General features: G+C 54.6%; 52 protein-coding genes and 2 tRNA genes (2 of these 54 running past the window's edge). 24 read left to right on the top strand and 30 right to left on the bottom strand.

Annotated elements, in window-relative coordinates; genetic code table 11:
* Positions 1 to 177 carry part of the coding region annotated (locus tag ACT3T7_RS12635; RefSeq protein ID WP_444631210.1) for an ESPR-type extended signal peptide-containing protein on the bottom strand (this coding region is incomplete at its 3' end). Its footprint begins 3921 nt before the window's first position, so 177 of the 4098 annotated nt are shown.
* Between the two features lie 420 nt (positions 178 to 597).
* On the opposite strand from ACT3T7_RS12635, the gene ACT3T7_RS12630 reads away from it, so the two are divergent.
* Entirely contained in the window at positions 598 to 1344 is a 747-nt protein-coding gene (locus tag ACT3T7_RS12630) for a response regulator transcription factor (RefSeq protein WP_444631209.1), read from the top strand.
* A gap of 136 nt (positions 1345 to 1480) precedes the next feature.
* Here the strand turns inward: ACT3T7_RS12630 and purC are convergent, their stop codons facing one another.
* From purC to dapA, 3 genes are all read right to left on the bottom strand, one after another.
* Complete coding sequence (gene purC / locus ACT3T7_RS12625; protein WP_172117407.1) at positions 1481 to 2197, bottom strand: phosphoribosylaminoimidazolesuccinocarboxamide synthase; 717 nt, start codon at positions 2195 to 2197, stop codon at positions 1481 to 1483.
* Between the two features lie 30 nt (positions 2198 to 2227).
* Entirely contained in the window at positions 2228 to 3211 is a 984-nt protein-coding gene (gene bamC, locus ACT3T7_RS12620; protein ID WP_193056862.1) for an outer membrane protein assembly factor BamC, read from the bottom strand.
* Between the two features lie 95 nt (positions 3212 to 3306).
* Positions 3307 to 4191, bottom strand: coding sequence for a 4-hydroxy-tetrahydrodipicolinate synthase (gene dapA / locus ACT3T7_RS12615; protein ID WP_172117405.1), 885 nt, complete (start codon positions 4189 to 4191; stop codon positions 3307 to 3309).
* A gap of 251 nt (positions 4192 to 4442) precedes the next feature.
* Between dapA and ACT3T7_RS12610 the strand changes: the two genes are divergently transcribed.
* Positions 4443 to 4919 (top strand): peroxiredoxin, encoded by a 477-nt coding sequence (locus ACT3T7_RS12610; RefSeq protein WP_193053283.1) that lies wholly within the window; start codon positions 4443 to 4445, stop codon positions 4917 to 4919.
* A 106-nt stretch (positions 4920 to 5025) separates the two neighbouring features.
* Here the strand turns inward: ACT3T7_RS12610 and ACT3T7_RS12605 are convergent, their stop codons facing one another.
* Positions 5026 to 6123 (bottom strand): AI-2E family transporter, encoded by a 1098-nt coding sequence (locus tag ACT3T7_RS12605; protein ID WP_444631208.1) that lies wholly within the window; start codon positions 6121 to 6123, stop codon positions 5026 to 5028.
* Positions 6123 to 6383: a sulfurtransferase TusA family protein gene (locus tag ACT3T7_RS12600; RefSeq protein ID WP_193053285.1), complete on the bottom strand. Its 261-nt coding sequence runs from the start codon at positions 6381 to 6383 to the stop codon at positions 6123 to 6125. Before ACT3T7_RS12600 ends, ACT3T7_RS12605 begins: the two co-directional genes overlap by 1 nt.
* 155 nt (positions 6384 to 6538) lie before the next feature.
* Here ACT3T7_RS12600 and ACT3T7_RS12595 point away from each other — a divergent pair, with 155 nt between their 5' ends.
* The gene (locus ACT3T7_RS12595; RefSeq protein WP_444631207.1) at positions 6539 to 7999 is read left to right on the top strand and encodes a M48 family metalloprotease; all 1461 of its coding nucleotides are present in this window, start codon (positions 6539 to 6541) and stop codon (positions 7997 to 7999) included.
* 83 nt (positions 8000 to 8082) lie between these two features.
* Here ACT3T7_RS12595 and nadA read toward each other — a convergent pair whose 3' ends face one another.
* The 8 genes from nadA to purL form a co-directional block, all read right to left on the bottom strand.
* Positions 8083 to 9114 carry a quinolinate synthase NadA gene (gene nadA, locus ACT3T7_RS12590; RefSeq protein WP_444631206.1) on the bottom strand — a complete coding sequence of 344 codons (1032 nt, stop codon included), beginning with the start codon at positions 9112 to 9114 and terminating at the stop codon, positions 8083 to 8085.
* Between the two features lie 307 nt (positions 9115 to 9421).
* Positions 9422 to 9497: transfer RNA gene (locus ACT3T7_RS12585), tRNA-Lys, on the bottom strand.
* Between the two features lie 72 nt (positions 9498 to 9569).
* Positions 9570 to 9645: transfer RNA gene (locus tag ACT3T7_RS12580), tRNA-Lys, on the bottom strand.
* A 274-nt stretch (positions 9646 to 9919) separates the two neighbouring features.
* The gene (gene rluB, locus ACT3T7_RS12575) at positions 9920 to 10786 is read right to left on the bottom strand and encodes a 23S rRNA pseudouridine(2605) synthase RluB (RefSeq protein WP_172117399.1); all 867 of its coding nucleotides are present in this window, start codon (positions 10784 to 10786) and stop codon (positions 9920 to 9922) included.
* Positions 10773 to 11585, bottom strand: coding sequence for an SMC-Scp complex subunit ScpB (scpB, locus tag ACT3T7_RS12570; RefSeq protein WP_172117398.1), 813 nt, complete (start codon positions 11583 to 11585; stop codon positions 10773 to 10775). Before scpB ends, rluB begins: the two co-directional genes overlap by 14 nt.
* Positions 11582 to 12499 (bottom strand): segregation and condensation protein A, encoded by a 918-nt coding sequence (locus ACT3T7_RS12565; RefSeq protein ID WP_172117567.1) that lies wholly within the window; start codon positions 12497 to 12499, stop codon positions 11582 to 11584. The genes scpB and ACT3T7_RS12565 overlap by 4 nt, the downstream gene beginning before the upstream one ends.
* A gap of 122 nt (positions 12500 to 12621) precedes the next feature.
* Positions 12622 to 14382 (bottom strand): DEAD/DEAH box helicase, encoded by a 1761-nt coding sequence (locus ACT3T7_RS12560; protein ID WP_444631205.1) that lies wholly within the window; start codon positions 14380 to 14382, stop codon positions 12622 to 12624.
* Between the two features lie 128 nt (positions 14383 to 14510).
* Complete coding sequence (purL, locus tag ACT3T7_RS12555; protein WP_444631204.1) at positions 14511 to 18446, bottom strand: phosphoribosylformylglycinamidine synthase; 3936 nt, start codon at positions 18444 to 18446, stop codon at positions 14511 to 14513.
* A 182-nt stretch (positions 18447 to 18628) separates the two neighbouring features.
* Between purL and mltF the strand changes: the two genes are divergently transcribed.
* Positions 18629 to 20095, top strand: coding sequence for a membrane-bound lytic murein transglycosylase MltF (gene mltF / locus ACT3T7_RS12550; protein ID WP_172117395.1), 1467 nt, complete (start codon positions 18629 to 18631; stop codon positions 20093 to 20095).
* Positions 20096 to 20357: 262 nt separating this feature from the next.
* On the top strand, positions 20358 to 21503 hold the full coding sequence (gene fni, locus ACT3T7_RS12545; protein WP_444631203.1) for a type 2 isopentenyl-diphosphate Delta-isomerase: 1146 nt from the start codon (positions 20358 to 20360) through the stop codon (positions 21501 to 21503).
* 139 nt (positions 21504 to 21642) lie between these two features.
* On the opposite strand, the gene tadA is transcribed toward fni, so the two are convergent.
* The gene (tadA, locus tag ACT3T7_RS12540) at positions 21643 to 22095 is read right to left on the bottom strand and encodes a tRNA adenosine(34) deaminase TadA (RefSeq protein ID WP_217883834.1); all 453 of its coding nucleotides are present in this window, start codon (positions 22093 to 22095) and stop codon (positions 21643 to 21645) included.
* Between the two features lie 107 nt (positions 22096 to 22202).
* Between tadA and ACT3T7_RS12535 the strand changes: the two genes are divergently transcribed.
* A complete protein-coding gene (locus tag ACT3T7_RS12535) occupies positions 22203 to 23030 on the top strand; it encodes an acyl-CoA thioesterase (RefSeq protein WP_444631202.1) in 828 nt (275 codons plus the stop codon).
* Positions 23031 to 23136: 106 nt separating this feature from the next.
* Here the strand turns inward: ACT3T7_RS12535 and ACT3T7_RS12530 are convergent, their stop codons facing one another.
* Together ACT3T7_RS12530 and rpmE are read right to left on the bottom strand one after the other, a co-directional pair.
* A complete protein-coding gene (locus ACT3T7_RS12530) occupies positions 23137 to 24408 on the bottom strand; it encodes a malic enzyme-like NAD(P)-binding protein (RefSeq protein WP_444631201.1) in 1272 nt (423 codons plus the stop codon).
* 357 nt (positions 24409 to 24765) lie between these two features.
* Positions 24766 to 24981, bottom strand: a complete 216-nt coding sequence (gene rpmE / locus ACT3T7_RS12525; RefSeq protein WP_087105934.1) for a 50S ribosomal protein L31 — start codon at positions 24979 to 24981, stop codon at positions 24766 to 24768.
* Positions 24982 to 25129: 148 nt separating this feature from the next.
* Here rpmE and ACT3T7_RS12520 point away from each other — a divergent pair, with 148 nt between their 5' ends.
* The 13 genes from ACT3T7_RS12520 (at position 25130) to tatC (ending at position 37685) form a co-directional block, all read left to right on the top strand.
* Positions 25130 to 27349: a primosomal protein N' gene (locus ACT3T7_RS12520; protein WP_444631200.1), complete on the top strand. Its 2220-nt coding sequence runs from the start codon at positions 25130 to 25132 to the stop codon at positions 27347 to 27349.
* 168 nt (positions 27350 to 27517) lie between these two features.
* On the top strand, positions 27518 to 29203 hold the full coding sequence (argS, locus tag ACT3T7_RS12515; RefSeq protein ID WP_172117391.1) for an arginine--tRNA ligase: 1686 nt from the start codon (positions 27518 to 27520) through the stop codon (positions 29201 to 29203).
* A 3-nt stretch (positions 29204 to 29206) separates the two neighbouring features.
* Complete coding sequence (locus tag ACT3T7_RS12510; RefSeq protein ID WP_444631199.1) at positions 29207 to 29962, top strand: SPOR domain-containing protein; 756 nt, start codon at positions 29207 to 29209, stop codon at positions 29960 to 29962.
* A gap of 174 nt (positions 29963 to 30136) precedes the next feature.
* Positions 30137 to 30670: an ATP-dependent protease subunit HslV gene (gene hslV / locus ACT3T7_RS12505; RefSeq protein ID WP_172117389.1), complete on the top strand. Its 534-nt coding sequence runs from the start codon at positions 30137 to 30139 to the stop codon at positions 30668 to 30670.
* Positions 30671 to 30680: 10 nt separating this feature from the next.
* On the top strand, positions 30681 to 32003 hold the full coding sequence (gene hslU / locus ACT3T7_RS12500) for an ATP-dependent protease ATPase subunit HslU (RefSeq protein ID WP_444631198.1): 1323 nt from the start codon (positions 30681 to 30683) through the stop codon (positions 32001 to 32003).
* Positions 32004 to 32095: 92 nt separating this feature from the next.
* Positions 32096 to 32479 (top strand): gamma-butyrobetaine hydroxylase-like domain-containing protein, encoded by a 384-nt coding sequence (locus tag ACT3T7_RS12495; protein ID WP_193053294.1) that lies wholly within the window; start codon positions 32096 to 32098, stop codon positions 32477 to 32479.
* A 176-nt stretch (positions 32480 to 32655) separates the two neighbouring features.
* A complete protein-coding gene (gene ubiE / locus ACT3T7_RS12490; protein ID WP_444628670.1) occupies positions 32656 to 33411 on the top strand; it encodes a bifunctional demethylmenaquinone methyltransferase/2-methoxy-6-polyprenyl-1,4-benzoquinol methylase UbiE in 756 nt (251 codons plus the stop codon).
* A 40-nt stretch (positions 33412 to 33451) separates the two neighbouring features.
* Positions 33452 to 34111 carry a ubiquinone biosynthesis accessory factor UbiJ gene (locus tag ACT3T7_RS12485; RefSeq protein WP_087105919.1) on the top strand — a complete coding sequence of 220 codons (660 nt, stop codon included), beginning with the start codon at positions 33452 to 33454 and terminating at the stop codon, positions 34109 to 34111.
* Positions 34108 to 35730, top strand: coding sequence for a ubiquinone biosynthesis regulatory protein kinase UbiB (gene ubiB, locus ACT3T7_RS12480; RefSeq protein ID WP_444631197.1), 1623 nt, complete (start codon positions 34108 to 34110; stop codon positions 35728 to 35730). Before ACT3T7_RS12485 ends, ubiB begins: the two co-directional genes overlap by 4 nt.
* A gap of 84 nt (positions 35731 to 35814) precedes the next feature.
* Positions 35815 to 36174, top strand: coding sequence for a phosphoribosyl-ATP diphosphatase (locus ACT3T7_RS12475; RefSeq protein ID WP_441677263.1), 360 nt, complete (start codon positions 35815 to 35817; stop codon positions 36172 to 36174).
* A 36-nt stretch (positions 36175 to 36210) separates the two neighbouring features.
* Entirely contained in the window at positions 36211 to 36477 is a 267-nt protein-coding gene (tatA, locus tag ACT3T7_RS12470; RefSeq protein ID WP_172117383.1) for a Sec-independent protein translocase subunit TatA, read from the top strand.
* A gap of 3 nt (positions 36478 to 36480) precedes the next feature.
* Positions 36481 to 36912 carry a Sec-independent protein translocase protein TatB gene (gene tatB / locus ACT3T7_RS12465; RefSeq protein ID WP_444631196.1) on the top strand — a complete coding sequence of 144 codons (432 nt, stop codon included), beginning with the start codon at positions 36481 to 36483 and terminating at the stop codon, positions 36910 to 36912.
* Positions 36909 to 37685 (top strand): twin-arginine translocase subunit TatC, encoded by a 777-nt coding sequence (tatC, locus tag ACT3T7_RS12460; RefSeq protein ID WP_444631195.1) that lies wholly within the window; start codon positions 36909 to 36911, stop codon positions 37683 to 37685. The genes tatB and tatC overlap by 4 nt, the downstream gene beginning before the upstream one ends.
* Before the next feature lie 119 nt (positions 37686 to 37804).
* Here the strand turns inward: tatC and elbB are convergent, their stop codons facing one another.
* Positions 37805 to 38464, bottom strand: coding sequence for an isoprenoid biosynthesis glyoxalase ElbB (elbB, locus tag ACT3T7_RS12455; protein ID WP_441677269.1), 660 nt, complete (start codon positions 38462 to 38464; stop codon positions 37805 to 37807).
* 172 nt (positions 38465 to 38636) lie between these two features.
* Between elbB and hemB the strand changes: the two genes are divergently transcribed.
* From hemB to ACT3T7_RS12440, 3 genes are all read left to right on the top strand, one after another.
* Positions 38637 to 39650, top strand: coding sequence for a porphobilinogen synthase (gene hemB / locus ACT3T7_RS12450; protein WP_444631194.1), 1014 nt, complete (start codon positions 38637 to 38639; stop codon positions 39648 to 39650).
* 121 nt (positions 39651 to 39771) lie between these two features.
* On the top strand, positions 39772 to 41964 hold the full coding sequence (gene ppk1, locus ACT3T7_RS12445) for a polyphosphate kinase 1 (RefSeq protein ID WP_444621494.1): 2193 nt from the start codon (positions 39772 to 39774) through the stop codon (positions 41962 to 41964).
* A 175-nt stretch (positions 41965 to 42139) separates the two neighbouring features.
* On the top strand, positions 42140 to 43078 hold the full coding sequence (locus ACT3T7_RS12440) for a LysR family transcriptional regulator (protein WP_444631193.1): 939 nt from the start codon (positions 42140 to 42142) through the stop codon (positions 43076 to 43078).
* Here the strand turns inward: ACT3T7_RS12440 and ACT3T7_RS12435 are convergent.
* Both ACT3T7_RS12435 and ACT3T7_RS12430 read right to left on the bottom strand, forming a co-directional pair.
* On the bottom strand, positions 43041 to 44636 hold the full coding sequence (locus ACT3T7_RS12435) for an ATP-binding protein (RefSeq protein ID WP_444631192.1): 1596 nt from the start codon (positions 44634 to 44636) through the stop codon (positions 43041 to 43043). The genes ACT3T7_RS12440 and ACT3T7_RS12435 overlap by 38 nt on opposite strands.
* Positions 44637 to 44661: 25 nt before the next feature.
* Positions 44662 to 45420, bottom strand: coding sequence for a winged helix-turn-helix domain-containing protein (locus ACT3T7_RS12430; protein ID WP_319941254.1), 759 nt, complete (start codon positions 45418 to 45420; stop codon positions 44662 to 44664).
* A gap of 220 nt (positions 45421 to 45640) precedes the next feature.
* On the opposite strand from ACT3T7_RS12430, the gene ACT3T7_RS12425 reads away from it, so the two are divergent.
* Positions 45641 to 45775 carry a hypothetical protein gene (locus ACT3T7_RS12425; protein WP_254908543.1) on the top strand — a complete coding sequence of 45 codons (135 nt, stop codon included), beginning with the start codon at positions 45641 to 45643 and terminating at the stop codon, positions 45773 to 45775.
* A 102-nt stretch (positions 45776 to 45877) separates the two neighbouring features.
* On the opposite strand, the gene ACT3T7_RS12420 is transcribed toward ACT3T7_RS12425, so the two are convergent.
* The 6 genes from ACT3T7_RS12420 to ACT3T7_RS12395 all read right to left on the bottom strand — a co-directional run bounded on the left by ACT3T7_RS12420 (position 45878) and on the right by ACT3T7_RS12395 (position 51271).
* Positions 45878 to 46057, bottom strand: coding sequence for a PLDc N-terminal domain-containing protein (locus ACT3T7_RS12420; protein WP_172117375.1), 180 nt, complete (start codon positions 46055 to 46057; stop codon positions 45878 to 45880).
* A gap of 71 nt (positions 46058 to 46128) precedes the next feature.
* Positions 46129 to 46638 (bottom strand): retropepsin-like aspartic protease family protein, encoded by a 510-nt coding sequence (locus tag ACT3T7_RS12415; protein WP_172117374.1) that lies wholly within the window; start codon positions 46636 to 46638, stop codon positions 46129 to 46131.
* A 24-nt stretch (positions 46639 to 46662) separates the two neighbouring features.
* Complete coding sequence (locus tag ACT3T7_RS12410) at positions 46663 to 48006, bottom strand: MFS transporter (RefSeq protein ID WP_172117373.1); 1344 nt, start codon at positions 48004 to 48006, stop codon at positions 46663 to 46665.
* A 153-nt stretch (positions 48007 to 48159) separates the two neighbouring features.
* The gene (locus tag ACT3T7_RS12405; RefSeq protein WP_172117332.1) at positions 48160 to 48324 is read right to left on the bottom strand and encodes a hypothetical protein; all 165 of its coding nucleotides are present in this window, start codon (positions 48322 to 48324) and stop codon (positions 48160 to 48162) included.
* 43 nt (positions 48325 to 48367) lie between these two features.
* Complete coding sequence (locus tag ACT3T7_RS12400; RefSeq protein ID WP_172117372.1) at positions 48368 to 49993, bottom strand: BCCT family transporter; 1626 nt, start codon at positions 49991 to 49993, stop codon at positions 48368 to 48370.
* Between the two features lie 243 nt (positions 49994 to 50236).
* Entirely contained in the window at positions 50237 to 51271 is a 1035-nt protein-coding gene (locus tag ACT3T7_RS12395) for a methyl-accepting chemotaxis protein (RefSeq protein WP_172117371.1), read from the bottom strand.
* 132 nt (positions 51272 to 51403) lie between these two features.
* On the opposite strand from ACT3T7_RS12395, the gene ACT3T7_RS12390 reads away from it, so the two are divergent.
* Positions 51404 to 51775 carry a hypothetical protein gene (locus ACT3T7_RS12390; protein WP_172117370.1) on the top strand — a complete coding sequence of 124 codons (372 nt, stop codon included), beginning with the start codon at positions 51404 to 51406 and terminating at the stop codon, positions 51773 to 51775.
* 146 nt (positions 51776 to 51921) lie between these two features.
* Here ACT3T7_RS12390 and glnE read toward each other — a convergent pair whose 3' ends face one another.
* The 4 genes from glnE to trmB form a co-directional block, all read right to left on the bottom strand.
* The gene (glnE, locus tag ACT3T7_RS12385; RefSeq protein ID WP_172117369.1) at positions 51922 to 54876 is read right to left on the bottom strand and encodes a bifunctional [glutamate--ammonia ligase]-adenylyl-L-tyrosine phosphorylase/[glutamate--ammonia-ligase] adenylyltransferase; all 2955 of its coding nucleotides are present in this window, start codon (positions 54874 to 54876) and stop codon (positions 51922 to 51924) included.
* Between the two features lie 28 nt (positions 54877 to 54904).
* Positions 54905 to 55276 (bottom strand): diacylglycerol kinase, encoded by a 372-nt coding sequence (locus ACT3T7_RS12380; RefSeq protein ID WP_172117368.1) that lies wholly within the window; start codon positions 55274 to 55276, stop codon positions 54905 to 54907.
* 31 nt (positions 55277 to 55307) lie between these two features.
* Positions 55308 to 56735 carry a D-alanyl-D-alanine carboxypeptidase/D-alanyl-D-alanine endopeptidase gene (gene dacB, locus ACT3T7_RS12375; RefSeq protein WP_444631212.1) on the bottom strand — a complete coding sequence of 476 codons (1428 nt, stop codon included), beginning with the start codon at positions 56733 to 56735 and terminating at the stop codon, positions 55308 to 55310.
* A 162-nt stretch (positions 56736 to 56897) separates the two neighbouring features.
* Positions 56898 to 57511, bottom strand: the 3' portion of a protein-coding gene (gene trmB, locus ACT3T7_RS12370; protein WP_172117367.1) for a tRNA (guanine(46)-N(7))-methyltransferase TrmB. It continues 52 nt past the right edge of the window; 614 of the gene's 666 nt are visible here — the last part of the coding sequence; its start codon lies beyond the right edge, outside the window; the stop codon is at positions 56898 to 56900.

Genomic DNA, 57511 nt, shown 5'->3' with positions numbered 1-57511 from the left:
CACTAACGGCGAGAGGCGAAAAGCATTTCGGGCTATATGATAAGGAGTTGAGACCAGCACTGGACTACCTACGACACCAGAGGAACCGGCCGCTTTCTGGTTAGATTGAGCAATTTCTGATGCAACCACTAACCGTCCAAGGGATTGCTTCCAAATCAAGCGAAATACTCTATTCATTGTATGTCCTTGCAATTTTATTTAATCAGAATGCTTTACACATCAGTTACGCTTATATGCAGTTAAGTGTTAAATTTTGAAGCAGCGTAAGGATGAGTGAGGCAGTAAAAAAGCCACTACGGAAACAGTTAGATATACTGTTCGTATATGGCTCCAGCTTCCTCACAACAGGCGTGTTCAGCAGACAGACCGAGGTTTAATTATGTGGGCAGCATTCTCGTTCTTTTTTGCTACCCATATCAACAAGAAGAAACAATTGTTAACACTTTATTTTCAGGTTATGCACAGCGGTAAACGATTATTTAAAACCGCCATTTGAAAACTTTCCAACAAAGTTAAAAAAGCTCTAACCAGCAATGAGTGCGATATAAAACCACACCAAGTAAAGTAAAAAGAATTCAGGCCATATAAGGGAAGTCCATGCGAATTGCAGTAGTAGAGGATGATAAAATAATGCTTGAGCGCATGCGTAACACGCTCCATGACGGCTTCGCAAGCAGAGGAGTCCAATCAGACATATCGGTATTTGAGACCAGTACGGCATTTACCCACACCGCAAGCAGGGAGTCTTTCGATTTAGTGCTTCTTGATTGGCATTTACCTGATGGTAACGGTATCGCTTTACTTGATTGGATGGATAAGTATTTGAGTGTGTTACCAGCGGTCATGATTGTCACCCATCGTCAAGATGAGGCTGACACCATTCAAGCCTTGGATGCCGGTGCCGATGACTTTATCAGCAAACCTTTTAGGCCACGCGAATTAGCAGCGCGAGCGTATGCCGCGACGCGTCGCAAATCTTCATACATTTCCAGCCAAGACCCACTAAAACCGTTGAAACTTGGCCGTATAGAACTTAATACTCGCGATGAGACGGCTTTCATTAATGGCCAGCGTGTTACGCTCACACACCAAGAGTTTCGACTTGCCTATCTTCTTTTAAATCGCATTGACAGCCCTCTTTCACGTTCGTATTTATACCAATACGTATGGGGTCGCAACCATGGCCCCAATACTCGTACACTCGACGTTCACATCCATCGGATACGCAAAAAGCTAATGCTTACCGCAGAGTATGGCTGGAACCTAATATCAGTTTACGGGTACGGCTATCGACTGCAAAAAGCTAAAACAGAAAAAGAAATTGATGCGTCAGCAAGCGTTTAAATGTTAGCAGCGAAGAGAGTAGACACATAAACGGAATGTCTCCGCGCGGAGTAGATTTAATGTTAGTCTCCTATACAACGACAAAGCCACCACGTTAAACGTGATGGCTTTAAGGCCTTTGTCAGTAAAGTGCTACTTAAGCAGGAAAGGTGATTCCCAAGCGTCGGCCTACTTCTTCGTAGGCTTCGATCACGCCGCCCAGGCCTTGGCGGAAGCGGTCTTTATCCAGCTTCTCTCGGGTATTGGCATCCCATAGACGACAGCCGTCCGGTGAGAACTCATCGCCCAGCACCACTTCGCCCTTGAAAACGCCAAACTCAAGCTTGTAGTCCACCAGCAGCATATCGCCTTCGGCAAACAGTTGCTTTAACACGTGGTTAACCTTGAAGGTCAGCGTTTTCATTTTGGCCAGCTGCTCAGGCGTTGCCCAACCAAAGGTTTCTGCCAACGACTCGTTGATCATCGGGTCGCCTTTTTCGTCGTTCTTCAAGAACAGCTCAAAGGTAGGCGGCGTAAGTGCAACGCCTTCTTCAACGCCCAGGCGTTTTACAAGCCCACCCGCAGCGATGTTGCGTACCACGCACTCGACCGGAATCATCTGCATTTTTTTAACAAGACTCTCGGTATCGGAGAGTTGTTTTTCAAAATGCGTAGGGATACCGGCCTCTTGCAAACGCTCCATAATAAACGCGTTGAAGACGTTATTGACCATCCCTTTACGGGCCAGCGCTTCTTTCTTCTTACCATCAAAAGCGCTGGTGTCATCACGAAACTGCAGCACCAGCAGATCCGGATCATCGGTGTGATATACAGATTTTGCCTTACCGGCATAAAGTTCTTGGCGCTTTTCCATGACAGCTCCGAAAGGGATCAAATAAACAGATTAACGTAAATAGCCAGCAACACGTTCTAACAGCTCACGCTGGTCATCGGCATTAAACTCACGCTCACTGGCATTCACCGCGCGTAAAATGGTCTGATTGCCATCGGGCTGCAGCACAATACGTATTTCCTGGGGCATCTTGCGCACATCGGCACTAAATACAATTTGCAGCGGGTTGCGACCACGCTCAGTCTCGGTCATGTATTCCACCAGAAATTCATGACGCTCCGGGCTGGTAGCGAGCAGATTACGCTGACCTTGTAGGGTGAAATCCAACGCGAGATAGTGATTGAGTTCAGCCCAAACACGATCAATCGGCTGGGGAATGACAGCTTCCCACTCATCACCCTGCTGACGAAGCTGTAGCGTTTGCTGGGTATTCAAGCGCTGGGCATTCCAGGAGGAAGCCACGCTCTGTGACGCGCTACGCGCCCCCAGAAACTCTTCCAACGCGTCAAGGCAGCTCGTCATGGTCTGGCCACCACGTTCACAGCGCACTTCACTACTGCCAGAACGCATGGCACTTTGCAGACGTAAATCGGCCTGCGACGTTACGATAACGCCCTGCGACGCATCGCTTTGCTCCACACCTAGTTGACGGCTACGCGCAAAGGATTCCAACTGCGGCCAGACGGCGCCCGTATCGGCCGCCACCACTAGCCAGCTTTGGCTACCTGCTTCCCGGCGTTCCACGTATTCAGGCTCTAGACCACTGCCAATCGATAGCGACTGAGGAGCGCGTATTTCCGCAGCTTCTTCGATGCGGGCACCCTGCATGGCTGCTTGAGGAACGGGCAGTGCATCCTGATAGCGCTGCGCATTGCGGGTCTCTGGCAGCACCAGAGGGGGCGCCGGAGCGGCTTCTGTATAATCCAGGTTACGGTCGTGGTAATAACCATCGCGCGCGCAACCTGCCAGAGCGACAGCCGTTACGAGTGCCAGCGGTATCCATTTAAGCGCACGTTTTTCAAGCACAAAGCTCATCAAGCCACCTTAACAGTCAACAAATCAGTTAACCGGCAGCACATCACTGTGCTCCCGGTAACAAAGGGTATCGCGCTGGGTGTAATGAAAGAGCATTACTCCTCAATCACGCCCGCTAGCTGCAGCGCTTCACTGACAGTGGCGTGGTACTTCTCGGATAACCATGTCAGTGGCAAACGAATACCTGCATCCATATACCCCATCCGGTTAAGCGCCCATTTTACCGGTATAGGATTGGATTCAATGCCCAGATTAGTATGCAACGGCATTAAACGGGTATTAATTTGATGCGCTTTATCTGCATCGCCAGCGACAGCGGCCGCACATAGCTCATGCATTGCCTTAGGGGCAACGTTCGCCGTCACCGAAATATCACCATGCCCACCCATCAGCATAAACTCACAGGCCGTCGCGTCATCACCGGAATACAGCATAAAGTCACTGCCCTTTAAGCGCGAAATTAGATCTTCTGCGCGCTCAAGGTTTCCAGTGGCATCTTTCAAACCGATGATGTTATCAACGCCTGCCAAGCGTACAACCGTTTCATTGTACAGGTCAGAGCAGGTACGCCCCGGCACGTTATACATGATAACCGGTAGTTTGCTGCCTTCTGCCACCGCCTTAAAGTGCTGGTACAAGCCTTCCTGAGTCGGCTTATTATAATAGGGGCAAACGGACAAACAGTAATCAGCCCCTACTTCACTGGCGTACCGAGCAAGCTCAACGGCTTCAGACGTCGCATTAGCGCCCGTACCGGCGATCACCGGAATGCGTCCGTTGACCTCCTCCACCACACTGCGGATCACGTCAAAGTGCTCTGCAAACGTCATGGTCGTGGGCTCGCCAGTGGTGCCTGCGGCAACGATGCCGTCTGTTCCGTTATCAAGGTGGAAGTTCACCAGACGACGAAGCGCCTCCCAGTCGATGTCGCCATTGACTTTCATCGGCGTCGCCAGGGCGACGATGCTGCCTGTGATCATCCGTTTATTCCTCATCTACAAAATTATGAGACCAAGCCCAACATGGACATCCAGACAAGGCGCCGAACCACTCTTTTACGCATCATGGCGACTGCCCGTTTGGGCCTACAGAGGGTAAATGGTACTCAGGCGATTCGAGCCTGTACAGCGCAAACCGCTGTGAGTTTGTGATGCACACCTATCATGCCTTTGACATGCTGCCTCAGGTTGCGTGTAATCACTCTATAAGTCGTCAACGATTAGGAGTCTGCATGCATATCGAATTAGGCCAACCTGTCCCCGATTTTTCTGCAAGTGCGACGGGCGATACGACAATCACACTGTCGGAACTACGTGGCAAACAGGTCGTTATCTATTTTTATCCCAAGGCCAGCACACCCGGCTGCACCACCGAAGGCGGCGATTTTCGCGACCATAAAAAAGCGTTCGATAACGCCAATACGGTTATTTTAGGGGTATCTCGGGACGGTTTACGGGCTCAGGAAAATTTTAAAGCCAAGCAGGATTTTAACTTCCCGCTCATTTCCGACAAGGATGAAACCGTCTGTACGATATTTGATGTTATCAAACTGAAAAAAATGTACGGCAAGGAGCATCTGGGCATTGAGCGCAGTACTTTCTTAATAGATGCAGCAGGCAACCTTGCCAACGAATGGCGTGGCGTTAAAGTGCCAGGCCACGTAGAGGAAGTGCTGGCTGCCGCTGAAGCACTACACGCGAGTCGTTAATAAAAACGCCCGCCCGGTGTCGTCACCGAGCGGGCGTTAACTTTTCAACAGACTCAGCGTGTTAAACCAAGGGCATTGCTAACACCCGGGCAGCGGCTGTACGGTCTTATGACTCCGTCTGGATAATACCCTCTTCCTCATTCTGCTCACGAACACCCCGCGGCCAAGCGTAGACCAACGCTTTTAGCAGCGTGGCCAACGGAATGGCGAAAAACACGCCCCAGAAGCCCCAAATACCGCCAAAGAAAAGCACCGCGACAATAATGGAAACGGGATGAATATTATTGGTTTCAGAAAACAGCACTGGCGACAGAACGTTTCCATCCAGTGCCTGAATCACGCCATAGGCAACCAGCACATAAATAAACTGATCGCTTAATCCAAAATGAAAACCTGCTACCGCCATGACCGGCAGTGTAGCCACCGCAGCGCCGATAAAAGGCACCAGCACCGAAAAGCCCACCAGAACGGCCAGCAGCGCTGTATACGGCAAGCCAAAAAAGGTAAAGGTGCTAAACGCTACCGTACCCACAATGATGATTTCGATGAACTTGCCCCGAATATAGTTCGCAATCTGATGATCCATTTCCTGCCAGATGCGCGTTAACAGCGCACGCTTTTGTGGCAACAGCGAAACCGCGAATCCAACCAGCGCCTCGCGGTCCTTCAGCATAAAGAAGACCAGAATGGGCACAAGGACGAGGTAAATAATCAGTGACATGACATTACCCAAAGAGGCCAAGGAGAGCGTCAGCGCACGCTGGCCTAGCTGGCTAATTTCACGGCTTGCTACACCGATCCAGCTTTGCATTTGATCAGGCGTAACCAGGTTAGGGTAGCGCGCCTGCATCTCATCCAACCACCCTTGGCCGCTGGCAAACATTCGCGGCGTTTCATGTACAAACCCTACCAGCTGATTCCAAATCAGCGGCATTAAAATGAACGCAAGGGTTAACAGGACACTGATAAAGGCTAGAAAAATAAGAATAACGGCTAACAGATGAGGTATCCCTCTTCGCGTTAAAGCGCTCACCACCCCTTGCAGCAGAAAAGCCAGAACCAGTGCGGTAAAAAACGGCGCCAGCATGTGGCCAAACCAGATAATGGCCGTAAAGCCAGCCACCAACACCAGCAATAAGACGAGTGCTTCTTCATCAGAAAAATAGCGTTCAATCCAGCTTTTAAGAATAGTACGCATGGTCATTAGTGTGCGTCTCCCGCCTTTCGTATCCAAAAAAAGTACGTGCCTTCATGCTGCTCTCGCGCCTCCATCTCATGATTGCCTTGATCAGTAAACGACGCTATATCGCGCCATGAGCCTGCATCAGTGGCACGCACTTCAAGCAACTGCCCAGCCGCCAAACCGGCTAACGCCTGTTTAGTTTTGAGTAACGGCATCGGACACGGCAGCCCACACGCATCAAGCACCACGTCTGGATGAAAACGTACGAATGATTCAGACATACCTGCTCCCTAAAAATGCCTGCATGATCTCGCCATTGTTGCATAAACTGTTTATGTTGCGATGATCACTGTTCACTTGATTTAACGGCACTTCACAGCATCAATCAATGTCACAGCAGTAATCGCTGCGCTTTACCCTTATCAATGAGGATGCCATGCCGCACATACGGACTGCTTATCCCCGCGGGCTCTGCGCGCTAATTGTTGCTTGCAGCATTAGCGTCTCAAGCCCGCCAAGCTACGCACTTAATGACTATCATCTGCCCACGCTTGGCGGTGCCTCGTCATCAGCCAGTAGTGAAGAGTTCCGTTTGGGCCGAGCATGGCTACGTCAGTTCCGAGCCCAAGCGCCTCAGTGGCAAGACCCAATCGTAAGCGATTACCTGGAAAGCCTTGTAGCGCGCCTGCTGCCATACAGCCAATTGGGGGACCTGCAAACGACGATGGTGATGGTCGATAACCGATCACTGAATGCCTTTGCCGTTCCCGGTGGCGTGGTGGGAATCAATTCCGGGCTTTTTGCCTTTGCTGAAGATGAAGGTGCTTTTGTCTCGGTGATTGCTCATGAGCTTGGCCACTTATCACAGCGCCACTACGCCCGAGGTAGCGCGCGAGCAGAACAGACGCAACTTCCTGCCATGGCCGCCATGCTGGCGGGCATGCTGGTAGCGGCCAGCGGAGGTGGCGAAGCGGGCCTTGCCGCCGCCATGGGCTCACAGGCTGCCCTGATCCAGGACCAGCTCAGCTACTCAAGACGTTTTGAGCAAGAGGCTGATCGAATCGGCTTACAGGCAATGGCCGATGCTGGATACGACCCTCATGCTATGGTCCGCATGTTTTCTGCCATGCAACGCTTGGCGCGACTACAAGGCGGCAACCCTCCTGAGTTTCTATTGACCCACCCAGTTTCAGATAGCCGCTTAAGCGATGCACAAGGGCGTGCCTCGCAGCTCAGTGTGGCCAGCACCTATACCAGCAATACGCTTTACGACATGATGCGCGCTCGCGCCCTATTAAGCATTTACCAAAACTCCCCGCAACAAGCCGCTTCCCGCCTTGCCCAGGATGACGCAGAAGAGCCGGCACGCCGCTATCTAGAGGCATTAATGACTGCGCGTAATGGCCAAACGGATCAAGCCTTACAAATGCTCGATCAACTGGCCACTGAGCTACCGGATTACGGCATGCTGCCTGCATCTGCGGCAAGCGTCGCGCTGGAGGCCCAACGCTATGATGAAGCCATTACCCGAAGCCAGCGCCTTTTGAGGCTGATGCCGTCTTATCTGCCCGCCCAACTGATTTTGGCAGAGGCACAACTGCAGCGAGACCCAGAAGCCGCTTATCAGCTCCTGCGTAACATAACAGCGCAAAACCCTGAATATCCTCCTGGCTTTAACCTGCTAGCTGAAGCCGCTGGGCGAAGCGGGCACAACGGTTGGGGGCATTTGGCGCGCGCCGAGCATTTACAGCTGACAGGGCGAGTTGACCGAGGCATTCAGCAACTCTCACTGGCGCGTAACGCAGCCGAGCAAGAGAACGACCAGCAAGCGCTTGCACGTATTGAACAGCGCCGAGAAGCCTTTATTGAATACCGTAAAGCGCTGGATGACTTTTAACGACTGAAATGAATGACACGCATAAAGCTCTTGGCCTGCGAAGGGCCAGGAGCCTGATGGACTGATCACAGCGTGAAGCTGTTCTATTTAGCGTTGAAATTCAGCATACGCTCAAGCGGCTTTAGCGCTTTCTGGCGTAGCGACTCATCAACATGAATTTCCCCACTGCCGTAGCGCAGCGCATCCGCCAGATTATCCAGTGCATTCATGGCCATCCACGGGCAGTGTGCGCAGCTTCGGCAGGTAGCGCCATTACCGGCTGTCGGTGCTTCAAACAATGTCTTGCCCGGCACCGCTTGCTGCATCTTAAAGAAAATGCCGCGATCTGTTGCCACGATAAGCTGGTTATTGGGCAATGTTTGAGCGGCCTTGATTAACTGGGACGTCGACCCCGCCACATCCGCCATGTTGACCACCGCGTCCGGCGATTCAGGATGCACCAGCACCGCCGCATCAGGATAAAGGCGTTTTAAGTCCTCAATACCTTTCGCCTTGAACTCTTCATGCACAATACAGGCGCCGTCCCACATCAGCATATCAGCGCCGGTTTTTTTCTGAATATATCCCCCCAGATGCTTATCCGGTGCCCAAAGGATTTTTTCACCTTTTGCCTGCAAGTGCTCAATCACGTCAACGGCAATGGATGACGTCACCACCCAGTCAGCACGCGCTTTGACAGCTGCTGATGTATTGGCATACACCACCACGGTTCGGCCGGGGTTCGCATCGCAAAAGGCGCTGAACGCATCTACCGGGCAGCCAATATCCAGCGAGCAGGTTGCCTCCAGCGTGGGCATCAATACGCGTTTTTCAGGCGAAAGGATTTTGGCTGTTTCCCCCATAAAACGCACACCTGCCACAATCAGCGTGGTAGCGTCATGTCGAGCGCCAAAGCGCGCCATTTCAAGGGAGTCTGCCACGCAGCCACCGGTTTCTTCCGCTAACTGTTGGATAGCGTCATCGGTGTAGTAGTGCGCGACCAGGACGGCATTGTGCGTGTGCAGCAACTGCTTTATCTCTTCAACACGCGCCTGGTCTTCTGCGGGAATACGAGTAGGGCAATACGGGCTAGGGAGCGGAGCATCAAGCTCAGCTTGAGAAGTCATAATAGTCATCGTGTCTACCACTGTGACGAACAGGGAATCCCCCTGTTAAACACTAGTCGCGACCTGTGTCATCCACACATGCCGCTCGCGATTGCAACAGGCCGCTGCGTCTCTCGCGGTGACCTACTGCGCTACTAACTATTTCTCTAAGCTGTTTTCTCTTAACAGCTTTCTCTAATGAACGTTGCTTAATCACATTGCATGAAGCCATTGTGGTGGCAAATTGTTGTCTTCTGCAAGTGGTATATTGCGCGGCTGTACGCATCAGGCACACAGCAAAACGCCCCTGGCAGCAAGCTACCAAGGGCGTTGAATTTGGTGGGTCGTGTAGGATTCGAACCTACGACCAATTGATTAAAAGTCAACTGCTCTACCAACTGAGCTAACGACCCAAATTTTTGCTTACCGTGCTGACATAGCGGTCATAGCGGTCATAGCGGTATGTCTAATTACGTGCTGTTCGATGGTGGGTCGTGTAGGATTCGAACCTACGACCAATTGATTAAAAGTCAACTGCTCTACCAACTGAGCTAACGACCCCTTCGAACGGATGCATATAGTACAGACCATGATTAGCCATGGCAAGAAGTTTTTAACTTTCTCCCGCACTACACCCACAGGATTAGCCAGGCTATCCGTTTGATCCCGCAGTGTAATTAAAGCGGGTTTTATGGCCCATGCGAGCCTCTTCCGCCACGATCATGCCCGGTACAGCAACGATCGTTTTAAGGTGCCCAGATAGTTAAAAGCCAGCCATCAAGCGATTGATGGCTGGCCAGTGCGAACCGCCCCCCTGATTCGGGCAGGTGTAAAATCAGCGGCGTTTAGGCTTGCGCATTGTTTGTACCGGACGACGCTTATTTTTGTCGCGACTCCAACGGTTCTTCTCGTCCGGCGTCAGCTCAGGCACCTTACGTGTTTCAAGGTTAGCGATCGTGGCGAGATCATCGACTTCGTCTTGCGAAAGCTCGATCCACTCTCCCGCTTTAGCACGCTTATCAATAAATATGTTGCCGTAACGTACACGCTTCAGACGGCTAACCGTAAGCTCTTGAGACTCCCACAGGCGGCGCACCTCGCGGTTACGTCCCTCAAGAATGACGACGTGGAACCAGGTGTTGATACCTTCACCACCAAACTCTTGCACATCGGTAAAGCGCGCAGGGCCATCTTCCAGCATAACGCCATCCACCATCGCTACGATGTGTTCGCGCTTTACTTCACCCATTACGCGCACGGCGTATTCACGCTCAACCTGGGTTGAGGGGTGCATTAACCGGTTGGCAAGCTCGCCATCGGTCGTGAAAAGCAGCAGACCGCTGGTATTGATATCCAGTCGGCCAATGGCAATCCAGCGCTCGCCTTTTAGCCGTGGCAAACGCTCAAATACGGTACGACGGCCTTCCGGGTCTTTACGCGTGCACAGCTCGCCTTCTGGCTTGTTGTACATGATGACGCGACGCGGCGCTTCGTTCTCGGGTCGCAGTGTAACGGGGCGGTCATCGAAACTTACTTTATCGCGCATTTCAACGCGGTCACCCAGCTTGGCGACCTGGCTGTTGACCTTTACTCGGCCATCAGAAATAGCGGTTTCCATTTCGCGCCGCGAACCCAGTCCCGCTCGTGCAAGCACTTTCTGGAGTTTTTCACTAACGGGAGGGGTGTGGTTACTCTGAGTCATGATCGTCTGACCTCATATCATTGGTCTGCGTGCGTGCGCTGTCATCATGTGGGCGCTGCGCACGTGCCGCAAGTCGAGCTTCTAAATCAGCAAAACTTAGCGGCTGGGTTAACGCCGTCTCGGCGTGGTCGTCGGCTCTCTCAGCCGTCTTGGGTGGCGCATCCTGCACGCTTTCTGGCGCTTCGTCCAGTGTTTCTTTGGGCCTTGATTCCTCACTCTCCTCTTCAAGGAGAGCCTCTTGTGAAACCGGTAACTCAGCCTCTTCTCTTTCCTCCCAATTAACCAATTCATGCATGGGGGGAAGTGCATCCAGTGTTTTCAGGCCAAAATCGTCCAGAAAGCTTCGTGTAGTGGCATAGACGGCGGGCCGTCCGGGCACATCGCGGTGACCAACCACACGAACCCATCCACGCTCCATTAAGGTGCGCATGATCGAACTGCTCACGCTGACCCCGCGTACTTCTTCGATATCACCACGGGTAACGGGCTGCCGATAGGCAATCAACGACAGCGTTTCAAGCAGCGCACGCGAATAGCGCTGGGGGCGTTCGTCCCAGAGGCGTGATACCCAATGCGCAAGGCGTGGCTGAATACGCAGTTGAAACCCTGATGCGGTTTCTACCAACTCTAACGCACCCTCTTTATGGCGCAGAGCAAGGCGCGCTAACGCGTCACGCAACTCTCGTCTCGGCGGGCACTCATCGTCGATAAACAGGGTTTCGAGCCGCTCGACATCCAACGGCTCGCCTGCGGCGAGCAGCGCGGCTTCTATAATGTTGTCTAAGGTCGTGTCCTTCACGGTGCCTCCTCATCAGGCTCAAAGGCAGGCTCTTCAAAGGCGCCGTCTGTTTCCTCTAAAGCAAGCGCTTCAAAAACGGCTTCTTCTTCATCGACTATCGCGCCGCTGCGCGCTCGAACATGGATAGGAGAAAGCGGTGCGTTCTGGACAATTTCGATCATTGCCTCCTTCGCTAGCTCCAAAATAGCCATAAAGGTGACGACCACGCCTGCCCGCCCCTCTTCCAGGATAAACAGGGCTTCAAAAGGCGTGTAGCGTTGGTGCGCGCTGTCTTCGCTGAGCTGCTCCATGATCTTGAGCATACGCTCGCGGGTAGACAGTACCTCACGGCTAATCTGATGGGACTGGGTTAATTCGGCACGTTTAAGGATATCGGAAAGAGCACTCAGCAGTTCGTCCAGTTCTACATCCGGGTGAATCACCCGCGACTCAAGCGGGGGTAAACCCGCCTGCACGCTAAACCAATCCCGCCCTACACGAGGCAACGTATCCAGCGTTTCAGCAGCGGCTTTTAAACGCTCGTACTCTTGCAGGCGACGAATCAGCTCTGCCCGAGGGTCCTCTTCATCTTCGCCCTCCGCTTTGGGCGGCCGAGGCAGTAGCGAGCGCGATTTAATTTCCGCCAACATCGCGGCCATCAGCAAGTACTCACCGGCAAGCTCGATCTCCATCGCCTGCATCAGCTCTACGTACTCAATGTACTGATGAGTAATCGCGGCCACGTTGATCGTCAAGATATCTAAGTTTTGCCGACGAATAAGGTAAAGCAAGAGATCCAGCGGTCCTTCAAAGGTTTCCAGAAAAACGCGCAGCGCCTCGGGAGGAATATACAAATCCTCCGGCAGTTGAGTAATCGGCTCATCGAACAGCCGCCCAAGCGCTTCGACGACGGGCTCTTGTGCCAACGTCGCCATGCGTTCAGGATCAGCGGTGGCGTTGTGTGTGTCGCTCACTCAGTCGGTATCTCTTGGTCAGTGGGCATTAGAAGGCAGTGTAACAAAGTCAGCACCTGACGTTGCGCCTGGCGTACGGTGCGTTAGCCTGCTTCGGCAGCTTTACGATAGCGTCCTTCGTAGTCGAAGAGCTTGTCGCGAATCTGGAAATGTCGGCCCACCTTGCGCCCAACCACAAAATCCGGATAGCGCAAGCGGCGCTGCTCGCTAATAACGTCCTCTGGGTTGAGGGGTTGCCAGGGCGTGCCCGGAGCGCGCAAATGCCGACGCAAAAAGGCGGCATAAAAGGCGCGGCGCTGGGCGGGGGTTTCCAAAGCAAACCACTCAGAGAGTGTTGTGCCATCCTCATCGTAATAGGTCACTTTCAGACGCGGCAGGCCTCGGCCATTAAGGGTTGCGTCCAACTGCATGCCACTTACCCGTAATACACGGGCATCTTTTAATTTGAGTGCATCTTTAAGCTTGTCATCCGCATCCACCAGCAGCTGTTCGCAACCGTGACAGCGACGCGCCGCAATATCATTTTCAGCGCCACAGCTATCGCACACCTTGAAGCGAAAGCGAAAATCACACTGGTGGCGCTTGCCTTTATCATCGTCAAGCAGCCCTTGGCAGCGACGCCCAAAATGCTCAATGACCAGTTCGCCGTCGCGCTTGCCCCAAAACAGATTAGCGTGGCCGCAGGCCGGGCATTCAACCTGCACCGGCTCATTGTCGCCCGGCGGTTTTGGCTCGCCCACTTCTGGTGCGTAAAGGTCCCAGGGGTTGCCCGCGTAATCCAAAATAAGGCAATCCTGCTTACCCGGTGAGAGCCGAAGCCCTCGGCCCGCAATCTGCTGGTAAAGGCTGACTGACTCCGTAGGCCGAAGCATCGCAATCAAATCCACATGGGGCGCATCAAAGCCGGTCGTCAGTACCGAGACATTCACCAGGTATTTAAGCTCACGCGCCTTAAACGCATTAATCAGCTCAGTACGCTCTGCCGACGGGGTCGCTCCGGTAATCAGCGCTGCCTGGTCGGCAGGCAAATACCCCATGATCTCTTCAGCGTGGGCGACAGTTGCTGCAAATATCATCACCCCATGCCGCTCAGCGGCGCGCTCAACAATCTGACTGATAATCATGGGGGTGGCGCGATTGCCTGCCACGACGCGATTTAGCTCGGCTTCACGGTAATGGCCGTTTTCTGCAGGCGCCAGCATGGAAAAATCATACCCTTCAATCGCCATATCCAGGCGTTTGGGTTCGGCAAGATAGCCTTGCTTTACCATCAAACGCAGCGGCTGTTCGAACACGCAGTCACGAAAAAAGCTTGCGTCACTGCCGCGCACCATGCCGTGGTAATGACGATGGTAGATAAACCCCTGGCCTAGCCGGTAAGGCGTCGCGGTCAGCCCTAACACTTTCAAATGCGCGTTTTGTGCCCGCAGGTGATCAATCACTTGGCGGTAGCTTGCGTCTTTATCAAGCGACACCCGGTGGCACTCATCAATGACCAGTAGAGTGAAGCCTTCGTCATTGAACGCCTCCAGATTACGCACTACCGACTGCACCGAGCCAAACACGACCTGGCGCGACGCCTCCTTGCGCTTTAAACCCGCGCTGAAGATATCGGCTTTAAGCCCATAGGCCTGATACTTGGCGTGATTCTGCTCCACCAGCTCGCGTACATGCGCCAATACCAATACGCGACCTCTCGCCAAGCGGGCCAGTTCGGCAATCACCAACGACTTCCCGCTTCCCGTAGGTAATACCACCACCGCGGGTTCGCTGGACGCACGAAAATGCGTAACAACACGTTTCACCGCGTCCGTTTGGTAAGGGCGTAAAGCAGGTGGTGACATATAACTCCAACAGCCAGAAAATTACTTTGCTGGCTCAAGCGGGCAAGAGAAACCAGGAACAGCGTTAGCCATAACGGCGGCCCTTGGGCCGCCGTTATGTGTTACGTATGGCTTAACGGTGTGCGGTATTAACCGACCCAAACACGCGCGTTGCGGAACATGCGCAGCCAGGCACCATCTTCTATCCACTCTGCCGGACGCCAGGAGTTGGTGACCGCGCGGGTAACGCGCTCCGGATGAGGCATCATGATCGTGACGCGGCCATCAGAGGTGGTTAACCCAGTAATACCTGACGGCGAACCGTTAGGGTTAGCCGGATAGCGCGTGGTCACCTGCCCATAGTTATCAATGTAGCGAAGAGCAATCTGATTGCTGGATTGCATGCTACGCAGGTGCGCGGCATCGCGGAACTCAGCACGCCCTTCCCCATGGGCCACCGCAATAGGCAGCAGGGAGCCTTCCATGCCAGCCAGTAGAACCGAGGGCGTTTTTTCAACGCGCAGCATGGCTACCCGCGCCTCAAACTGCTCGGACTCGTTACGCACAAAGCCTGGCCAGTTTTCAGCCCCTGGAATCAATGACTTCAACTGCGAAAGCATCTGGCATCCGTTACACACGCCCAGCGAGAAGCTGTCTTCGCGGGTCAAGAAGGCGGCAAACTGATCGCGTGCGCGCTCGTTAAACAGCACGGATTTCGCCCAGCCACCACCCGCGCCTAACACATCGCCGTAAGAGAAACCGCCACAGGCAACGAGCCCTTTGAACTCATCAAGCGCAACACGGCCTTCCAGAATGTCACTCATGTGAACATCAATCGCTTCAAAGCCGGCTTTATCAAATGCCCAGCCCATCTCGACCTGGCCATTAACGCCCTGCTCACGCAGTACCGCAACAGCGGGCTTGGCCATATTGATAAACGGCGCGCTGACATCCTCATTAATATCAAACGTGGGCGTCGCCGAGAGGCCAGGGTCACGCGTATCGAGCAGGTTGTCGAACTCGTTTTTAGCGCACTCGGGATTATCACGCAGTGCCTGCAGGCGATAGCTGGTTTCAGACCAGGTACGCTGTGTCAGTTGGCGCGTGGTTTCCAGCAGCGGCTCTTCAAACAGGGTTACGCGCACCTGGTCGTCGTAACGCGGCCGGGCGATGACGCCACAGGTTTCAATACCCGCGACTGCAAACTGCGCCAACACCTCTTCGGTGTGCTCGCGGTTGACCTGAATCACCGCGCCAAGCTCTTCCGAGAACAGCGCATTAAGCGCTTCAACGGGCTCGTCAATCATCCAGTCGAGTTTGATCTCAAGGCCGGTGTGCGCCGCAAAGGCCATTTCCAACAGCGTGACCAACAAGCCGCCATCGCTACGGTCATGGTACGCCAGCAGCTTACCGTCACGATTAAGCCCCTGAATCACCTCAAAGAAGGCTTTGATATCTTCTGGGTCGTCGACATCCGGGCAGGTATCGCCTACCTGACCATATACCTGCGCCAGCGCAGAGCCGCCCAAGCGATTTTGACCGCTCCCCAGGTCGATCAGAATAAGATCCGACTCGTCTTGATCCAGGTTGATCTGTGGCGTCAGGGTTGCCATCGCATCAGTAACAGGCGCGAAGCCGGTAATCACTACCGACAGCGGTGATGTAACGCTTTTCTCTTCGCTATCCCCTTGGTCACTCACATCCTGCCAGGAGGTACGCATCGACATGGAGTCTTTGCCGACCGGCACCGCAATACCTAACGCCGGGCAAAGCTCCATCCCCACCGCATGAACCGCATCATAAAGCGCCTGGTTTTCGCCAGGGTGATCAGCGGCGCTCATCCAGTTAGCAGAAAGCTTGATATCGCTTAGCTTGGCAATGGGCGCTGCCGCGAGATTCGTAATCGCCTCGGCAACCGCCAGGCGTGCGCTGGCGGCGGGGTCAATCAAGGCAACCGGCGGACGCTCCCCCATCGCCATCGCTTCACCGGCATGGGTGTCATAGCTGGCCGTTGTGACCGCTACATCCGCAACCGGCACCTGCCAAGGGCCGACCATTTGGTCACGCGCCACCTGGCCTGTAATAGAGCGGTCGCCAATGGTAATCAAGAAGCTTTTGGAGGCCACGGCAGGCAGGCGTAGAACGCGATCAAGCGCCTCACGCAGGTCGAGATTATCCAGCATCACACCGGAAAGCTCTGGTGCATGGCGCTCAAAGCTGCGCTGCATTTTCGGCGCTTTACCGAACAGCACGCTCATGGGCAGGTCAATTGGCTTGCTGTTGAAGTGGCCATCGCGCACTTCAAGGTGGTGGTCAGCCTGCGCTTCACCCACCACCGCATAGGGGCAACGCTCGCGCTTACACAGCGCATCAAACGTTGCCAGGTCTTCAGCCGCAACGGCCAGCACGTAGCGCTCCTGCGCTTCGTTACACCAGATTTCAAGCGGGCTCATACCCGGCTCGGCATTCGGCACCGCACGTAAATCGAACAGCCCACCCCGGTTGCCGTCTTTAACAAGCTCCGGCAGCGCGTTGGAAAGGCCACCCGCGCCCACATCGTGGATAAAGCAGATCGGGTTTTTGTCCCCCATCGCCCAGCAACGGTCAATCACTTCCTGGGCGCGTCGCTCGATTTCCGGGTTTTCACGCTGTACCGAAGCAAAGTCCAGGTCGGCGCTTGAGGTGCCGGAAGACATGCTGGAGGCCGCGCCGCCGCCCAGGCCAATCAACATCGCCGGGCCACCCATCACAATCAGCTTTCCGCCGACAGGAATATCGCCCTTTTGAACGTGCTGGGCGCGAATATTACCGTAACCGCCCGCCAGCATAATCGGCTTGTGGAAGCCGCGACGCTCAATGCCGCCCTCGTTGAGCGTGTCCTGCTCGTAGGTCCGGAAGTAACCGGTAAGATTCGGGCGGCCAAACTCATTATTAAACGCCGCGCCGCCAATCGGGCCTTCCAGCATGATGGCAAGGGCAGATTGCATGCGCTCGGGCTTGCCGTAGTCAAACGCTTCCCATGGCTGTACGAATTCAGGGATACGCAGGTTGGAAACGGTAAAACCGGAAAGGCCCGCTTTCGGCTTGCCGCCGATACCGGTGGCGCCTTCATCGCGAATTTCACCACCCGAGCCTGTCGCCGCACCAGGGAACGGCGCAATCGCTGTCGGATGGTTATGGGTTTCCACCTTCATCAGAATATGAATCGGCTCCTGATGCGTTCCGTACAGCGCACGCTCTCCCTCAGCACCGGTCAGCGGCGTGGGATAAAAACGCCCCGCCTGGCTGCCTTTGATAACCGCAGCGTTATCGCTATAGGCCGACAAGACATTTTCAGGGGAGGTTGCAAAGGTGTTCTTGATCATCTTGAACAGCGAATGGGTCTGCGGCTCGCCGTCAATGACCCAATCCGCGTTGAAGATTTTATGCCGGCAGTGCTCAGAGTTCGCCTGGGCGAACATCATCAGCTCAATGTCGGTGGGGTTGCGCTGAAGCTCGTTAAAGGCATCGACCAGATAGTCGACTTCGTCATCGGCAAGCGCCAGGCCCAATTCACGGTTAGCGGTTACCAGCGCCTCGCGCCCGCTGTTTAAAATATCCACGCTACCCAGCGGTGCCGGGTCGTGGTGAGCAAATAGCGCCGCCGCTTCAGCCGCATCATTAAGCACGGTTTCGGTCATTCGGTCGTGCAACAGCGCCATCAGCGCAGCCAGGCTCTCTTCGCTGGGCGCACGGCTAAACCCTACCCGATAATCAACACCACGCTCTATCCGGCGAATGCCCGACAGCCCACAGTTATGTGCAATATCCGTCGCTTTGGATGACCAGGGCGACTGGGTGCCTAACCGCGGTACGACCAGAAAACGTTGAGCGTCGGCAGGTATCTCGGCATGGGTGGGGGTGCCGTAATCCAACAGTTGCGCCAAACGCTCGTGAGAGGCATCACTGAGTTCTTCACGGTGGTCAATCAAATGAACATAGTGGGCAGACAGCGCCTCCACCTCGGGAACACGTTCACGCAGCACCGTTAGCAACCGTGTATGACGGAAGGTAGAAAGGGCGGGCGCGCCTCGCAATTCGAGCATATCCTGAAGCCTCTAGAGCAGGGAGAATTCGTGCAGGGAAATAGCAGGCCGCCAAGCGGCCCCTTAAATGACACTCATTGGGCCCTATGATACTGGAAAGCGGCGGCCACACGAAATCAACAAGGTGACAGCATGACGATGGCTGGGTATTGTGGCTGCTTGTTTCATCCCGACAAGACCTTATGCCGACATTGATCCATGCCCATTTTTTAGCGCACATTCGCCTCTATTTAACCTTTATTATCATTATCTTATTGATACTTGCGCCCACCTTGCCCAAGGTACCACCTGGCGAGCATTTAACGCATATCCAGGCAAAAGATTTTATCACGGCTCAGACGCGCAACACGCCCACGACTTACTACGAGGGCCGCCAGGGACCCACTGGGTTTGAGTACGAGCTGATGCATCAGTTTGCCGAGTATTTGGGAGTAAGCCTCAACCTCAACGCCAAACATCACCCTGAAAGCGTATTGTCGGCCGTGCGTGAACAAGGCGATTTTGGCGCTGCCGCCCTGCCGCTACTCCCTGACGCATCCGATGTGCACTACACCCGCCCCATCATTCAAATGCAACCACTGCTGGTGTACCGGCGCGGTTTACACGGCATAAAGGCACCCAGCGACCTGGTAGGCCTTGAGATTGGCACGCTAAGCCAGGCAGGTACCAGCGAAGCGCTGCGCGAGTTGCAGCGCGACTACGCTGACTTAAGCTGGAAAGAGTCTCACGCATTGGATGTCGATGAACTGCTTGTCCAGGTCGAGAGCGGCGTACTCGACGCAGCGGTTATTTTTGATCATCAGTTCCGGCTTAACCGACTCTTTTTCCCCAATGTAGAGCGCGGCTTTTTAATGGGCGACCCGCTTTCCATGGTATGGGCGCTTCCTCGCGGCCGCGGTTTAGGGCTGCTTGAAGCCGCCAATGACTTCCTGCAAACCCTTCAAGAAAATGGCACGCTCGACCACCTGGTTAACCGCTACTTTGGCCATGACGACTATTTGGAGTACGTGGGTACGCGCACCTTTTTGACGCATCTGGATGCGCGCCTACCCCAGTTTACCGACCTGTTTAAGCAGGCAGCACGTGACACAGGATTTGACTGGAAACTGCTGGCGGCAGTGGGTTATCAGGAATCCCACTGGGACGCGGAAGCGGTGTCCCCCACCGGCGTGCGAGGCGTTATGATGCTCACCCACCCTACCGCCAGCGAAATGGGTGTGGATAACCGCCGAGACGCGGCGCAAAGCATTGATGGGGGCGCCCGCTACCTGCGCAGCCTGAAAGACCGCCTGCCTGAAAGCATTACCGGAGATGATCGTCTTTATATGGCCATGGCGGCCTACAATGTTGGCCTTGGCCACCTTTACGATGCACGTAAAATTACCCAAGAGCTCGGTGGGGACCCCAACCGCTGGCAAGATGTTCGCGAGGCGCTTCCCCTGTTACAGCAACAGGAGTGGCATAGCCAAACGCGCCACGGCTATGCGCGTGGCGGTGAGCCGGTCATTTATGTGCGCAATATCCGGCGCTACTACGAGATGCTGGAGTACGTTGAGCACAGCCGTCAGCAATTTTTCCAGTTAGGTCAAACCGCAACCAGCGATTCTCTCCTACTGCCATTTGAGTTAATTCCGCCGTTGAATCAATAGCCTCACTACAGAGCCCTCCCGCTCGATTCCACGTTGCCCTTCGTGGTTAAAGAAAATTTCTGGCGTTTGGATTACGCTTTTCAAATAGCAGGTAAAAACGTACTGGCGATTACAAGCGTTTATCCTGCGTCTGCGACCAGGGCATTGCACCTCAGCACTTTATGCCAACCTGGTTGGATAAGCAGTTGGCCATGTTTGGTTAGACCTTAGACCAATAGAAACGGGTTAGATAGATAAGAGTTGGTTACATCGAAAACCATTAATGACTTCGCCGGAAGGCATGCACAGCCATCAGCTAACCGACCACGTACTGTTTCCTACTTGGCAGGCGGCTTCCGCCAGGTTCAGGTTGAAGGGAGTGACGATGAAAGACACCGAACTGACGCAGCGTAAGAACGACCATCTGGATATCGTGCTACACCCAAGCCAGGCCGCTAGTACCCTTCGTCCAGGCTTTGAACACTGGCGCTTTGAGCATTGTGCGCTGCCGGAATTAAACCTGGATGATATTGATCTGGGGACCTACCTATTCGGACAACCTCTAAAAGCGCCCATCCTCATCAGCTCGATGACCGGCGGGGCGAGTCGGGCCAAGGATATCAACCGGCACTTGGCAGAGGCCGCTCAAACGCTGGGCCTTGCCATGGGCGTGGGTTCACAACGCGTAGCCATTGAAGGCGAAGCCAACTGGGGCCTCACGAGCGAACTGCGCCAAATTGCCCCGGACATCCCACTGCTGGCCAACCTGGGAGCCGCCCAAATTAAAGGCGAACGCGGGCTTGATTATGCCCGCCGCGCGGTCGATATGATCGAAGCTAACGCACTAATTATTCATATCAACCCGCTACAGGAAGCGCTGCAAACCGGTGGAGATCGCGACTGGCGTGGCATACTCACCGCCATTGAGCGCACCGTTGCCGCACTGGACGTGCCGGTGGTGGTCAAGGAAGTGGGGGCTGGGCTGTCTGTTTCTGTGGGTCGTCAACTTGCCGAAGCGGGCGTGGCGATGCTGGACGTTGCGGGCGCGGGTGGCACCAGTTGGGCGGCCGTTGAGGGTGAGCGCGCCAGCACGCCACAAGCGCGTGCCATCGCCATGGCCTTCGCCGACTGGGGAATCCCCACCTCACAAGCACTGCACGATTTGCGCCAGGCACTGCCCGGTATGCCGCTGATCGCTTCAGGCGGGGTGGCCAGCGGTATTGATGCGGCTAAAGCACTCTGTTTAGGCGCTCATCTGGTAGGTCAGGCAGCGGCGGTGCTGGGCAGTGCCACCACCTCAAGCGATGCCGTTATCGAGCACTTTCAAACGCTCATTGAGCAGCTGCGCGTTGCCTGTTTTTGTACCGGCAGCGCGGACCTGGTGGCGTTAAAGCACGCGACGCTTACGCAGGTTGAGGCGGGGGCATGAGCCACTACGCGGTCATATCACCACCGTTATATAGCCACGTTAACGCACTCCAAGCCTTTGCTCTGCAAGTCATTGTGCGTGGCCACCAGGTGACGTTTATCCCGCGGTTTCTTGACACGCCAGAGAGCTATAAAACACGCTAGCGCCTTGCCGCAAAAAACGCTTTTAACAACTTGCTGGCCGATGGCGCCAGCACGCCCGCCGTCACCTCCACATGGTGATTAAACCACGGCTGGGCCAGCAGGTTAGCCTTGGATTCCACCATACCGGTACGAGGCTCAGCAGCGCCATAAACCAAACGCTTTAGGCGTGCATGCACAATGGCGCCCGCGCACATCATGCACGGCTCCAGCGTGACATACAGCGTACACCCTTCCAGCCGGTAATTGGCACTCTGCTGCCCGGCTTCACGCAGGGCACGAATTTCCGCATGGCCGCTAGGGTCACAGCTCAGCACCGGCGCATTGTGGGCAGCAGCAAGAATCTCTCCTTCGCTATTCACCACCACAGCCCCTACCGGCACTTCACCCGCCTCAGCCGCCAAATGTGCCTGTTCAAGGGCACGGTGCATGTAAAATTCATCGCTGCGTATCAAGGCAAACTCCGCTAAGGTAGCAAAATGATGGTAGCAACGGCGGCCTCGCCGTATGTGATGTTCGCCACGATGGGCAACAATAGATAGCACCAAGGATACCTGGAATGACCGACGCGCTGAATACGTTAGTAAACCTGCTTGAGCTTGAAGTCCTCGAAGAGACGCTCTTTCGAGGGCAAAGCCAGGACCTGGGCTTTCCTCAGCTTTATGGTGGACAGGTGCTTGGTCAAGCGCTCGCGGCGGCCTCACGTACAGTACCCGCTGAGCGTCACCCACACTCTCAACACGGTTACTTTCTTCGCCCTGGCGACCCGCACCGTCCAGTGGTCTATCAGGTGGATAACGTACGCGATGGCGGGAGCTTTACCACGCGCCGCGTTACGGCGATTCAAAAAGGCCGACCGATCTTCTTTTGTAGCGCCTCGTTTCACAGCCCTGAAGAAGGTTTTCGTCACCAGCGCGCCATGCCCTATGTCGAGTCGCCGGAAGCCTTGATTGAGAGCGGCGCCGCCAAGCACTCACGCTTTCCGGGCCACCCTATCGAGTTTTTGCATATTAAAGGCAATCCGGATGGCGGCGACCCGGCCGGGCAGTGTTTATGGTTCCGCTTTGCAGGCACGCTACCCGATGCCCCCGCCCTGCACCGGCACTTGCTCTCCTACGCCTCTGATTTCAATCTGCTGACCACCAGCTTACTGCCCCATGGCATTCAGTTCACTGACCCGAAGCTGCGTATCGCAAGCCTTGACCACGCGCTATGGCTTCATGAGGATGCACGGCTGGATGAGTGGCTTTTATACGTCATAGATTCCCCCTGGGCAGGCAACTCGCGAGGCTTGGCACGCGGTCATATCTATCGCCGTGATGGCCGCTTGATTGCCTCTACCGCACAGGAAGGGCTGACACGCATGCATGACGCGCCGATTCGCTAAGCTTCGTACAAAAGCCTTTAGACGTCGCTCCTCAAAAGCACAACGCCCGCAGCAAGTGCGGGCGTTGAAAGAAGCGATTAAACCGGCGTATTAAACACCCGAAACATCACTGGCCATAAGCCTCATCGATCGTTTTGAGCGGGTAGTGAGCCGGGTACGGTTTGCGCGCTACGCCTGAATCTACTGCCGCCTGAGCCACCGCGGAAGAAACGCGCTCCAGCAAGCGAATATCGACCGGCGTGGGGATAATGTACTCACGACCAAAGCTCATTTCCGTACGCTCATAGGCATTCAACACTTCCTCGGGAACCGGCTCGCGGGCCAGATCCTTAAGCGCATGCACAGCGGCAAGCTTCATGGCTTCGTTAATCCGTGTAGCGCGCACATCCAACGCCCCACGGAAAATAAACGGGAAGCCCAACACGTTGTTTACCTGGTTTGGGAAGTCTGAACGGCCGGTCGCCATAATCACATCCGGGCGCGCTTCACGGGCAACGTCAGGATGAATTTCCGGGTCCGGGTTGGTGCAGGCGAAAATCACCGGGTCAGCGGCCATCTTTTTAACCTGCCCAGCCGACAGCAAGCCTGGGCCAGAAAGTCCAATAAACACATCGGCGCCGTCGATAGCATCATCCAGCGTGCGCATGTCAGTATCCAGCGCAAACTCTGCCTTGTACTCATTGATACCCTCACGGCCGGTATGGATAACGCCACGGCGATCCAGCATCACCAGATTCTCTTTTTTGGCGCCACACGAAACCAGCAGGCGCATGCAGGCAATAGCTGCCGCACCGGCCCCCATGCAAACGATCTTCACGCTATCTATCGTTTTACCAGCAATTTCCAACGCGTTCAGCATACCCGCAGCCGTTACAATAGCCGTGCCGTGCTGGTCATCGTGGAAGACGGGGATATTGCAGCGCTCAACCAGCGCTTTTTCAATCTCAAAGCACTCGGGCGCTTTGATATCTTCAAGATTAATGCCGCCCCAGGTATCGGCAATGCGGGCAACGGTGTCGATAAACGCCTGCGGGCTTTCGGCGTCTACTTCAACATCTACCGAGTTGATCCCGGCAAAGCACTTGAACAATACGCCCTTGCCTTCCATCACCGGCTTGCTGGCCAGCGGGCCAAGGTTCCCCAAGCCTAAAATGGCGCTGCCATCGGTAATAACGGCGACCAAATTTCCCTTGCCCGTATAACGGTAAGCATTTTCAGGATCACGGGCAATTTCGCGAACCGGCTCAGCAACGCCTGGGCTATATGCCAGTGCCAAGTCCCGGGCTGTTGCGGTGGGCTTGGTTAACTCCACCGATAGCTTGCCAGGAATCGGTTTCGCATGATAGTCCAGCGCTGCCTGCTTATTTGCATCCGTCATAATGAGGGTCCAATTAGCCTAAAATAGATATAAGTGCTTCCAGAATATAGAAAAACCCAAGGCGCCTCAAGCGCGCCGTCAACTCAAAAAGAAAACGCTTTTTTTAGCGATTTTTCCTTCACGTTAATTACTTTTCCCAACCATTTGCTGAATCTTATGCAGAAGCATTTTAGCTATAACGCATTGCTTATTGCTGTATCGCAGCATTTATGAAAAACCCTTCCATCTCGCCATTTGTTCATCCAAATAGGCATTTATAGAAATTCGCCCATAAAAAAACCCACGCCGTAGCGTGGGTTTTTTCTTACAAGTACCTGGTATTTTACCCGCACTTGCAGTGTGGCTGATCCGTCAGGATTAGCCGCGCTTAACAGCAGCGCCGAAACGCTTGTTGAAGCGCTCTACACGGCCACCGGTGGTCGCTTGCTTCTGCTTACCTGTGTAGAACGGGTGGCAGTTGGAGCATACGTCTAGCGAGAAATCCTGGCCAGAAGTAGAGCCTACCTGGAAGCTAGCACCGCAAGAGCAGTTAGCGGTGACCGTATTGTAATTCGGGTGAATACCTTGTCTCATCGTGATGATCTCTCAAGCGGTATGCCGCCACCTGATCCGTTGCCAGGCACCGCATACGGGTTTGGAAAAACTACTAACCGGTTAACCGTCTGATCGTTTAGATTCAGAGCGGCCGCATATTTTAGCAAAACTTATCGCCGGAGGCCAATTGCCTGACACTGTTTCTTTGCAGGTGCTAAAAGTCGCCTTGCCGTCCCCACTCCGACGCCTGTTTGATTACCTGCCCGCCAGCCGCACTCCCCCTTGCGGCTGGCAGCCTGGGCTTCGTGTACGCGTACCCTTTGGGCGGCGCGAAGTGGTGGGCGTGGTAGTTGAACTGGCTGCCACCAGTGAACTACCACGCAGCCAGTTACGTGCTGTCAGCGAAGCGCTGGATGATGCACCACTTCCCAATGACTGGCTGTGGCTATGCCGGTTTGCCGCACGCTACTACCAACACAGCTTGGGCGATACGCTCCATCATGCGCTGCCTGCACGGCTGCGCCAGGGCCACCCAATGGCTGGGCGCACGCAAACGCTGTGGTTTGCCGTAACGCATACCCAGCCGGATTTAAGCCGAGCGCCCAAACAAGCCGAGCTGTATGCGCTTTTATGTCAGCATCCGCACGGCCTGCCTTCGCGGGCTATCAGCGCCCACGGCTTTAGCCGCGACCAGCTGCTAGCACTGGGCAAGAAGGGGCTGGTCACCCACCAGGAAATCACCCTGACCGCCCCCGAGACGCCGAGTGGCAGTTTGCTTGCCACACCGGCACTGCCGCTCAATCGTGAGCAGGCCACCGCCCTTGCGGTGCTACACGAAAAGCTTGAAAGCTACCACCCTTGTCTGCTGGAAGGCGTTACCGGCAGCGGCAAGACAGAAGTGTATCTTCAGCTTATTGAAGCGATTGCCGCCAAAGGCAAGCAGTCGCTGGTACTAGTGCCGGAAATCGGCCTGACGCCGCAAACCCTGGCGCGCTTTAGAAGCCGCTTTCGGGTGCCCGTGGTGGCACTCCACTCCGGCTTAACCGACCCCGAACGGCTGGACGTTTGGGAAGCCGCTGCAAACGGGCGGGCGCTGATTATCATCGGGACACGCTCGGCGATCTTTACCCCGCTTGCCAACCCAGGCGCGATCATTGTCGATGAAGAGCACGACGGCTCTTACAAGCAGCACGACGGGCTGCGTTACCACGCCCGCGACCTGGCCGTTGCACGCGCTCATTACCACGGCATTCCACTACTGCTGGGCAGCGCCACGCCTTCGCTTGAGAGCCTACAGCAGGCGCTTTCCGGTAGTTATCGCCACCTGCGCCTTACTCAGCGGCCCAGCCGCCATCAGCCCGCCAAGCTGGAGCTTCTTGATTTACGCCACCAGCGCCGCCAGGGGGGCCTGCTACCGGGTGCTATCAAAGCGATCAAAAGCACCTTGAGTGCGGGCAAGCAGGTGCTGATTTTCATCAACCGGCGCGGCTTTGCGCCGTCGCTTGCCTGCCACGCCTGCGGCTGGATGGCGGAATGCGGCCAGTGCGATTCACGCATGACGCTGCACCGCCAGCCGCCGCTACTTGCCTGCCACCACTGCGATAGCCGTCGTGCCCTGCCGGATGCCTGCCCCGAGTGCGGCAGCGGCGACTTACGTGCGCTGGGAAGCGGCACCGAGCGTACCGAAGAGACGCTCCAAGGCCTTTTCCCCAAGGTCACCGTGCACCGTATTGATCGCGACAGCACCCGCAAGAAAGACAGCTTTGAGCAGATCCTAAAGGAGATTCAGCGGGGTGAGCCTTGCCTGCTGGTGGGGACGCAGATGCTTGCCAAAGGGCATCATCTGCCTCACGTCACACTGGTGGTTGTGGTGAATGCTGACGGCGGTCTTTACGCCGCCGACTTCCGTGCCCTGGAGCATAGCGCGCAGCTGCTGGAACAGGTGGCCGGGCGCGCAGGACGTGCAGCCGACCAAGGGCGGGTACTGGTGCAAACACTGCATCCGGATGACCCTCACTTAGGGCTGCTGGCCGAACAGGGCTATGGAGCATTGGCGAGAAACTTACTGGAAGAGCGCCGCCAGGCACACCTGCCGCCGTTCACGTTTATGGCGCTACTACGGATCGAAAGCCCCCAGGAACCGGCGGCCCTTGCCTTAGCGCAACAGGCGGGCCAAGCGCTGCGCGAGTGGCTGAAAACCTCAGGCCTTACCACTTACTGCCTGGGCCCCGTGCCTGCGCCCATGGAGCGACGCCAAAATCGCTACCACATGCACTTGATGCTGACCGCCAATAAGCGCAGTCAATTGCACGTGGCGGCCAGTTGGCTGGTGCAATGGCTTGAGGCCAACCGCGAGGCGCGTAAGGTGCGCTGGTCGATTGATATCGACCCTCAAACGCTTGCCTAGCCTGCGGCGCCGCCGTTGAAAATAGCCAGGATTACCAAGGACACTTATGCAAGGATCGCATCAACACCTTTGAAACTGCGCGCCAAATGCTGATAATGGCCGCTTTGCTGATGCACTTCGTAAGTGCGCACTTGCACACGCCGCCACCGACGTTACCCGGATACCTAAATGAAAGACACGATTGTTTCCCTGCTCAACGGCGCCATTGATGCGCTTAAGCACCAAGGCGTGCTGCCTGATGACCTTCAGCCCAACATCAAAGTTGACCCCACCAAAGACAAAGCGCACGGCGATTACGCCACGAACCTGGCACTCATGCTGGCCAAGCCTGCTGGTAAAAACCCTCGTGAGCTGGCCGAGGCGCTGATTGCCGCGCTGCCAGAAAGCGATGCACTTCAAAAAACCGAAATTGCTGGACCCGGGTTCATCAACTTTTTTGCCGCCGCAGATGCCGCCGCCCAAATTGTGGCGCAAGTGCTGGATAGCGGCGACGCCTTTGGCCGCAGCATGATGGGCAAGGCTGAAAAAGTGCAGGTCGAATTTGTATCGGCCAACCCAACAGGCCCGTTACACGTAGGCCACGGCCGCGGTGCCGCGATTGGCGACTGCCTGTGCCGCCTGCTGGAAGCAACCGGTTACGATGTCACGCGTGAGTTTTACTACAACGATGCCGGCGCGCAAATTGCCAACCTGGCCCGTTCGGTACAGGCGCGCGCCAAAAATCTGGGCCCTGATGATGAAAGCTGGCCGGAAGACGGCTATCGCGGCGAATACATTACCGATGTCGCTAACGACTACCTGGCGGGCAAAACGGTCACTGCCGATGACCGTGAAGTAACCGCCAAGGCAGACGCTGATGACCTGGAGGCCATTCAAGAGTTTGCCGTTGCCTGGCTGCGTCGCGAACAGGATCTGGACCTAAAGGCTTTCGGCGTTGAATTTGACGTGTACTTCCTGGAGTCATCGCTTTATCAGGACGGCAAGGTCAACGAAGCGGTTGAAAAACTCGTCGCCAACGGCCACACCTATGAAGAAGATGGCGCCATGTGGCTGCGTACCACTGACTTTGGCGATGACAAAGACCGCGTCATGCGCAAGCGTGAAGGCGGCTATACCTACTTCCTGCCCGACGTTGCTTACCACCTGGATAAATGGCAGCGCGGCTTTACCACCGTGATTAACGAGCAGGGGGCCGACCACCACTCGACCGTTACCCGTGTGCGTGCGGGCCTTCAAGCGCTGGAAGTGGGCATTCCCAAAGGCTGGCCCGACTACGTACTGCACCAGATGGTGATGGTCACGCGCTCTGGCGTTGAAGTAAAGCTCTCCAAGCGGGCAGGCAGCTACGTTACGGTGCGCGACCTGATTGATGAAGTGGGCCGTGATGCCACGCGCTTCTTCCTCGCTGCACGCCGTGCCGACTCCCAGCTAACTTTCGATATTGACCTGGCGCGTTCGCAGTCCAACGACAACCCGGTGTACTACATTCAGTACGCCCACGCGCGCGTAAGCAGCATGCTGCGTAAAACAGAGGCAGCGGGCCAGCCTTTTGATCACGCCCTGGCGCTTGCCAACCTCGCGCTGCTGGGAAGCGACCAAGAAAAAGCCGTGCTTAACCGCCTGGCGCGCTATCCAGAAGTGGTTCAAAACGCGGCGAAAAACCGCGAACCGCAGCAAGTGGCGCAGTATCTACTGGACCTGGCGGGGGATTTCCATACCTGCTACAACGCGGTCAAAGTCATGGTCGAAGACGATACGCTTCGTAACGTGCGTCTCTCGCTGGGTCTGGCAACCCGTCAGGTACTGCGTAATGGCCTGGACTTGATGGGCGTTAGCGCCCCCGAGGAGATGTAAGCCATGGCCAGCCCGCGCAAAAAGCCTGCTCGCCCTCGCCAGGGCGCTACCTCGCAGCGTAAAGCCCCTCGCTCCTCCAAAGGCAGAGGATTTCGCCTGCCGGGGTGGGTATGGGGTCTTGCCGGTATGGCCGCAGGTTTTTTCCTTGCTCAGCACCAGCACGGCACGGCGCCCTGGCAGGACACGCCAAGTGATCAGCCGCAGGCAACGGTACTCTCCAAACCCGAAAGTGCCGAGCGTGCCGCCGCCAGGGAAAACGAAACCGCAAGCGAACCCTCGATGCCCACGTTCGAGTTCTATACCTTGCTGCCTGAAACCGAGGTCATTGCCCCGGGTGTCACGCTTCCTTCAAGCGTTACCCGCCCAGAAGTTGCCGAGCAAGTTGATGTGCAAGCCGCCGAGAGCGCCTCACCCCAAACGTCATCAACTGACGACCCTATCGCTCAGGTGATTGCGGCCAACACGCGGCCGGAAGAGCAGGCAAGTACCGCGCAGCCGACAGCCCCCGCCAGCACCAGCGCGCCTAATCGCTACGTATTGCAGGCCGCTTCGTTTCGTGAGCTAAGCGATGCCGAGCAACTACGCAGCCGGTTACGTAATTTGAGCCTACTGGCGCAAATCAGCGAAGTGCAAGCGGGCGGCGATACGTGGCACCGTGTCCAGGTAGGCCCTTACGAAGACACTCGCGAGTTGAACCGCGCCCAGGATTTAATGACCACGCAAGGCATTGAACCCTTGTTGATACAGCTGCAAAACTGATTTTAAGAACCGGGCCTCCAACGAATAAAGCGGTAGGCGTTACCCAGCGGGCGGTTGATTTTTTATCAGCCGCCCGCATTTTATTGTTCATCGTCTTTTATAGGCGGTCGCTCTATCACCGTTTAAGCGGCCGTTCAGTTATCGGGAGCACGCCTCCCCCAAGGAGTTATCTCCATGACCACTATCGTATCCGTACGTCGCGGTAATCAGGTTGCCCTGGCAGGCGACGGCCAGGTATCACTTGGCAACACCGTGATGAAAGGCAACGCCAGCAAGGTGCGTCGCCTTTACCGTGGCAAGGTGCTCGCCGGTTTTGCAGGCGGCACCGCTGACGCATTTACGCTGTTTGAGCGCTTTGAAGCCCAACTTGAAAAGTACCAGGGCCACTTGACCAAGGCGGCCGTTGAGCTAGCCAAAGACTGGCGCACCGACCGCGCCCTGCGCCGGTTGGAAGCGCTGCTTGCCGTCGCTGACCACAGCGCCTCGCTGATCATTACCGGCAACGGCGATGTCGTTGAGCCTGAACGCGGCATTATCGCGATTGGCTCAGGCGGCAACTTTGCCCAGGCAAGTGCCCGAGCGCTACTTGAGAATACCGAGCTTTCCGCGCGTGAAATCACCGAGAAATCGCTCCAAATTGCCGGTGACATCTGTGTATTCACCAACCATCACGTGACGCTCGAAGAGCTGAATACCAACGAACGTTGAGGCTGACTTAATGACTCAGATGACACCCCGCGAAATCGTCCACGCGCTTGATCAATACATCATCGGCCAGCAAGACGCCAAGCGCGCCGTTGCCATTGCGCTGCGCAATCGCTGGCGCCGCATGCAGCTTGACGACGACCTGCGTCCTGAAGTAACCCCGAAAAATATTTTGATGATCGGGCCAACCGGTGTGGGTAAAACCGAGATTGCGCGCCGTTTAGCAAAACTCGCCCGTGCGCCGTTTATCAAAGTAGAAGCCACTAAATTTACCGAGGTAGGCTACGTTGGCCGCGATGTGGAATCCATCATTCGTGATTTGATGGAGTCGGCCATGAAAATGGTGCGCGAGCATGCCAAAGAGGAAGTTGGCCATCGTGCCGACGATGCCGCTGAAGATCGCGTGCTTGATGCGCTTCTACCACCGCCCCGCGGCCAGGAAGACAAGCCTCGTGAAGACTCCAGCACGCGTCAAAGCTTTCGCAAAAAACTGCGCGAAGGCCAGTTGGATGATAAAGAGATCGATATAGAGGTATCTTCCCAGAGCGCGGGTGTCGACATCATGACGCCACCCGGGATGGAAGAGATGACCAACCAACTGCAGAGCCTGTTTTCCAACATGGGCCAGCAGAAACGCGAGCAGCGCCGCGTAACGGTCAAAGAAGCGCTGGTACTGCTGCGCGATGAAGAAGCCGGCAAGCTGGTGAATGAAGATGAAATCAAAGCGCGTGCCGTTGAGGCCGTAGAGCAGCACGGCATCGTATTCCTGGATGAGATCGACAAAGTCGCCAAGGGCAGTGGACAGTCCAGCGGTGGTGAAGTGTCTCGTGAAGGCGTTCAGCGTGACCTGCTGCCGTTGATCGAAGGTTCTACGGTTTCCACCAAGTACGGCATGGTGAAAACTGACCATATCCTGTTCATCGCATCCGGCGCTTTCCACTTGGCGCGTCCGTCTGACTTGATCCCCGAGTTACAGGGCCGTCTGCCTATCCGCGTGGAGCTTGATGCGCTAACGCCGGGCGACTTCAAGCGCATTCTGACCGAGCCATCCGCATCATTGACCAAACAGTACCAGGCGCTGCTGGCAACCGAAGGGCTGGGTATTGAGTTCACCTCTGACGGGATTGAGCGTATCGCCGAGATCTCCTGGCAGGTTAACGAAGGCACCGAGAATATCGGCGCTCGCCGCTTGCACACCGTGATGGAGCGCTTGCTGGAAGAAGCCTCGTTCAAGGGCGGCGATATGGACAGCCCGCTGGTCATTGATGCCAATTATGTGAATGCCCAACTAGGTGAACTGGCTGTCGACGAAGACCTGTCGCGCTATATCCTGTAATGATCGCTTAAATCGCTTGCCCACTGATGCCTGTTTCAATGGGGCGCAGAAGGTGGGCAAGCTATCTCGGCAATGAGCCAAGAGGTTTGTGCATGAACGCTCCCGCCCCCAACCGGGTTCACTATCATAAAAAGGCCCGCGAACTTGAGCTTGGCTATGCCAGCGGTGAGAGCTTCCGGCTGCCGATAGAGTTTTTGCGAGTTTACTCGCCCTCTGCAGAGGTACGTGGCCATGGCGGTGATACCGCTGTGCTTCAAGTCGGTAAAAAGGATGTTGGGCTACAAAACATCGTCCAGACAGGCAACTATGCGCTACAGCTTTACTTTGATGACGGGCATAACAGCGGCATTTATAGCTGGGAATACCTGTTTGAACTCGCCACGCATCAAAAAGCCTATTGGGAGAACTACCTGCAGCGGCTAAAAGAAGCCGGTGCATCGCGCGAGCCGGCAGGTATCCAATTCAAGCAGCTGTGATTCTTGAAGCATGCTTCAAGAACCATAAGCCAAGAACCAAACTCAAAAACCATGACCCAGCGCATCCGACCAGGCGCAGACAAATTGGGGCAGACAAGGCTACAATATCGCCAAACTTTTTATACGACGACCATCTGGTCGATTGTTACCGCCTCGAACTCGGGAGCTAAAGCCCCATGAGCCCCACGGAAAAGCGCACCACCGATTTTGGTTATCAAGAAGTCCCGGTCGACGAGAAAGCATCACGTGTAGCGGATGTCTTCCACTCTGTCGCCGCCCGTTACGACGTTATGAACGACTTAATGTCGATGGGCATCCACCGTGTATGGAAACGCTTTACCATTGAGCGTGCGGGCGTTCGCCCCGGCCACCACGTTTTAGATATCGCGGGGGGCACCGGAGATTTAACCCTTAAGTTCTCACGTATTGTTGGCCCGCGCGGCAAAGTCGTGCTTGCCGACATCAATGCCTCCATGCTGAAGGTTGGCCGCGACAAGCTGATGGATAATGGCGTCGGTGGCAATGTTGAATACGTTCAGGCCAACGCTGAGTGCTTGCCCTTCCCTGACAATAGTTTTGACTGTATTACGATTGCGTTTGGCTTGCGTAATGTGACCAACAAAGACGCCGCGCTACGCTCCATGGCCCGCGTGCTAAAACCGGGTGGCCGCTTGCTGGTGCTGGAGTTCTCCAAGCCCAATAACCCGCTGCTTTCTAAAGCCTACGATGAGTACTCTTTCCGCCTGCTGCCTAAAATGGGCGAGCTTGTCGCTGGAGACGGCGAAAGCTACCGCTATTTAGCGGAGTCCATTCGCATGCACCCGAATCAGGAAACGCTTAAAGCGATGATGGGAGCAGCAGGCCTTGAGCGGGTGGAGTACACCAACCTGACAGGCGGCATTGTGGCCCTGCACCGTGGCATCAAGTTATGACGTTATCGTCGATAGTGGTATCAACGATCACGAGGTCAGCATGCTGTTAACCCCGACACTTGTGTTGGCCGGTTGTGAACGTACGCTTAATGCCCTGCTCGCTCGCGACCCTGCCGCACCGGCTCGCTTAGCGGCCCTGGCGGGCAGTCGGCTTTTGGTGCGTTTGGAAAAGCCGCATCTGCAACTGGTACTGCATTACCATTTGGCGGGTATTGACCTACTCCGTGGCGATGACGTAGACGAAGCCGATGTCGACGCAGTGGTAGAACTCACGCCTGAAACCTTCTCTGAATGGATCAGCGGCGCCTCCATTGAGCGGCTCATGTTTGACGGCAAGCTCGCGGTGCGCGGACGCCTTCATCTGCTGGAAGCTACCCGCGACCTGCTGTTTGACCTGGATATCGACTGGGAAGCCGAGCTTGCCAACTGGTTGGGCGATATCCCCGCTCACTCGTTGGCCGAAGGCGTGCGCCGCCTGACGCGCTGGGGGCTACGTACCAAAAATGAGCTTCTTCAGGATGTCTCAGAGTATGTATTTGAAGAAGCGCGTTTACTGCCAGGCCGCCAGCAGCGTGATGTGCTGCGTGACCACTTAACCGAACTTGAAGTGGCAACTGACCGTTTGGAAGCCCGCTTTAACCGACTCCATCGCCGTCTGGTGCGTGACTCATCGCTTGCCTCACAGGAGCCGTCGGCATGAGCCTGCGTCTGTTCAAAATTCTTTGGATTATTGCGCGCCACCGGCTAGACACTCTGATCCCCATGGAGCGGCTGCCGTTTTGGCTGCGAGCGCTTTTATGGTTTTCACCGCTGCGACTTTTTTCGGTTGGTCATCGCAGTCGTGGCGAGCGATTGCGCCTGGCGCTGGAAGCGCTGGGGCCTATTTTTATCAAATTTGGCCAGATGCTCTCCACGCGTCGAGACCTCTTGCCGGATGATGTCGCCAACGAGCTTAGGCGCCTACAGGATCAGGTGCCGCCCTTTCCGGGCGAACTTGCCGCCGCCCGGGTCGAAAAAGAGCTGGAGATGTCACTTGATGTAGCGTTCGCTGAATTCGAGCAGGCGCCACTTGCCTCGGCATCCATCGCCCAGGTACATGCGGCCAAGCTACATAGCGGCGAAGAGGTGGTGGTTAAAATTATCCGCCCCGGTATCGACCGCATCATGCGCCAGGACATGGCACTGATGTATCAAGTTGCCAAACTGTTTGCCAAGGTGCCTGAAGCCCGCCGACTGCGCCCGGTCGAAGTGATTCGCGACTATGAGGCCACGCTATTCGACGAACTGGACCTTTATAAAGAAGCGGCCAACACCTCACAGCTCAAGCGTAACTTCAAGGATTCACCGCTGCTGTTTGTACCGACTATTTATTGGCCTTTCACACGTCGACACGTGATGGTTCAGGAGCGTATTCGCGGTGTACCCGTCGCGGATATGGAGACGCTGACCGCCCGTGGGGTCAACTTAAAGAAACTCGCTGAGCGCGGCGTAGAACTCTTTTTTACCCAGGTATTTCGCGACAACTTCTTCCACGCGGATATGCATCCGGGTAATATTTTTGTTAATTGCGATAATCCCGAAGATCCTCAATACATTGCGATCGACTGTGGGATTGTGGGCAGTTTGACCCGCGAGGATCAGGACTATCTCGCGCGTAACCTTTTGGCGTTTTTCCATCAAGACTATTATGAAGTTGCCGCGCTGCACATCGAGTCTGGCTGGGTGGGCGAGAATACTCGCGCGAATGAGTTTGCCGCGGCCATCCGCACCGTTTGCGAGCCGATCCTTGAAAAGCCTTTAAAAGACATTTCCTTTGGCCAAGTACTGTTAGGGCTTTTTCAAACAGCTCGGCGCTTTAATATGGAAGTCCAGCCTCAGTTGGTACTGCTGCAAAAGACCCTGCTCAATATTGAAGGCCTTGGCCGCCAGCTCTACCCGGAACTTGATCTATGGAGCACTGCCAAGCCCTATCTTGAACAGTGGATGAAAGACCGCGCGGGCATTAGCGGGCTGTGGGAGTCGTTAAAGCGCCAAGCGCCTGAGCTTTCTCATCAGTTGCCTGAACTGCCCGTTCTTGCCCACCAGGCGCTGACCCGGATGGAAGTTGAACATCGCCAGCGTCACCAACAGGTCGACTCGATTCATCACATGCAGCGCCAAATGGCGGATCAAGGAAAACGCCATCACCGCTTACGAATTGGCCTGCTCTTGGTAGCAATTGCACTGGCCTGGCAGCCGCTTGCCAGTTGGGCCGCTACTCAGGATTGGCCGATTTTAGGCGCAGCCGCCATTGGCTTGCTGCTACTGTTATGGCAATAGCATTGTTATAACCGTGATTGGACGTTCGCACGTGGTGGGACTTTCACTAACGAATGATGATGCTCACTGTTGTAAAGGAGACTCATGAATACCCCTTTAACGTCTAATCACGCCCCCGTGCTGGACACCCTCGCCGAGGTACTAAAGCAGCGGCGCAGCGCCTCTTCTGAAGATTCTTACGTTGCCTCCTTGCATCATAAGGGTTTGAACAAGATACTCGAAAAAGTGGGTGAAGAAGCCACCGAGACGCTGCTTGCCGCAAAGGATGCAGAACACGGCAGCCACGAGCAGCGCCAGGCACTGGTCTCGGAAACCGCCGACCTTTGGTTCCATACGCTGGTTATGCTCTCTCACCTGGAGCTGGATCATCAGGATGTGTTAAACGAGTTGGCGCGGCGCTTTGGCATTTCCGGCCATGACGAAAAAGCCGCACGTACGCCATAATAAATAACACGCATTTGAATTAACGAGGATACGCATATGTTAGGTGGCATCAGTATTTGGCAGCTGCTAATTGTATTAGGCATCATTATTTTAATCTTCGGCACCAAAAAGCTACGCAATGTGGGCACCGACCTGGGCGGCGCGGTTAAAGGCTTTAAAAAAGCGGTGCATGAAGACGAGAAAGACGACGAAAAGAAAGACGCCGAGCCTCCGCATGCCAAGGTTAGCCACGAAGAACCTGGCAACACTTATGACGCTCAGGCCGAAGAAAATCGCAAGGCCCGTAACGAAGAGCCCAAATAATTTATGTTGGATATCGGCTTTCTTGAACTGATGCTTGTCGGTGTCGTGGGACTACTGGTACTTGGCCCTGAGCGCCTCCCTCGGGCGGCGCGTACGGCAGGCCTTTGGGTTGGTAAAATCAAGCGCACGATATCCGGCATGCAGCGAGAAATTAGCGCGCAGCTTGAAGCAGAAGAGCTGCGCCAAACGCTGAACGAACAGCAAAAGAGCATTAACGATAGTCTGAAGAGTGCTAAAAAAGACGTTGAGAGCATTCTCGACACTCCCTCCTCGCGCAGCACTTCTTCATCGGCAAGCCAGAGTGAAACGGAGCAACGTGTAGCCCAGGCAAGTGCCCAGTTGGATGAAGCGCAGCGGGAAGTGAACGAAGCGGCGCCCCATACCTCCAACGAGCCCTTAAAGGCGACCTCTAAAAAGGATAGTCAGAACCCATGAGTACCTCTGGCGACGCTCGGGAACCCCAGAACGATCAGCAGCAGGCCCCATTGATTGAGCATTTGATTGAGCTTCGCATGCGCCTTGTCCGTGCGGTGGTGGTCATTTTAGTGGTTTTTCTGGGCCTTTATGCTTTTGCCAATGATATCTATGGCTTTGTGGCCGAGCCGCTGATGGCTCTGCTACCGCCGGGTTCGCAGATGATTGCGACCGAAGTAGCCTCGCCCTTTCTAGCGCCCTTTAAGCTAACCCTGGTGGTCGCCGTTTTTATCGCTATACCCTTTGTACTGCATCAGGCATGGGCGTTTATCGCGCCAGGGCTATACGATAATGAAAAAGCCTTGGCGATTCCCATTCTGGTCTCAAGTATTGGGCTTTTTTATGCGGGTGCGGCTTTTGCCTACTATGTGGTATTTCCGCTACTGTTTGCCTTTTTCACCCAGGCTGGGCCTGAAAACGTCACGGTCATGACCGATATTAACCAGTACCTGAACTTTGTACTGAAGCTCTTTTTCGCCTTTGGCGTGGCGTTTGAAATCCCCATTGCGACCTTTTTGCTAATCCTGTCGGGCGCCACCAGCGTAGAGAGCCTTTCCAAAAAGCGGCCCTATGTTTTTCTGGGCTGCTTTGTCATAGGGATGCTGCTAACGCCGCCAGATGTGGTATCACAAAGCCTGTTGGCAGTGCCCATGTACCTGCTTTACGAGGTAGGCCTGCTGTTTGGTCGCCTGGTGCGCAAGCGGCGTGATGAGCAAGTTACCGAGGAGCAGTAGCCGTAAACGGCGCTTCTACCACCTGAAACCCGCATCGTTATTGACGTTATCACCACGTTAAAAAGCCTCTGTCATTATTCATGACAGAGGCTTTTTTATAGCGCAGCGTCTACCGCTTATTAGCCCATCATTTCGTCAATGCGGTCTACCAGCTTAAAAATACCGGTGGCGGCTTCACTGATACGCGTTGCCAGCATATAGGCGGGCGTGGTGACCACTCGGTGCTCCAGGTCGACCACAATGTCATCCACTGTGCAGCTGCGATGCAGGCCACCCATGGCGCTGATAGCCCCCGACACACTTGGGTCATGGCCCACGGTAACCGCAACACCCTCACCCAAAAGCCGTGGCACCAATACCGGCGCAATACACATTAACCCAATCGGTTTTTCCTCTTCCCGAAAGCCGGAAAGCGCGTCTTTTAGTGCCTCCAACACCTGCATGCCGTCCCCTGCGCTTGCAAAGTCAGACAAATTCTTCGCCACGCCAAACCCACCCGGCACAATGACCGCGTCAAACTCATCAGCCTTTAGCTCAGTCATCGGCTGGATGTCGCCACGTGCAAGGCGCGCTGACTCCTGAAGCACGTTGCGTGACTCACCTTCTACAGCTTCCTGAGTGAGATGGTTAACAACATGATGTTGCTCAATATCGGGCGCAAAGCAGCGATAACCGATGCCCAACTGGTCCAAACGCAACAGCGTTAACGTGGTTTCATAAATTTCAGAACCATCAAAAACGCCACAACCCGCTAATACCACTGCCACCTGTTTGGTCATGCCTATCTCCCTTATCGCAGTGTCTGCCGAATGCAATACAGCAAAGCAATCGCTCACTTTAGTCAGTGTGGCGGTTTGCCACAAGACGGCTTTCGCCGTAAGACATGCCTGATATACTCAATCCAAGCCTATGGGCATCTTTATTTATGACCCTTTATTACGGAGAGATCTCTTGAGCACACTCACTCCCCGCCAGTTTCCCAACACTCGGCTGCGCCGCATGCGCCGCGATGATTTTTCCCGTAGGTTGATGCAGGAAGTGACCCTGACACCGTCTGATTTAATCTTGCCGGTGTTTGTTTTAGAGGGTGAAAATCAGCGTGGAGCCATTGCTTCCATGCCTGGCGTTGAACGCCTGTCGATTGATTTATTGATTGAACAAGCTAAGGAAGCGTTTGCGTTAGGTATTCCCGCGCTGGCGCTCTTCCCAGTGGTAGGTACCGAGCAGAAAAGCGAGCTTGCCGAAGAGGCTTATAATGCCAACGGATTGGTTCAGCGTAGCGTGCGCGCGCTTAAAGAGGCGTTGCCTGAGCTGGGCATTATTACCGATGTCGCCCTGGACCCTTACACCAGCCACGGCCAGGACGGTATTTTAGATGAGCAAGGCTACGTTCAGAACGACCGCACAGTAGAAACACTGCTTAAGCAGGCGCTTTCCCATGCTGAAGCCGGGGCGGATGTTGTCGCGCCTTCAGACATGATGGATGGTCGCATTGGTGCTATCCGCCAAGTACTGGAGCAAGAACTTCTGCACAATGTGCGGATCATGGCCTACAGCGCCAAGTACGCTTCCAAATACTACGGCCCGTTTCGCGACGCGGTCGGCTCTGCGGCCAATCTAGGCAAGGCCGACAAACGTACCTACCAGATGGACCCGGCCAATAGCGATGAAGCGCTGCACGAAGTGGCCATGGATATCAGTGAAGGCGCTGACATGGTCATGGTGAAACCCGGCATGCCCTATCTGGACGTGGTGCATCGGGTTAAAACCGAGCTTAAAGTGCCCACCTTTGCCTATCAGGTAAGTGGTGAGTACGCCATGCACCGCGCCGCGTTCGATAACGGCTGGCTGGAAGCCGAGCCGGTGATCCTGGAATCACTGATGTGCTTTAAACGTGCCGGGGCCGACGGCATCTTGACGTATTTTGCCCTGGAAGCCGCTCGACTATTGCAGAACCAACGCTAGAAGCCCGCCCTCAAGATGACAGATATATGACATTTTTCTGTCATCTTTCTCCCGCATACTGCTTTGCACGGCAGGTATCACGCTATGCTAGTTTGAAGCCATTAATGCGGGGGAGCCTTATATGGACGATCACGTTACACCATCCACTGCGCTATCACTGAGCGAACTACCCAACGTTGAAATGGATGGTTTACCGTTACGCATTAATCGTACGCCCAACGGTGTGCACGCTAAGGATACCCTTAGTGAAACCGATCTGGACGATCCCCAACTCTATTTAAACCGCGAGCTTTCCCACCTTCAATTTAATATTCGCGTTCTGGAACAGGCACTGGACGATGCGCATCCACTGCTTAATCGACTGATGTTCCTGCTTATTTTTTCATCCAACATGGATGAATTTTTTGAAATTCGCGTGGCGGGCTTAAAACACCAGATGGCCATGGGCGATGATACGACAGCGGCCGATGGTCGTTTGCCCAAGGCGGTGCTTGCTGAAATTTCCGAAATTGCCCACCAGCAGATCTCTCGTCAGTACAAAATTCTTAACGACACGCTGCTACCCGCCCTGGAGCAACAGGGCCTGCGTTTTCGGCGCCGCGCACAGTGGACCGAAGCGCAAAAGCAGTGGGTACATGAAATGTTTAATAACGAGATCATGCCCGTCATCAGCCCGATAGGCCTTGATCCTTCGCACCCCTTCCCGCGGCTGGTCAATAAGAGCCTTAATTTTATTGTTGAGCTGGAAGGTAAAGATGCCTTTGGCCGCGCAGGCGGCATGGCCATTCTTCCTGCCCCTCGCTCGCTCCCGCGTTTAATGGCGCTTCCCAAAGCGCTCTGCGCCGAAGGCTACTCTGAATATATCTTCCTCTCCTCCATGATTCACGCCCATGCTGAGGAGCTATTTCCCGGTATGCGCGTGCGCGGCTGCTATCAATTCCGATTGACGCGCAACGCCGACATGACCGTCGACCCGGAAGAGGTTTCTGACCTGGCCTCGGCGCTGCGAGGCGAGCTGCTGGCCCGCCGTTATGGAAGAGGCGTACGCCTGGAAGTCGCCGATAATTGCCCCGACGACTTGACCAACTTTTTAATGCGCCAGTTTGAGCTTGATGCCGAGGATCTCTATCGCGTTGAAGGGCCCGTTAACCTGACCCGCATGATGTCGGTGCTGGGAGACGTTGATCGCCCCGAACTGGTGTATCGCCCGTATACGCCGAGTGTGCCCAAGACGCTTAAAATCGGCTCCATGTTTGACTCGATTGCCAGGAACGATGTTTTGCTTCACCACCCCTTCCAGTCGTTCTCACCTATTGAGGAACTACTGCGTGAGGCGGCTCGCGACCCAAACGTTCTGGCCATTAAACAGACGCTTTACCGCACCGGCGCCGAATCGCCTATTGTGAGCGCGCTTGTGGATGCCGCGAGTCAAGGTAAGGAAGTCACCGTCGTTATCGAGCTACGCGCACGCTTTGACGAAGCGGATAACCTTCAGCTTGCCTCACGCCTACAGGAAGCCGGGGCCATCGTTATTTACGGCATTATGGCGTATAAAACCCACGCCAAGATGCTGCATATTGTCCGGCGTGAAAAGGGCGAGCTGCGCCACTACGCGCACATGGGCACGGGCAACTATCACTCTAAAACCGCCAAGCTTTACACCGACTACAGCCTGTTAACCGCCAACAAAGCGCTATGTGCCGATGTGCACAAGGTCTTCCAGCAGCTTTCAGGGATGGGCCGGGCGCGCAAAATTGATACGCTGCTGCACGCACCGTTTACGCTGCATGAGCGTTTGGTGGAGATGATTGACCGTGAAGCACAGCTGGCACAAAAGGGTAAGCGCGGGCATATCATTATCAAGTGTAATTCACTCACCGAGCCCAGGCTGATTAAAGCGCTTTACCGTGCCTCCCAGGCGGGCGTTGAGTGCGATTTGATTATCCGTGGCATGTGCTGCCTAAAACCCAACCTTCCGGGCATTTCTGAAAACATTCGTGTGCGCTCGATTATTGGCCGTTTTCTGGAGCACACCCGGGTATTTCACTTCCATAACGACGGTAAATCGGAAACCTGGTGTTCAAGCGCTGACTTTATGTCGCGCAACATGTTCCACCGGGTCGAAACCTGCTTTCCGCTATTGGACAAAAAGCTCGCCACCCGAGTGCGTAAAGACCTGGAAACCTACCTGGTCGATAATTGCCAGAGCTGGCTGCTGCAAAGCGATGGCTCCTATCGCTTACAGGACCCCGGTGATAGCGATGCGATCAGCGCTCAGGAGACCCTGCTTTACGCGTTCGCATCCAAAAGCTAGCACAATGTGCATGACCGGAAAAATCCAGTAAGCGCAGTAATGCCGTTAATAAGCGGCTTTACTGCTGGCAAGCACGCTTCTCACACTTTTAAACTCATGCAAAGACGCCTACGCCAATAGCCAAGTACATGAGAGACTGTCATGATAAATCCTTTCAAATTGAAAGATATTATCCATGATTGAGTTACGCCACCTACGCACACTGCTTGCCCTACGTGAAACGGGTTCACTGGTGGAGGCCGCCGAACGCGTTCACCTTACCCAATCGGCCCTTTCGCATCAGCTCAAAGACCTGGAAGGTCGGGTTAACAGCCCGCTTTTTGTGCGTAAAACACGGCCCGTCGAGTTTACTCGGGCAGGTTTACGGCTATTAGCCCTGGCCGACCAGATACTTCCGGAAGTGCGTAAAGCCGAACGCGACGTGGCCCGGCTGGCGGGGAGCGAGCAGGGGCGGCTGCACATGGCCATTGAGTGCCACAGCTGCTTTCAATGGCTAATGCCTACCGTCGATTACTTTCGCGACCACTGGCCGGAAGTGGAAATTGATATTCCCAGCGGCCATCACTTTGACCCGCTACCGGCGCTGGCACGCGAGCAGTTGGATCTGGTCATTACTGCCGACCCTCAGGCACTGGAGGGTGTTCACTATGCGCCGCTGTTTCGCTATGAAGGGCTTTTAGCCGTAGCGCGTCAGCACGCTTATGCAGGGAAGCTCTTTATTGAGCCTCAAGCCCTGGCAGACCAAACGCTGATCACCTACCCCGTAGAGCAGGCACGCCTGGATGTGTTTACGCAGTTTTTAGACCCGGCGAACATACGCCCTCAGGAGATTCGCACCGCCGAACTTACCATCATGATGATGCAGTTGGTCGCCAGCGGCCGAGGCGTATGTGCCCTGCCCAACTGGGCGCTAACGGAGTATCTGGAGCGTGATTACGTCAGTGCCGTTAAGCTGGGTGAAAACGGCATTTGGAGCACGCTGTATGCGGCCGTTCGAGAAGAGACGCTGGAAGCGCCCTGGATGAAGGATTTTCTACGTACCGCACGTGAAACCTCGTTTGCGGTACTCACAGGCATTAAACCAGCGACTCACGACGAGGAATCAGCAACGTAAAGCGTGCGCCACCCAACGCAGGGCTGGTATCCACGGTGACGCTACCGCCGTGGCCCGCCATAATCTTTTGCACGATGGAGAGGCCCAAGCCGTAGCCTCCCAGGCTGCGGGCCCGACTATCGTCCAGCCGAGTAAACGGCTTAAAAATATCCACACGGGCATCTGCCGGAATGCCTGGGCCGTCATCCTCAACATCAATACGCACCAGCTGATCTTCGCTCCAAAGCCGGATAATAAGGTGTTTTTTGCCATAGCGGCAGGCGTTACCCACCAGGTTTTGCAGCGCCCGCTGTAAATAGCGAGGCTCGGCTAAAAGCTCAATATCCGGCCCATCCGCCAGTTCAATAGTAAGCCCTTCATTGAGTGGCGCCAGCGTATCAATCACACGCTCGGCCATTGCCCGGCAGTCCACCAGCGCCATTTCAAGCTCGGCCCCGTTCACCGTTTCACCGCCCAAGCGAGCATAGGTAAGGATTTCATCCACCAACTCGTCAAGCTCCGAAATATCGGCATCAATTCCCTGCAACTGGCGCCGAATAGCGGGCTGATCAGTCATGTCCTCGACCATCTGTACGGCAAAACGAATACGCGCCACCGGTGTGCGAAGCTCATGGGAGACCGCACGAATCATCTCTTGCTGACCACGCAGCAGCGTTTGCACTTGGCTTGCCATGCCGTTAAACGCCATGCCTAATCGGCCCAGAAAGTCGTCACTTTCTATTTTTACGCGCGTTTCAAGACGGCCGCTGGCAATCCGGGTAGCCGCCAGTTCAAGGCGCGCCATACGTGCTTCGATGCTGCGCATAATCAGATAGATAATTAAACCCAGCACAGCCATGACACCAATCAACAGCGGCAATTGTAAATTCATGGGCAGCGTATCACCGCGCGAGACAGGACCAGCCATTAACCAGACGTCTTCATCGGGCAGTTGATAAAGCAGGCTAACGGCCAGTTTTTCGGATACGAGCAGCGTTAATACGTTGCCTAACGCCAGTTGGCTTTGCTGCTGAGACGTTATGTTATCGGGCAGCGTATTAAGCAGAGTGAGCGGCCAGTTGCCGGAACGCAGCGACGTCAGGTTGGCTTCTCGCTCGTCGCGCGGCAAGGTTTTTAGCCACTCGCCCAGCAGCAGCAGGCTGCCCTCCCATTGGCGTTCGCTCCAGGCAGGCAGGGTCGCTTCCAAAAACCATTGGCTTTCAGGCACTCGCTGACGAAGACGCCAAGGATCTTCAGTCACCAATACGCTACCACGCTCAATGCGTTTATCAGCGAAGTAGCCAAGCTCTACCTCACTCATACGCCGCAAGGTAAGCTGCATACCCAGCCGCTCGGCAAAGTAATTAACCAGCGAATTTCTTTCTTCTTCGGAGACATCAGCCAGTTGCTGGGTCATTAATGACATGGGCAGTGCTGCCAGCTGCTCGTGGTAATCCTCACGCCGGACTTGTTCAATAAAAGAGCGGCCGCCGAGCGCGATGAGCAGTACGACACAAAGCGCCAAGCCTAGCAGTAGATAGAATTTTAAAAACGCGCTATGGCTAAGCAGCCGCTGCATAAATCCTTTTCCTTCCCTGTGTTGATCAACTGTCCTTCACGAAAAGGTAGCCTTTGCTGCGCACTGTCTTGATTCGATGAGGCTGGTTGGGGTCATCGCCCACCTTGGGTCGAATACGCGATACGCGTACATCGATAGAACGATCCTGGCCATCGTACTTAATGCCACGTAACTCATTGAAGATCTCTTCACGGGTCAATACCCGGCCCGCATTGCGGGCAAGTAACCACAACAGGTCGAACTCGGCGCTGGTTAAATCAATACGTTCACCGGCAAGCCACGCTTCTCGGGTCGCATTATCAATTTCCAAATTTTCAAACCGTAGGCGCATTTCGCCATTGGGCGCAGGGCCATCTGCACGCCGTAACAAGGCACGCATACGGGCGAGCAACACACGAGGCTGCACCGGTTTGGGCACATAGTCATCTGCCCCCATTTCCAACCCAAGGATTTGGTCCACGTCGTCAGTACGTGCCGTCAACATCATGATGGGGCCCGCAAAATTGGGCCGCACTCGGCGACAAATCGACAAACCATCCTCGCCGGGCAACATCAAATCCAAAATGACCAAGTCAGGCTGTAGCGTAAGAATGCGGTCCATCCCTTTCACCCCATCGGCCTCTAGCGTGACCTGGAAACCGTTGGCTTCCAGATAGTCGCGAGTCAGCTCAGCCAAGCGCTGATCATCCTCTATGATCAGAATATGATCCTGAACGGGATAGTCAGGCATAACGGTTTCTTGTGACCCAAGCGCCTGAAATTTCTGTTCCAAGTGATTATCCATCTTATCCTTCACTCCGCTTAGGCAGTTAGTCATTCATGTCGTCAGTCGTTCTCAAAAGGTAGCCGGTTACCTGTTCACAGGATACCTCAAAACCCAGCAAACACTTCTCCTGAGCAGCAGCCGCTTTTCTCTACTCGCCGTCGCACACCGCTTGATTCTTCCAAAACAGAGGACTAATGTAGACAGCGGACTGTCGACAATCTGGCTGGAGGAGTAAGCCATGAAAGATGGTAAAGCTAAAAGTGTTATCAAGCGTGTTTATGTTCCTACTCAAGTGCGCGATTTACCCAATGGGGAAAGAGTAACCATCCCTGGCCACTATAAAGCGCCGCCCAGTAATGGAAACAGTGCGTAATGGTACATACTTATAGAAAAGGCAGGCGCGATGCCTGCCTTTTTTAAAGCCGATATTTGCAGCGCCACCGCTAACCGGCAGCGCAGCCTTTAGCCCGCTTGGCTATCCTTTGGGCCCTAATAGTAGCCATGCAATCAGGCCTACCAGTGGGAAGATCAGCAGCGCTAATATCCACAGCACTTTAGCCAGACCGCCTGCTGAACTTTTAGCAACTTTGACAATGGCCCAAATAATGATAATGAGCCAAATCAGACCTAGTAATCCACCGACTTCAATACCCATAGCCACTCCTTGCCTATTTGTTTCCGTGGGCTTTTAGCTAAGCACACCAATACACTATTCACAAGTATCGCTTATGCATCGGGTAGACTCAGAACCATTTCGCCGCTGCGTATTTCAATATTCAGCAGATGCAAAAAACTCATCCCCAGCAGCACGACATGATTCTCCATGCCGGGGCTGATGGAGCCTTGTACATTGCGGATATTGATCCCCCCCAGCGTTACTTCATCAAGCTGAGTAAGGTTTCCTTGTACGCGACCGTTGGCCGTATTAAACCAGGCGCTGCGCCCACGTTCGAGCCCCAGCCGATTGGCCAGCTCATCTGAAACGGCCACATAGGTAGCGCCGGTATCCAGTAAAAACGTCACCGGCTCACCATTAATTTCGCCCGGTGCTTCAAAGTGCCCCGAACGGTTACGCTGTAAAGTAACAGGGCCGCCGTCAGTCGCAGTCTGCACGATATGGGCATTAGGGTTCAGTATTTTTTCCATCCCCCCATCCAGCCACCAGGTACCCAAGCCGATTAACAGTACCCAGAAAAGCAGCATCATCACGATGCTGCCACGCTGTGCTGTCTGCATTATGTGCTCCCCGTTTGCGGTATATTAAGCGCTCTGCCACGCGATGGCGGCATCACGCCCTCGTCGCTCATTAACGTTTGCACAAATCAGCATTGCGATAACAAACAGGCCTGCACATAAAAGGATAGACGCTTGTAGGCCAACCATCGTTTGCAGTACACCCAGCATCACGATGCCCATCACGCCTGCCAATTTATTCGCCAGGCCCCAAAAGCCAAAAAACTCAGCCGATTTTTCAAGCGGTGAAAACACCCCCACCAAGGCGCGGCTTGCCGACTGACTAGATCCTAAACTGAGCCCCGCTAGGCAGCCAACCGCTAGAAAGACATGCTGTGCCTGCCACTGCCAACCAAAACGCACATTGGCCCAAGCGGTTATTTCGGGCGTTGCCCAAATGGCAATGATCGCAACCACCCACAGGCCAAGCGTTATTTGATAGGTGTGTTTCGCGCCTAACCGATCCTGAAGCCAGCCAAACCCGAGCGCTCCGGCCGCCGCGGTTATCTGAACGATAATAAACATGATATTACGTACGCTTTCATCCCAGCCAATCACTTGGGCGCCATAGATAAACGCAAACGCAATAATGATGTAGACCCCCGCCATGGAAAACAGCAGCGAGACCAGGAACACACTCAAGTCTTTGAAATAGCGCAACTCATGCAGGGTTGAACGTACGCGCTGTTGAGCAATGTCCCAGTACGCCACCCCAGAAGGTTTGGGCGTGCCGCGCTCTTTAAGCCACAGGAAGGTGGGAATAGCGGTAATCAAGAAAAAACCGGCCGCGAAGGGCCCCACCCAGCGGATACGCTCATAGTTTTCAACGGTTGCCTCCCCCAGTACGACGAGGGTAAAGCCCGCAGCAAACAGTCCGCCAATATACCCAAGCGACCAGCCAAACCCGGAAATCTTGCCAAGCTTTTCAGGCGGCCCAAGCTCCGGTAGAAAGGCCGCAATAAAGGATTCCCCCATGGAGTAGGCGTAATTGGACAGCACAATCAGGACAAGCCCCAGCACGACATAGCCGGGAGATACAAAGTAAAGCATCGCGGTGGTGACGACCGTGGCCAGATAGCTAAAAAACAGAAAGCGTTTTTTCTCGGCCCGATAATCCATAATCGCACCGCAAAGTGGGGCCGTTACGACCACCATTAAATAGCTGACCGCTAGCGCCAAGCTCCATAGAAAGTTGGCCAACCGAAAACCATCGCCTCGATCCCCTACAATCACGGTGGTAAACAACTCACCAAACACCACCGTAATGATCAGCAAGGTGTACGCCTGATTAGCGAAATCAAACATGGCCCAGCCGAATATTTCGCGGCGTGAAGCGTAGGAAGAAGCAGCCTTGGCAGCATTTAGCAACATCGGGAGTCTCTCTTTAGGGGCAGTGGCAAGCCTGCACATTAGCGCCTGTAAAGTATGACAAAACGCTTAAAGCTTACTGTATAAGAAAACGCCCGGCTTATCGCCGGGCGCTTTGACTGCATTTCAATCAGGACTGCGTTACACCAGGTTGGCCTACAAAAGCCAATGTGCCAAGACAGCCGACAGACCAATCACCAGTGCCGTTACAACGGCGACCGTAACGACGCGGTCCAGCCAGCGGTCCAGCCAACGCTCAAGCGCCTGCCCCTTGGGCTGGCGTCGTGTTGCACCGTGGCGTCCTCGCCGAGCCATCAGCATCCTCGCTCCATGTGTTTGCTCCTGAAGACCTGATTAAGTTCACCTAGCTATTAATACGCCGATTGATAACATTCGGTGCACGGCGTAAGCGCTCCTCTTCGCCCATCTGCTCAGCTTCAAAGGCATCGGCGCCAACAGGCGTTTCACCGTGGCGACGATAAAGCTGGGTCAACATAGCCTTACGGTCTGCGCGTAGCTCACGTACCAGCACAATGACCATCATATACAGAATAAAGGTAAACGGTAGTGCCGACAGCACCGCTGCCGACTGAAGCCCGGAAAGGCCTCCCGCCACAATCAACGTTAAACAAATTGCCGCAATCAGCACACCCCAGATGATACGTTTATAAAGCGGGGGATTAATAGAGCCGTTGTCGGTCATCTGCGCCACGATATAAGAAGCAGAGTCAGCCGATGTTACCAAAAAGATAAAGATGAGCATCATGGCAACAACAGAAAGTACGTTAGAGAACGGCATCAACTCGAACATTTTAAACAGCGCCACGGTGATATTTTCCTGAGTGGCAGCCGCTAAGCCTACATTTGTGCCGTTAAGCTCCATGTTTAGCGCTGCTCCCCCAAATACGCCAATCCAGAGACAAGCCAACAGCGGCGGAACCAGCAATACACCAAACACATACTCTTTAATTGTACGGCCACGGGACACGCGCGCAATAAACGTACCTACAAACGGTGACCATGCAATGACCCAGGCCCAATAGAAAATCGTCCAGCTACTGGCCCACTCATTATCACTATACGGGGAGATACGTAGACTCATCCCAATAAAGTTCTGAAGGTAGTCACCAATGCCTAGCGTAATCGTTTCAAGGATCGCAATGGTCGGGCCGGTCACCAATACGTACACCATTAGCCCGATGCACAGCACCATGTTCAGGTTTGAAAGGCGCTTAATACCTTTATCAAGCCCTGACCATGTTGACGCCATATAGGCGCAGAACATCACCAGCAAAATAATAAACTGCCAAAATCCATTTTCCGGCAAGCCAAAAACAGCGTTCAAGCCGCCGTTCATCTGTAATACCCCAAGCCCTAGCGAGGTTGCCACCCCCATTACGGTTGCGACAACCGCAAATACATCCAACCACGAGGCATAAGGACGAAGCCGCGGCCTTTTAGCGGTAACGGACGAAAGCACCGATGAAACAAGCCCCGCTTGGCCTTTGCGAAACTGGAAATAGGCAATGATCAGGCCCACCACCGAAAAGGCCGCCCATTGGTGAACGCCCCAGTTGAAGTAACTGTATTGAATAGCGTAGCGGGCAGCGGCTTCCGTTTCGGCCGGCACATCGCCATAGGGCGGCTCAATATAGTGCGTCATGGGTTCGGCCATACCATAAAACACGAGCCCTACACCAAACCCGGCTGCCAGCAGCATGCTAATCCATGAGAAAAAAGTGTAGTTGGGCGTACTGTCCTGAGGCCCCAAACGCACCTTGCCATATTTGCTAAAGGCGAGTGAAAACAGGAACACAACGAACCCAAATACAGAAAATAGATAAAACCAACCAAAAAGCCGTGTTACCGATGCGAGAGCCGACTCGGCTGCACTTCCGAACCCTTCGGGAAAGGCTGCGCCCACTACGACCAGGCTGAAAATGATGACAGCCGATGCAATAAACACCGACTTTCCTCCATGATTTGCCATACAACCACCTTGTTAGATAAGTAATTGAATGAAAGAAACTATACATAGACGCTGTAACCCTAGCGGGTTAACGATGTTTATGTACAGTCTTCGTTTATTCATGAAGGGCATGCGTATTTAACGCCGTTATCTAAATGGGCAAACAATTGTTTTCCGTCACCTTCTTTAGCGCGCTCACTGCACCAAAACAGAACATTAAATGCTCTTTTTTAGCCAAGTCGCATTATTTTGGTGCTAGCAATCCTATCCAGTCGGATTTTCTATTACCTGATATTCAACAACACCCAACCAGCCTAATCCTCGATACGTTTCATAGCCGGGCGTTTCAGCAAAACTTATCAAGCTCCCCTTCTCCTGATAATACCCGCGTTGTTCGCTGTCGCGTGCTAACGGATACCGGTTGCCAACGGTATTTTGCTGAGTATCTGCAATGATGTGATTCTTGGAGTCGAGTAATAAAACGCGGCTACAAGCCTGCTCCTCTTCGGTTAACCCGACCCCTTCAACAACCGCCTTTGCCTGAGGGGCCCAGTCAAAAAATATGCCTAAAACGCCAATGGCAACACCATCACTCTCTCCGCCTTTGCGAATAGCCGTGGCATACGTTGCCACCGCTGCGTCGTCCAACAGGGCATTGTGCTCAATATCGTTAACCACGAACGCGTCTCCATCAGGTGTTTTCATGGCACGCTTGAACCATTCAGTGTCGGCTACGTTTACACCTTTTACGCCAGGATAGTGGTCAGGACGACCGCTGGCAATCACATTGCCTTCTGCATCTGCCACCCATAAATCCAGATAAACGGTATACGAGCGCAGAATAGTGGCCAGCCGATGGCTCGCATAATCACAGCGCTGCTGATTGGGATGCTGTATGGCCTCGACCACAGCGCTATCCGTCGCCCACCAGCGCACATCGCAGGAGCGCTCAAACAAATTACGGTCAATGATTTCAACTGCATTCAAAGCAATATCGGTAAAGCGCTGCCCGCGAAACTCATTGGCCATTGACGTACCGGCCGTTTCAATACTTTCAGTGTGCGCCTCCACCTGGTGTCGAAAATCACGGGCGATTTCATTGATCGCACCGGATACACGTCCCATCTCCTGAGCAACGACAGAGAAGGCCGCACCGCTGGGACCTGCTCTTGCCGCTTCTATACGTGCATTCAAAGCCAAAATTTCAGTTTGCTGCATGATTTTTTCAATCATGCCGATTTTTTCTCGCGTAATCGTTGTAATGCCGTAAGCAAGTTCAAGAATACTATTATCTTGCATGAGCGTTCCTTATAGGAGGTATTTCAAGGCAAACCGTTTCCCTAACGCTAGTAAAGCAAGATATAGGCCAGCCTTCAGTGAACTTGGCTAACAAACTATGTTCCAATAAGGCACACGACGATGGAGGCTTTTATGCCACAGATGAATCGCGATCAACGTAACGCCGCTTGGCAAGCTGCTCAACAATGGCGTACACGCGCAGCGCAGTCGCAGCCCGGCGGGCTAATGGGCAGCTTAAAATTGCTGCTAACGTGGCTGGCGTTTGGCGTGCTAATGGTGGTTGGCGTCATATTAGGCCTGTTCTTTCTTTTAATTGGCTGGGCCATGATGCCTTTTGTGCGCCATAAAATGAAAAAGCGAATGGAGCAGATGCGCGCTGAGCAAGCTCAGGATATTGGCGGCGGCTACGCAGAGCCTCATACGCGGTCACATCAGCAGGATGTTCTGGAAGGAAGTTACGAGGTAAAAACACACGAAGATAACAAGGCAACGCCGCGTGATTAACGGCGCTAATCATCGGCATGAGGCTTCCCAAAGCAATAAGGAAGCCTTTATGACGGCTCCTCTGTTCTGAATAGCGGCGTTTGACTGAAAGACGCAAAGCTAATTCTCCAGAACAAACTACTCGAGCCCAACTTTCAAGCCCTGGTTTAGGGCTCTAAAAAGCGTTGCCAAAGGGCTTCGACGGCAGCGCGATGCTCCTTAAAGTCATCGACCTCACCAATGAGTTTCTCGCCAGTCAGTGCTGCGCGGTGTGTTCTACTGCGGTAGGCCAGATAAGCTTCTTTTAACTGCTCAGCCTCCTCTGAAGGTAAGTGCCCACTCTCGGCAAGCATCTCTAAAATACGCATATTATCGCTGTAGGTAGCCAGCGAGGGTGTTTGGTTAGCCAGCGCTAACACTGCGTACTGGCAGAGAAATTCAATGTCCACCATGCCACCAGCATCGTGCTTTAAATTAAAGCGCGGTTCCTGGGTTTTACTGCCCAAGTGGTCTCGCATTTTGTGGCGCATGTTGACTACATCATCACGCAGGGCGTGTTTATCACGTTGCCTGCCCAGGATGTCTCCACGAATCTGGTTAAACCGTTCGGCAAGCGCACTGCTTCCGGCGATGACCCGTGCGCGCACTAGCGCCTGATGCTCCCAAGTCCAGGCATTTTGCTGTTGATAGTCGGCAAAGGCATCAAGCGAGGTCACCAATAGCCCCGCATTGCCTGAGGGGCGCAAGCGCATATCGACGTCGTACAAGCTGCCTGCGGGCGTCACCGCGGTTAGCAGGTGGATAATGCGTTGGCCCAAACGGGTAAAAAACAGCGGCGTATCAATGGGTCGAGGACCGTCGGTTGCCCCTTTACCGTCGCTATCATGCAGAAAAACCAGGTCAAGATCAGAGCCATAACCCAGCTCGATACCGCCCAACTTTCCATAGCCAATAATCAGAAAAGCCGGTTCATGGTCGTTAAGCCCCTTGGGCACTCCGTGCTTACGGGTCACATGTTTCCAGGCCATCGCCAAAACGGCATCCAGAATCACTTCAGCGATATAGGTTAAGTAATCACTTACTTTCATTAAATGCCGTGTACCAGCGATATCAGAGGCGGCAACATGAAGCATTTTGGCATGTTTAAATACCCGCAATGCTTCAAGCTGGGCTTCTTCATCATCTTCAGGCAGCCGGTTTAACGTTTGACGCAACTCATCGGCCAAGCGTGCTTTATCCGCTGGGGTGTAGAGAGTTTCTGGCGTTAACAGCTCATCCAACAGAATCGGATAACGAGAAAGGCGCTCGGCAATCCATGGGCTGGCAACGCATAAGCGCATGAGATGCTCAAGCGCCTGAGGATTTTCACGCAGCAGCGCTAAATAAGCGGTTCGCCTTAGTACCGCCTCAATCAAAGGCTGCACGCGGGCAAGCGCAATATCCGGTGTCTCATTTTCAGCCACGGCAGCCAGCAGTAGCGGCATTAGCGCATCAAGACGCTCAAAACCGATTCGCTGCATGCTTTGCACTTGGCGCGATTGATAGAAACTCTGCAGACGCTTCAATACCTGATCGGGCTCGGCAAATCCTGCACTGTGTAAGTAAGCGGTTGCTTCGTCCGCTTCCAGCTCGTTGCGCCAGATCAAACGCCACTGCGCAGGCGCCAAGCGGCTTGCGTCGTTGGTTTCTTCCGCATCCTCCTCGGGGTCAGCAATCACGGCATCAAAATGACGCCGAACACGCTCTCGAACATCATCAAGCGCCGCCATCAGTAGTGCCCAATCTTGATAGCCCATGGCAAAAGCAATCCGGGCCTGGTCGGTCTCATCTGTCGGCAGCATTTGCGTCTGGCGGTCTTCAAGCGCTTGGATGACGTGCTCCAGGTCGCGCAGAAACGCATAATCAGGCATGAGTTCATCGACCACCGCTTGGGGCAGTAGCCCCAGCTCGGGCAAGCGATTCAAGGCCGTTTTCAACGACGTTACCTGCAGCTCCGTATCCCGCCCGCCACGAATCAGTTGGAACGCCTGCACCACAAATTCCACTTCGCGAATGCCGCCAGGGCCGAGCTTGATATTGCTCTGCATCCCTTTGCGCTTTACTTCACGGTTAATCATGGCTTTTAGCTCGCGCAGCGACTCAATGGCGCCAAAATCCAGGTAACGGCGATATACAAACGGGCGCAGGCCAGCCAATAACTCAACCCCCGCCTCTATATCTCCCGCCACCGGGCGCGCCTTGAGCAGAGCGTAACGCTCCCACTCGCGTCCTTGGTCCTGATAGTAGCTTGAGAGCATGGCAAAACTGCCTACCAGCGGTCCGCCATCGCCTAGCGGCCGCAAGCGCATATCCACCCGAAAGACAAAGCCATCTGCGGTCATGGCATCCAGCGCGGCAATCAGCTTTTGGCCCAGCTTGGTAAAGTATTCCTGATGCTCCAGCGGCTTGCGCCCGCCCTGCGTCTCTCCTTTTTCAGGGAAGGCAAAAATCAGGTCGATATCAGAGGAGAGATTCAGTTCGCCTGCGCCCAGCTTCCCCATTCCAAGAACGACCAAGCGCTGGGCAGCGCCATCGGCACGGGGCGCTGGCATACCCCAACGAGGCGCATAAAAACCTTCAAGCCAACGTAACGCGGCCTCAAGACACAGCTCAGCCAGTTGAGAAACCGCGTGAGCGGTATCCCACATGGTATAACCATCAGGCCGATTTAGATCCCGCCAGATGATGCCCACCATTCGTGCACGCCGAAAACGCCGCAACACACGCTGCATGGTCGCTTCATCTTCTGCGCGTTCCAGTGCGTCGTGCAGCCACTGTTGTTGATCATGGCGGGCCGGTGCCATATCCAATTCGCCGTTGGCTTCAAGCGCTGTAAGCCAGCCCGGGTAGCGGGTGAACGTATCCAGCACAAAGGTGGATACGCTTAGCACCTTGGCCAGCGCCTCGCGACGTGGTTGAGTAAGCGCTTGCCAACCTTCCGAGGGCAGCGGTTGCTGGGTCAATGAGGCAGTATTATCCGCTTGACCAAGCGCATCGTTCAGTCGCTGGCCCACCTTCTGGCCCTCTTGCTGAAGCACCTCAGGCAGCGCGTTTAAAGATATAAACGAATTATCCTGTTGCATAGCTACCTCACCGCCAAGCGCTTACACGCTAGCCAAAGATTTTTTGCCAACCCAAGAGCCCCCAGGTAAGCCCGGCCATTATTAACGACAGCATGACGGCGGCGGACCCAATATCCTTGGCCCGCCCGGAAAGTTCGTGATGCTCTGTACCAATGCGGTCGACCACGTTTTCAATCGCACTGTTTAACAGCTCAACAATGAGCACGAAAAACAAGCTGCCCACCAGCAGTAACCAGCTTAGCGAGTCATTACTGATCCACCAGGCAAAAGGCAACAACACGGCGGTAATACACACTTCCTGTCGGAAGGCCGTTTCGTTACGAAAGGCAGCCTTTAATCCTTTCCAGGAGTAGCGCGTTGAGTACACCAAATGGGTTAGACCGGTATGCTCTGGTTTCATGCAAGTCGTCTCACTTTAAGCGTCGAGGAAATTAATTAGCCAGAATCATTGCGTCCAAATCGAGCGACAACGGATCAAGCACCTCAGACCAGCTTATATAAGGAGTGTTACCACTTCCGTTCACCAATACACTAAAAACACCCCAACGCCCGGAGGCCGTACGAAAGTAACCTGCCACAGCGCGTACGGCAAAAGGCTGATTCAGCGTACCGGTTTTGAGCATGACGTTATTTTGAAACGTGGATGAGCCGCGTCGAATAAATCGCATGACGCCGTTGGCAGGCGACTGAAAGGCGGCCACGAAGCTTGGAAACAGCGAACTCTTCAGATACATGTCCTCCAGCATTACATTAACGCCATGAGCCGAGGTACGGTTTTCTGTCGTCAGTCCACTACCGCTATATAAGGTGACAGGGCCGTGGCCTGATAAGCTCTCGGCATAAACTTCCAGCGCTGAACCCGCCTGACGCAGCTGGGCTTGCGGCGTTTCCACCAGGTTTAAGGCCAGCACATCAGCCATATAGTTATTGGAGTAGTTCATGGTGCGCAGCAGGAGCTCTTGTAGCGGCTGGCTATCCACCGCCGCCAAGCGCTTCGCACTGGCAAGAGGCTGAGTGGAAGTGACACGCCATGGGTCCCTGACAGCAATGCCCGCCTGGTTTAGCATGCCAAGCAGTATCTGCGCGGTCTCTTCAGCGGCGTCGCCGGCTCCTCGATAAATATCCCGAGCCATGGCGTTGGTCGAAATTTGCCCACTCAGGCGCATTACATCGCCACGCTCATCGGTTACGCGCTCGGCGCTAATTTCGGTTCCGCTATTGGCCGGACGTGTGATGACCTGGTTATCGATATCAATTAATGGTAACTGGCTATCGCAAAGCGTGGTACGAGCGGGCTCACCCGCCACTTGAGAAGGGGCTACGTTGACACACCAGCTGCCGAAATTAACCCCCGCGGAGGTAAGCGGCGCGCTATAAGCATTGGTCACACGGGTGCGGGCGTTGCAGCGGTCGCTGGTAATACAGTCGACAGGGCCAAAACGCCACTGGCTTACGACGAGCGCACCATCCACTTCATTAACACCGGCCATTTGTAAGCGCTGCACCAGGCGCCATAGATTTTCTGTCGTAAGCCCAGGGTCGCCGCCGCCTTCAAACACCAGGTCCCCACGCAAAATGCCGTTATCGATCACGCCACTGCTTACCAGCTGGCTGGTAAAGCGATGCTGAGGGCCAAAGCGATTTAACAGGGCGGCCGCCATATAGGCCTTGGTAACAGAGGCGGGCGCCATCTGGCTCGCCGGGTTAATGCTTCCTAGCAACTCAGACGCATCAGTATCAAGCAGGCGCGCCTCCGCGCTTATCGAAAACCCCTTATCCTGCAACTGCCCCAAACGGCTAAAATCGGCAAATAGCGCAGGGCTCGCCAGTAGTGAAGCGGCGGCTACCCCGGCGATCATCGTCACACGCCACTTGCGCACCGTTGCTTTAAAGAAGTACGTCACTGTTATCGGCCTCAATGTCTATTCATTTTGAAAACACGTGCATCACCACCACACCTACCACTATCAGGGCGATATCCACCCGCGCGGACAGGCCAGGTTTTTCACCTAACACAAACGTTATAAGCGCTCGAGTTGAACCTGTAAGCGCCAAAGCGTTTGGCCACTTTTATCGTATTTAGCTTCAAAGGGGGTTAAGTACTCACTATCGGGCGTCCATACGCCGATGTCTGCTTGCCTTCCCGTCACTTGCGCGACTGCCAAGGCAAACTCCTCAATATAAAGCGGCCAGTTGGAACGCACCTCAAGCTGGCCACCAAGTGCCAACAGTGTGGGTAAAACCGGGTGCCCATGCCAGCGCATCTTTAAATGAGCGGCCTTGGGGTACGGATTGGGGTATAACAAATAGTGGCGTTCAGGTTGCCACCGCGCCTGATCCGCCAGGCGCCAAAAGTCAACCAGGTCCGCCCGGACCAGCAACGCATTATCCGGTAGCGCGCCATGATCACGCCCTAGCCTATCTTCACTGCGATCGACCCCGATCACGGCATGGTCAGGGAACTGTGCAGCCAATTGGCGGGTCGAAATTCCAACACCGCACCCGGCATCGATGATCAGCGGCGCATGACGCGCTTGATACCAGCGGTTAGCCTGCTCAAATGCTTCCTGAGTATGAGCCGCAATGGGTTTACGTAGTGGCGTTGCCAACGCTCGATCGATCCGGCGCGCTAGAT

It is taken from the genome of Halomonas sp. 111 (assembly GCF_052379685.1).
Classification (GTDB): Bacteria; Pseudomonadota; Gammaproteobacteria; order Pseudomonadales; family Halomonadaceae; genus Vreelandella; species Vreelandella citrativorans.
This window is presented reverse-complemented; position numbering and strand designations above follow the sequence as displayed.

What these genes read in the sequence shown, in the direction of transcription:
- ACT3T7_RS12605 (WP_444631208.1), bottom strand. Translation starts at nt 6,123, where the DNA reads ATGACCATGCGTACTATTCTTAAAAGCTGGATTGAACGCTATTTTTCT.
- ACT3T7_RS12420 (WP_172117375.1), bottom strand. Translation starts at nt 46,057, where the DNA reads ATGGGTATTGAAGTCGGTGGATTACTAGGTCTGATTTGGCTCATTATC.
- ACT3T7_RS12600 (WP_193053285.1), bottom strand. Translation starts at nt 6,383, where the DNA reads ATGTCTGAATCATTCGTACGTTTTCATCCAGACGTGGTGCTTGATGCG.
- ACT3T7_RS12560 (WP_444631205.1), bottom strand. Translation starts at nt 14,382, where the DNA reads ATGTCACCACCTGCTTTACGCCCTTACCAAACGGACGCGGTGAAACGT.
- tatC (WP_444631195.1), top strand. Translation starts at nt 36,909, where the DNA reads ATGAGTACCTCTGGCGACGCTCGGGAACCCCAGAACGATCAGCAGCAG.
- ppk1 (WP_444621494.1), top strand. Translation starts at nt 39,772, where the DNA reads ATGGACGATCACGTTACACCATCCACTGCGCTATCACTGAGCGAACTA.
- purL (WP_444631204.1), bottom strand. Translation starts at nt 18,446, where the DNA reads ATGCTCGAATTGCGAGGCGCGCCCGCCCTTTCTACCTTCCGTCATACA.
- ACT3T7_RS12415 (WP_172117374.1), bottom strand. Translation starts at nt 46,638, where the DNA reads ATGCAGACAGCACAGCGTGGCAGCATCGTGATGATGCTGCTTTTCTGG.
- ACT3T7_RS12395 (WP_172117371.1), bottom strand. Translation starts at nt 51,271, where the DNA reads ATGCAAGATAATAGTATTCTTGAACTTGCTTACGGCATTACAACGATT.
- ACT3T7_RS12390 (WP_172117370.1), top strand. Translation starts at nt 51,404, where the DNA reads ATGCCACAGATGAATCGCGATCAACGTAACGCCGCTTGGCAAGCTGCT.
- rluB (WP_172117399.1), bottom strand. Translation starts at nt 10,786, where the DNA reads ATGACTCAGAGTAACCACACCCCTCCCGTTAGTGAAAAACTCCAGAAA.
- tatA (WP_172117383.1), top strand. Translation starts at nt 36,211, where the DNA reads ATGTTAGGTGGCATCAGTATTTGGCAGCTGCTAATTGTATTAGGCATC.
- ACT3T7_RS12410 (WP_172117373.1), bottom strand. Translation starts at nt 48,006, where the DNA reads ATGTTGCTAAATGCTGCCAAGGCTGCTTCTTCCTACGCTTCACGCCGC.
- glnE (WP_172117369.1), bottom strand. Translation starts at nt 54,876, where the DNA reads ATGCAACAGGATAATTCGTTTATATCTTTAAACGCGCTGCCTGAGGTG.
- rpmE (WP_087105934.1), bottom strand. Translation starts at nt 24,981, where the DNA reads ATGAGACAAGGTATTCACCCGAATTACAATACGGTCACCGCTAACTGC.
- ACT3T7_RS12610 (WP_193053283.1), top strand. Translation starts at nt 4,443, where the DNA reads ATGCATATCGAATTAGGCCAACCTGTCCCCGATTTTTCTGCAAGTGCG.
- ACT3T7_RS12510 (WP_444631199.1), top strand. Translation starts at nt 29,207, where the DNA reads ATGGCCAGCCCGCGCAAAAAGCCTGCTCGCCCTCGCCAGGGCGCTACC.
- ACT3T7_RS12380 (WP_172117368.1), bottom strand. Translation starts at nt 55,276, where the DNA reads ATGAAACCAGAGCATACCGGTCTAACCCATTTGGTGTACTCAACGCGC.
- ubiE (WP_444628670.1), top strand. Translation starts at nt 32,656, where the DNA reads ATGAGCCCCACGGAAAAGCGCACCACCGATTTTGGTTATCAAGAAGTC.
- ubiB (WP_444631197.1), top strand. Translation starts at nt 34,108, where the DNA reads ATGAGCCTGCGTCTGTTCAAAATTCTTTGGATTATTGCGCGCCACCGG.
- ACT3T7_RS12485 (WP_087105919.1), top strand. Translation starts at nt 33,452, where the DNA reads ATGCTGTTAACCCCGACACTTGTGTTGGCCGGTTGTGAACGTACGCTT.
- ACT3T7_RS12595 (WP_444631207.1), top strand. Translation starts at nt 6,539, where the DNA reads ATGCCGCACATACGGACTGCTTATCCCCGCGGGCTCTGCGCGCTAATT.
- hslV (WP_172117389.1), top strand. Translation starts at nt 30,137, where the DNA reads ATGACCACTATCGTATCCGTACGTCGCGGTAATCAGGTTGCCCTGGCA.
- ACT3T7_RS12630 (WP_444631209.1), top strand. Translation starts at nt 598, where the DNA reads ATGCGAATTGCAGTAGTAGAGGATGATAAAATAATGCTTGAGCGCATG.
- fni (WP_444631203.1), top strand. Translation starts at nt 20,358, where the DNA reads ATGACTTCGCCGGAAGGCATGCACAGCCATCAGCTAACCGACCACGTA.
- ACT3T7_RS12425 (WP_254908543.1), top strand. Translation starts at nt 45,641, where the DNA reads ATGAAAGATGGTAAAGCTAAAAGTGTTATCAAGCGTGTTTATGTTCCT.
- elbB (WP_441677269.1), bottom strand. Translation starts at nt 38,464, where the DNA reads ATGACCAAACAGGTGGCAGTGGTATTAGCGGGTTGTGGCGTTTTTGAT.
- tatB (WP_444631196.1), top strand. Translation starts at nt 36,481, where the DNA reads ATGTTGGATATCGGCTTTCTTGAACTGATGCTTGTCGGTGTCGTGGGA.
- ACT3T7_RS12530 (WP_444631201.1), bottom strand. Translation starts at nt 24,408, where the DNA reads ATGACGGATGCAAATAAGCAGGCAGCGCTGGACTATCATGCGAAACCG.
- purC (WP_172117407.1), bottom strand. Translation starts at nt 2,197, where the DNA reads ATGGAAAAGCGCCAAGAACTTTATGCCGGTAAGGCAAAATCTGTATAT.
- bamC (WP_193056862.1), bottom strand. Translation starts at nt 3,211, where the DNA reads ATGAGCTTTGTGCTTGAAAAACGTGCGCTTAAATGGATACCGCTGGCA.
- argS (WP_172117391.1), top strand. Translation starts at nt 27,518, where the DNA reads ATGAAAGACACGATTGTTTCCCTGCTCAACGGCGCCATTGATGCGCTT.
- dacB (WP_444631212.1), bottom strand. Translation starts at nt 56,735, where the DNA reads ATGATCGCCGGGGTAGCCGCCGCTTCACTACTGGCGAGCCCTGCGCTA.
- nadA (WP_444631206.1), bottom strand. Translation starts at nt 9,114, where the DNA reads ATGACTATTATGACTTCTCAAGCTGAGCTTGATGCTCCGCTCCCTAGC.
- ACT3T7_RS12565 (WP_172117567.1), bottom strand. Translation starts at nt 12,499, where the DNA reads ATGGCGACGTTGGCACAAGAGCCCGTCGTCGAAGCGCTTGGGCGGCTG.
- ACT3T7_RS12440 (WP_444631193.1), top strand. Translation starts at nt 42,140, where the DNA reads ATGATTGAGTTACGCCACCTACGCACACTGCTTGCCCTACGTGAAACG.
- ACT3T7_RS12400 (WP_172117372.1), bottom strand. Translation starts at nt 49,993, where the DNA reads ATGGCAAATCATGGAGGAAAGTCGGTGTTTATTGCATCGGCTGTCATC.
- ACT3T7_RS12475 (WP_441677263.1), top strand. Translation starts at nt 35,815, where the DNA reads ATGAATACCCCTTTAACGTCTAATCACGCCCCCGTGCTGGACACCCTC.
- ACT3T7_RS12435 (WP_444631192.1), bottom strand. Translation starts at nt 44,636, where the DNA reads ATGCAGCGGCTGCTTAGCCATAGCGCGTTTTTAAAATTCTATCTACTG.
- ACT3T7_RS12405 (WP_172117332.1), bottom strand. Translation starts at nt 48,324, where the DNA reads ATGCTGATGGCTCGGCGAGGACGCCACGGTGCAACACGACGCCAGCCC.
- mltF (WP_172117395.1), top strand. Translation starts at nt 18,629, where the DNA reads ATGCCGACATTGATCCATGCCCATTTTTTAGCGCACATTCGCCTCTAT.
- hslU (WP_444631198.1), top strand. Translation starts at nt 30,681, where the DNA reads ATGACTCAGATGACACCCCGCGAAATCGTCCACGCGCTTGATCAATAC.
- dapA (WP_172117405.1), bottom strand. Translation starts at nt 4,191, where the DNA reads ATGATCACAGGCAGCATCGTCGCCCTGGCGACGCCGATGAAAGTCAAT.
- ACT3T7_RS12535 (WP_444631202.1), top strand. Translation starts at nt 22,203, where the DNA reads ATGACCGACGCGCTGAATACGTTAGTAAACCTGCTTGAGCTTGAAGTC.
- ACT3T7_RS12495 (WP_193053294.1), top strand. Translation starts at nt 32,096, where the DNA reads ATGAACGCTCCCGCCCCCAACCGGGTTCACTATCATAAAAAGGCCCGC.
- ACT3T7_RS12430 (WP_319941254.1), bottom strand. Translation starts at nt 45,420, where the DNA reads ATGGATAATCACTTGGAACAGAAATTTCAGGCGCTTGGGTCACAAGAA.